Raw genomic sequence first — 55,679 nt, 5'->3', positions numbered from 1 at the left:
GGTTTGCGCTGGAATCCGGCCCGCTCTTCGGGGTCCTCGCGATCGAGGCTCCGCGCTGGGTGTCCTGGGCGCTTGGCGATCTCACGGTGAAGCTGACCATCGCGGTCTGCGCGCTTCTGCCCTATCGCCTCGCCATGCAGGTGGTCCGCCCCATGCGCCAGGTCGCGGCCTGACGGTCGGGTCCTGAAGCAAGGCATGTGGGCCGATCAGAACAGATCGCCCTGCTCGCGCTCTTGGGATATCGGTTTCTTGCGCCGCTTGCGCGGACCGAAGGCGCCTGTCGCGCTGTCCTCCGATCCCGTCGTCGCGATGGCGCCGATCCGTTTGCCGCCGGCAAATTCCAACGACAGGACCGCGCCGGCATCAAGAGCGGCCGGATCGGTCACCGGTCTGTCCTCACGGTCGCGCACGATCGCATAGCCGCGGGCAAGGACCTTTTGCGGTCCGAGCCCGCTCGCCACCCGCCAGATATTGGCAAGCTGGTCGCGCCGCAGGCGCGTCAGATCGCGTTCGGCGCGGGCCAGACGGTCCGACAGGGCAGTCAGGCGCAGTCTCGCCGCCTTGGTCAGGGCGCTGACGCCCATAGGCTGGATGACGGATGCCGCCTTCTGATAGGCGGCGCGGCGCCTCGCCAGAAGTCCCGCCATGGCGTGATCGGCCTCGGCTCCGCTCTGGCGCAAGGCGCCGCGCTTGTCGCGAACGGCCCCGTCGAGGGTCGAGAGCGAAAGCCGGCCGGCGGCTCCGGAAAAGGCCTGACGGCGCTCGGAGATCAGAACCCGGAAACCCGAATCAAGGCTGGATGCCGCCTCGTCGAGGTGCCTGCGCGGCAGGGCCAGCAGCATGTCGGCGGTTGGCAGGGCCCGTGCGGTCTGGGCGACGAGGCGCCGGTCCTGATCGAGCCGCCGGGTCACGGCCTGGCCGAGCCGCGCATGGAGCCCGGCCACGTCGGCAATGAGTTCGGCGCGGACCGGAACGGCCATCTCGGCGGCCCCGGTCGGCGTCGGGGCCCGCCGATCGGCGGCGTGGTCGATCAGCGTCCAGTCGGTCTCGTGGCCGACGGCGGAGATCAGTGGAATTTCGGATGCAGCCGCCGCGCGCACCACCGCCTCGTCGTTGAAGCCCCAGAGATCTTCCAGGCTGCCGCCGCCCCGCGCCACGATGATGACGTCCGGGCGCGGCACCTTGCTCTTCTCGCTTAGCCCGTTGAAGCCGGCGATCGCGTTTGCCACCTGATCGCCCGAGCCTTCCCCTTGCACCTTCACCGGCCAGACGAGGACATGAACCGGGAAGCGGTCGGCGATCCGGTGGCAGATGTCGCGGATGACGGCGCCGGTCGGCGAGGTGACGACGCCGACGACACGCGGCAGGAAGGGCAGGGGCTTCTTGCGGGCCTCCGCGAACAGCCCCTCGGCTTCCAGCATCTGGCGTCGTTCGTTGAGGAGCGCCATCAGCGCTCCGGCGCCCGCCGGCCGCACATCCTCGATGACGATCTGATATTTGGACGAGCCCGGATAGGTGGTGAGCCGCCCCGTCGCAACGATCTCCAGGCCCTCTTCCGGCTTGAAGGCGAGCTTGGCGAAGGACGTGCGCCAGATGACGGCGTCGATCCGCGCCTTGTCGTCCTTCAGGGAGAAATAGGCGTGGCCCGAGGCATGGGGCCCGCGATAGCCGGACACCTCGCCGCGAAGGCGCACATGGCCGAAGGCATCCTCGATGGTGCGCTTCAGGGCGCCGGAAATTTCCGACACCGTGAATTCGGCGACATTGGAGGCAGGTCCCTCGCCGGGATCGGTATCGGGGAAAAGGGCAGGGTCCATGCGGCTCATGCGGTCTTTTTCGGCCCCGCTTGGCACCCCGTCAAGCCGGCTTTGGTCTTTGCGGCGTTTCGCCGGGCCTGCGAATGGCCGCTGGGCGGTGCGCTTGCCAGACGGTGGGCCGCTCTGGAATAAGCGGGTCAGACATTCGATCGACCGATCCGTTCAAACCTTCGGGGCCCCCATGCAGAAATCCCAAGAGCTTCTTCCGATCCTGACCGGTCAGCCGGTCATTCCGGTGGTCGCCGTCGATTCGGCGCGCCAGGGCGTCGAGCTTGCGCGGGCTCTGGCCGCCGGCGGCTTGAAGGCGATCGAGGTGACCATGCGCACGCCGGCCGCCCTCGATGCCATCAAGGCGATCGTTGCCGAGGTGCCCGAAGCGATCTGCGGCGCCGGGACCATCCTGTCGCCCAAGCATTATGAAGAGGCGAGCGAGGCCGGTTCGCGCTTCATCGTCTCTCCCGGCGCGACGGTCGAGCTCCTCGATGCCGCGAAAGAGGGCTCGGTGCCGCTTCTGCCGGGCGCTGCGACGCCGAGCGAACTGATGGCGATGATCCAGGAAGGCTACGAGGTCCTGAAATTCTTCCCCGCCGAACAAAGCGGCGGCGTCGCCTATCTCAAGTCCCTCGCGCCGGTCTTCCCCAATCTGCGCTTTTGCCCGACGGGCGGCGTCTCGCCGACGAATGTCGCGTCCTATCTTACGCTCCCCAATGTGGTCTGCGTCGGCGGCTCCTGGGTCGCGCCCAAGGAAGCGCTTTCGAGCGGCGATTGGGATGCGATCACCAAGCTGGCAAAAGAGGCGAGCGGCCTGTCGGTCTGATCGTTCGCTACGCTGAATCGGGTCGCGTTCGCCCTTGACGGCGGACGCGAAGGATGCGCATCTATCCCTCGCGCGCGGGTGTAGTTCAGTGGTAGAACGCAAGCTTCCCAAGCTTGATGTCGTGGGTTCGATCCCCATCGCCCGCTCCAATCGGTCCTCGGAGATTGAGAGGCCTTGCCGCTCCGTCGTTCGCGCTCTCCTCATGGTGACAAGCCTTTAAGTGGGCGACCGGGCCGAGATCGCCCTCGCATCAGCCCTTGGAACGTTCTTGCCGTACTTGTGAATGTTGGACTCGCGATTGGCCTTTTGGGATACCTATCTACAAGAGGGTTCGAGGCGTCTGCCGGCTGGACTGCGCCAGAGCTGATCACCATTGTCTTGGCAGCCTTGGCGGTCATGGTCACGATACTTGGGATTTTCGTAGCCATTCTCGCGGTTTGGGGGTTCGGAACACTGCGTGAGCTTGCTCGTGAGGCCGCTATGATAGAGGCACGGAAAGTTGCAAGGGAGGTCGCAGAGCCTACGGCTGCACGGACGGCTGAAGAGATGATCAATCAGCTCCGGATGAATGAGGAAGGCGGAGATTACGGAGCTGCAGCGGCGGAGGACAGCGGCGATGGCAGTTGATCGGATGGTTTCGGCAGGTGTCGTCGATCGCTTTCTTGGCGAGCGGCCCGTCGATGTACGAGAAATGAGCAAAGCACTCGGCATTCGGATCGAAACCAAGGCGCTGCCGGACAGCATTTCCGGCAAGATCGAGCGGGTAGGTCTGTTCGGTGATGATTATGTAATCACGGTCAATTCAGGTCATTCGGCGACGCGGCAGCGCTTCACGATTGCCCACGAGATCGCCCATTTCATCCTCCATCGTGATCTGATCGGCGACGGTATTGTCGATGACGCATTGTACCGCGACCATCGCCTCGGCGATGAACGCGAGCGTCAAGCCAATCGTTATGCTGCGTCTCTTCTGATGCCAAGAAGACAGGTCAGAGAGGCGTGGGATAATGGAGCGATAACCAAAGGGGCTCTGGCTCGAGCGTTCGACGTTTCGCCAGCGGTTGCAGAAATTCGAATGCGCGAGCTCGGCTGTGTTCTATGGCCGAAACCGGCTCAAAATCAGGTGTTCTAAGTCGACCCATTCCATCGGTCTGCGTTTGGTTCACATACCATTTTTCCAAAAGAATTTCTGGCACTGAAGTGTGAACGGAAGCGTTGGAGCGGGCGCGTCGGCCCTCACGGGATCGTTGTCGAATTCGAAAACCGCCGCTTCCTGCCGAAGGTCGATCTTCCGACCGAATCATCTCATTCATCCTTCCTCTCGCCGGCCATCGCGATCTTCCGCCGGGCCGATTGCTCGGCCAGGAGAATGCCGCCGATGACGAAGGCGAGCGCCAGAACCTGATAGCCGTGAAGCGTCTCGCCAAGGAGCGCCACCGCAAGGATCGAGCCGAAGATCGGAACGAGATTGATGAAGAGATTGGCCCGGTTGCCGCCGATCAGCTCGACGCCGCGAATATAGAAGGTCTGGGACAGGAGCGAGGCGAAGACCGCCGTATAGAGGACGACGACGAGGCCCTGCAGGTCGGGCCATTGCGCTGCCCCGCGCGCGCTTTCGACAAGGGCGAAGGGAACGGCGGTGATCAGCGCCGCGATGGAGAGGCAGAAGATCGAAGATTGCCAGGAGATAGCGGGTTTGAGGCGAAGCGCCGCCGTATAGAGGCCGTAGACGAGCACCGCGAAGAGCATCCAGGCATCGCCGCGATTGAGATCGAGCGATAAAAGCGTCTTCGGATCGCCATGGGAGGCCGTCAGCGCGACGCCGATCATGGTGATGAGAAAGCCGACGATCTGAAGGGGGGCGACCTGCGTGCGAAACAGAAGGAAACTCGCCACGAAGACGACGAGCGGCATCGCCGATTGCTCGATCATCACATTGATCGCGCTGGTATAGGTGACGGCGGTGTAGAAGGTCGCGTTGAAGACCGTGAAGCCGCAGGCACCCAGACAGAAGAGGAGCGGCAGGTTCTGGCGGATGGTCGGCCAGTCCCGCCGCACATGGCCGATGGCGAAGGGCGCCATGATCAGGCAGGCGAGGGTCCAGCGCAGAAAGACCAGGATCATCGGCGAGACATGGCCGATGGCGAATTTGCCGGCAACCGCATTGCCGCCCCAGAACAGCGTCGTCAGTGCCAACAGGACATAAGGATGGCCCAGGATGCGCAGCATGGCGCCCTCTTGAAATCAGATGGTCGTGGTCATCGATCGCGACGCCGGGCCTTGACGGGGCCGGAGGGATCGGGTCGATGCAGGACGGCGTGAAAATGGCGCATGCCGTTCGAGGCCGGTCGCAGCGCAAGCGAAGACGTTCGGGCTTCTTAGCGACTGTCGGCCCGGCGAAGCAAGCGGCGGGCAAGGCTGGTGTTTCAAACAAGGGGTTGACGCTGGTCGCCCTTCGCGACGAAACGCGCCTCGTTGATCGAGAATCCGCGCCGCTTCGAGCGGCGCAAACCGGAAGACAAGCGGGAGTTTCGTCATATGGCCAATGTGGTCGTCGTCGGGTCGCAATGGGGCGACGAGGGCAAGGGCAAGATCGTCGACTGGCTTTCGGAGCGGGCCGATGTGGTCGTCCGCTTCCAGGGCGGTCACAATGCCGGGCATACGCTCGTCATCGACGGGGTCTCCTACAAGCTGTCCTTGATGCCTTCGGGAATCGTGCGCTCCGGGAAATTGTCGATCATCGGCAATGGCGTGGTCTTCGATCCGCATGCCTTCGTGGCCGAGAAGACGCGCCTCGAAGCGCAAGGGGTCTCGATCACCCCGCAGTCGCTGCGCATCGCCGACAATGCGGCGCTGATTCTGTCGATCCATCGGGAACTGGACGCCGCGCGTGAAAACGCGGCTGCCGCCGGCACCAAGATCGGCACCACCGGCCGGGGTATCGGCCCGGCCTATGAGGACAAGGTCGGCCGCCGCGCCATTCGCGTCATGGATCTGGCCCATCCCGAGAGCCTGCCGGAGCGGATCGAGCGCCTGCTCGCCCATCACAATGCGCTGCGCCGTGGCCTCGGCGAGGCCGAAATCGATCCGGCCGCAATCCTTGAGGAGCTGAAAAGCGTTGCCGACGAGATCACCCCTTATATCGATCGCGTCTGGCGCCTTCTGGAGACCCGCCGCAAGGCCGGCGAGCGCATCCTTTTCGAGGGCGCCCAGGGCGCGCTTCTCGATATCGATCACGGCACCTATCCCTATGTGACCTCGTCCAACACCGTGGCCGGCCAAGCTTCGGCGGGCTCGGGCGTCGGGCCGGGCTCGGTCGGCTACGTGCTCGGCATCACCAAGGCCTATACGACCCGCGTCGGCGAGGGCCCGTTCCCGAGCGAGCAGGACAACGAGGTCGGTCAGTTTCTGGGCGAGCGTGGCCGCGAATTCGGCACGGTGACGGGCCGCAAGCGCCGCTGCGGCTGGTTCGACGCGGTACTCGTGCGCCAGTCGGTGGCCATCAACGGTATTTCGGGCCTCGCTCTCACCAAGTTGGACGTGCTCGATGGTCTCGACGAGATCAAGGTGGTCACCGCCTATCGTCTGGATGGCGAGACGATCGACTATCTGCCCGCCAGTCTTGCCGAGCAACAAAGGCTGGAGCCGGTCTACGAGACCTTGCCGGGCTGGAAGGAAACCACGGCCGGCGCGCGGAAGTGGAACGATCTTCCAGCCCAGGCCATCAAATATGTGCGGCACGTGGAAGAACTGGTTTCCGCGCCCGTCGCACTGCTTTCAACCTCCCCGGAGCGGGACGACACGATACTTGTTCGCGATCCGTTTGAGGACTAGAGTCTTTTTACGGATGAACTCGGGTGTCGGGACAATCAGGTAGCAGCATTTCATGGCGGATTTGAGCGGCGTACTTCGCAAGACGATCGATGGACTGCCGCGTGCGACACCCCAAATGCGCGCCAAGGTCTATGACAAGGCCCGGGCCGCCATCCAGCGCCAGATCCAGGCGGCCAATCCGCCGATCGCGCCGGAGGTGGCCGAGGCGCGCATGAACGCGCTCGAAGATGCGATCGAACGCACCGAGGCCCATTATGTGGAGCTCGAGTCCGGTGCGTCCTCCGAGACGGATGCGGCGCCCGAGGCTGCGCCGCCCGAGCCGCAAACCCAGCCGATCGCGCCGGAGACGGCGCCGCCGGTGGCGGCCGAGCGCCCGTCGCCTTCTGACAGCGCGCCGCCGGCGCCTGCCCGCGAGCCGGATCCCGAACCCTATGCGCCGGAGGCCTCGCGTGCCGGGCCGGCGATGCATTCGGCCTGGGGCGCTGCGCCCGATCCCGAACCGGACGACGAGCCGGCTCACGTCAGGCCCGCCGGTGACGAGCCGATGGCCGATCGCCCCGGTGACGGCTGGGGCGCTTCACGCGGCGCGACTTGGGACGACGAGAGCCAGAGCCGCGAAAGCGCGGCCGCCGGGCCCGGCTGGGGCGCCGACACGCAAGGATCGCGAGGCGCGAGCGAGCCGCCGGTCTTCCGCCCGGCCGAGCCGGACGAGACCAGCCATGCGCCGGTCGGCGTCTCCGGTCCCTTCGTGCCGAGCGGCGCGGCGGCGGGCGCCGCTATGGCCGATTACGGCCATGACGACCGGCGCACCGACGAGCGCGAATTCGACCGCGACGAGACCAGCCCGGATCTGGAACATCAGGGCCATGACGACGCCGATCGTCACGCGCCGATTCCGGCCGCCGACATCTCGGCGCCGCGCTATTCGCCCCCGCGCGGAGCGGCGGGACGGCGCAAGGGATCTGGCGCGGCTGTCGGCATTGTCTCGCTGATCGTCGTTGTGGGCGGTCTTGGCGCGGCGGCATGGTTCTATGGAGACGAGATCGCGTCTCTGGTGACGGGCGAGCCAGTCGTTGCGACCAATGACGGTGCGGCAGCGCCCGCCGAGACTGACGGCTCCGAGGCGACGACGGGCGAAGGCGAAACCGACGTGGCGGGCGTCGCATCGGGTGAGGCGGCTGGCACGCGGCAGTACACTCAGCGCCTTCTACCGGATGGCACCGAGGTCGACGAAGGCCCGGCGACGCCCGAGCCCAACGCCTTCGGCGAAGGCACCAATGTGGCAGCGGCCAACGCCGTCGAGCCGGACGCCAATGACGGGACCTCGCCGACCATCGCAGCCGAGATCGGCGAAGATCCCGAGATCGTCGGCGCCGGCGAAGAGCCCTCTGCCGGCGAGACCCCGTCAGAGGCCGGTGCCGAAACAGCGGCTGCGCCGGAAGCCAGCGAAAATGGCGCGATCCCGGTCGCCCAGCGCACGGTCTTCTATCAGGAGCGCACGGCCGATTCACCGGGGACACAGGAGACCGGCAATGTCGTCTGGTCGGTGGTGGAAGAGCCGCCGATCGAGGGCCAGCCGCCGGAGCCTGCCATTCGCGCCGTCGCCGAGGTGCCCGACGAGAATCTGACCATGACCATGACGATCCGGCGCAATGCCGATCCGACGCTGCCGGCCAGCCATGTCATCGAACTTCTCTTCGACACGCCCTCCGGCTTTCCCGGCGGCAGCGTCGCGACGGTTCAGCGCCTGGCGTTGAAGCCAACGGAACAGGCGCGGGGCGAGCCGTTGATCGGCGTCGCGGGCAAGATCTCCGACGGGTTCTTCATCATTGCGCTCAACAATCTCGATCAGGCCGTGCAGAACAACCTATCGCTTCTCGAAAGCGAGCAGTGGATCGACATCCCGATCGCCTATGCGACCGGTCGCCGGGCGCTCGTCTCGATCGAAAAGGGCATTCCCGGCGATCGCGCCTTCAAGGAAGCGATCGCGGCCTGGGACGCAAAGACCTGATCGCCTTGAGAGCCTCGGGTCTTTTGATCGAGGCTCCGGCTGGCTGTTTGACCAGGCGGCCGATTTCGGACGGGACGCTCTGACGGGAGCGAATGACGTTTCAGCGACAGCCATTGTCCGGATGACGAGCGGAATGGGCGGGGCGATATCGTTGCCCGATCACAAGCCGGGCGCTCGATTGACTTTTCGGCCCGCCTCGCGCATGTGGAGCGCCATGACCGTGCGCTCCGCCATTACGAAAACGTCGATCATCTGACGCCTCGCCCCGCTTGTCTCCCCCGGGGCGGTGGGCCAGCGTGCGTCGATCGTGTGATGAAGGGGAGAGCAGAAAAGGTCGATCTCCATGGGTTACAAGGTCGCCGTCATTGGCGCCACCGGCAATGTCGGTCGTGAAATGCTGTCCATCCTCGCAGAGCGCGGTTTTCCCGCTGACGAGGTCGTGGCGCTCGCCTCCCGCCGTTCGGTGGGCCAGGAAGTCTCCTTCGGCGACAAGACGCTGAAAGTGAAGGCACTGGAAGGCTTCGACTTCTCCGACACCGATATCGCGCTGATGAGCGCCGGCGGAAACATCTCCAAGGAGTATTCGCCGAAGATCGGCGCCCAGGGCTGCGTCGTCATCGACAATTCCTCGGCCTGGCGCTACGATCAGGACGTGCCGCTCATCGTGCCGGAGGTCAATCCGGACGCGATCGAGGGCTTCCGCCGCAAGAACATCATCGCCAACCCGAATTGCTCGACCGCCCAGCTCGTGGTCGCGCTGAAGCCGCTGCATGAGGCGGCTTCGATCAAGCGCATCGTGGTGTCGACCTATCAGTCGGTCTCCGGCGCCGGCAAGGAGGGCATGGACGAGCTCTTCGAGCAGTCGCGCGCCGTCTTCGTCGCCGATCCGGTCGAGAAGAAGAAGTTCACCAAGCGCATCGCCTTCAACGTCATCCCCCATATCGACGTCTTCATGGAAGACGGCTCCACCAAGGAAGAGTGGAAGGTGATGGCCGAGACCAAGAAGATGCTCGACCCGAAGATCAAGGTCACCTGCACGGCCGTGCGCGTACCGGTCTTCATCGGCCATGCGGAAGCGGTGAATATCGAGTTCGACAAGCCGATCACGGCGGACGAGGCGCGCGACATCCTGCGCGAGGCGCCGGGCTGCCTCGTCATCGATAAGCACGAGGACGGCGGTTACATCACGCCCTTCGAATCGGCCGGCGAGGACGCGACCTATATCAGCCGCATCCGCGAGGATCAGACGCTGGAGAACGGTCTCAACATCTGGGTCGTCGCCGACAATCTGCGCAAGGGCGCGGCGCTGAACACGATCCAGATCGCCGAACTGCTGATCAATCGCGGTCTTTTGGAAAAGCGCGAAGCCGCCTGAGACACGGACACCGATGGTCGGCGCGGAGCCCCGCTCCCGCCGACCTCGTTTGCTGCCGAGCCCCGCTTTGGATCATCTCGCGGCCCTTTCCGGGCTCTTTGCCAGCGCCTTCCTCGCCGCGACCGTTTTGCCCGGCGCGTCCGAGATCGTGCTCGTGGCGATCCTTGCGGAGGGTGCGGCCGACCCGGTTGCAGCGGTGCTCGTTGCCGGTATCGCCAACACGCTCGGCTCGATCACCAATTGGGCGCTCGGCCGCTTCTTTCTGCGCTATCAGGATCGGCGCTGGTTCCCCGTGCCGAAATCCGGGCTCGACAAGGCGGCCAGCATCTTCAATCGCTGGGGCGTCTGGAGCTTGCTTCTGGCCTGGTGGCCACTGGGCGGCGACGCGTTGACGGTGGTCGCCGGCCTCTTGAAGGTGCCGCTTTTGACCTTCACGCTTCTCGTCGGTTTCGGAAAGCTCGTCCGCTACGCCCTGGTGGCCCTGGCGACTTTGGGGTTTATCGGCTAAACCGCCGCTGTTGCTGATCGGCAACATCATTCAGCTGCCGTTCAGTCGGCAATCCCTAGCCGTATTTGCGACAAGAGCGCCGATTAGTGGCGCCCCAAACCCAAGCCGACACATGAAGGCGCTGCGGCAACGCCCGGGCGCCGACCCCCACGCTGGAGCATCGGATCGCATGAAGAAACTCGCCCTCGCTTTCGCGCTGACCGCCGCCTTCGCCGGCTGCACGACCGACCCCTATACCGGCGAGGCGCAGCTCTCCAACACCGTCGGCGGAGCGGGTCTCGGCGCGGGTCTCGGCGCTGGTGCCGGCTATCTCATCGGCCGGGCGACCGGCGTCGATGCGGGCCACGCAGCGCTTGTCGGGGCCGGCGTCGGCGTTCTGACCGGCGGCTCGATCGGCGCCTATATGGACAATCAGGAGGCCAAGCTGCGTGCCCAGCTGCAGGGAACCGGCGTCTCGGTCACCCGCGCCGGCGATCGCATCATCCTCAACATGCCGTCCAACATCACCTTCCCGACCGACCAATCGTCGATCCTGCCGGGCTTCTATTCGACGCTCAACTCCGTCGCTCTCGTCTTGAAGGAATACGACAAGTCGATCGTCGACGTGTATGGCCACACGGACAGCCAGGGCTCGGACGCCTATAATCTGACGCTGTCCCAGCGCCGCGCGAGCTCGGTCAGCCAGTATCTGGCGAGCCAGGGCGTCGATCCGCGCCGTCTGAACACCCAAGGCTTCGGCGAGAGCCGGCCGGTCGCTTCCAACGACACCGAAGCTGGCCGCGCCGCCAACCGCCGCGTGGAGGTCTCCATCTCGCCGCTCACCTCTGGCTGACCAAGACGGCAGGCGCCGGCTGTCCGCAATGGATGGCCGGATCCGCTCTGGGTCTCGCGGAGCCCCGATACGCGAAAGGCGCGCATCCTTCTCGGATGCGCGCCTTTCGCGTTTCGATTGCGGCCCGTTCGTCGACGAGCGGGCGAGACCGTCAGTAATTGCGGCCGATATAGCCGCCTGCGACCGCGCCGCCGACACCGCCGACCACGGCGCCGCCCGTGCCGCCGACCGCATCGCCGATCACCGCGCCAGAGGCGCCGCCGATCGCCGCGCCGCCAAGCGTGCGCTGGGTGCGGCTGCAGCCGACGGAGACCGCGAGGGCTCCGACGAGAACGAGACTGACGAGAGAGCGGGTGATCATGGGCATTCCCTTATGTCGGGGCCGTCGCGAAGCACGACGTCTTGGTTCATAAAAGAGCGCGAGGCTGTTATCATAATCCAGCCTTAACGAGCTCTAAGCAAGTATGAATGAGGATAAGGACTGAAAGGCTCCCCGGATAAGCGAAATTTCCTGTGATCTGCCGGGCTTTCACATCTTGCAGCTGTCATGCGCTATCCCCATCTGCGGCCCGGCTGGAAGTAACTTAGCGATCCCGCTTTCGACCGTAACGCCGGGCGGCGCGCAGTTGGTTCCAAGGACAGGTGATTTCGTTGATCCGGCCCGGAATTCCGGGTGGTCTTGAGCCGAAATCGCTTGCGCTGCCGCGAAGGCAGGTTTATAACACAAGCCACTCTCCCTTCGGCGAGCCGTTGAGTCGCATCCGCATTTCGCGCCGATCCGTTCGACTGCCCCGCGCCCCACATCCCATTCAGCGTCGCGCCCCGACCGTTCCTAACTGAAACGACCCGCGCGACCGCACCCAACCCTTCCCTAGAGTTAATCTAAGATACAACATGAAACTTCAGGACCTGAAGAACAAAAGCGCTCCCGAGCTGATCGCATTCGCGGAGGAGAACAACGTCGAAAACGCCTCCGTCCTGCGTAAGCAGGAGCTGATGTTCGCGATCCTCAAACAGCTGGCCACCCAGGAGGTGGAGATCGTCGGCGAAGGTGTCGTCGAGATCCTGCAAGACGGCTTCGGCTTTCTTCGCTCGCCGGAAGCGAACTATCTTCCCGGCCCGGACGACATTTATATTTCCCCCTCGCAGATCCGCAAATTCCAGCTGAAGACCGGCGACACGGTCGAGGGCCCGATCCGTTCGCCGAAGGAAGGCGAACGCTATTTCGCGCTTCTCAAGGTCAATACGATCAATTTCGACGACCCGGAGAAGATCCGGCACAAGAGCCATTTCGACAATCTGACGCCGCTCTACCCGAATGAGCGCTTCCGCATGGAGCTCGAGGATCCGACCTCGAAGAAGGACATGTCGGCCCGCGTCATCGATCTCGTCGCCCCGCTCGGCAAGGGCCAGCGCGGCCTGATCGTCGCTCCGCCGCGCACGGGTAAGACGGTTCTTCTCCAGAACATCGCCCATTCGATCACCGCCAACCATCCCGAATGCTATCTCATCGTGCTGCTCATCGACGAGCGGCCGGAAGAGGTGACCGACATGCAGCGCTCGGTGCGCGGCGAGGTGGTCTCTTCCACCTTCGACGAACCGGCGACCCGCCACGTTCAGGTGGCCGAAATGGTCATCGAGAAGGCCAAGCGTCTGGTCGAGCATGGCCGCGACGTGGTCATTCTTCTTGATTCCATCACCCGCTTGGGCCGCGCCTACAACACGACCGTCCCCTCCTCGGGCAAGGTGCTGACCGGTGGTGTCGACGCCAACGCCCTGCAGCGGCCGAAGCGCTTCTTCGGCGCAGCGCGCAATATCGAGGAAGGCGGCTCGCTGACCATCATCGCGACGGCGCTGATCGACACCGGCTCGCGCATGGACGAGGTGATCTTCGAAGAGTTCAAGGGCACCGGTAACTCGGAAATCGTGCTCGACCGCAAGGTCGCCGACAAGCGCGTCTTCCCGTCCATGGATATTCTCAAGTCTGGCACCCGCAAGGAGGACCTCCTGGTCCCACGCCAGGAGCTGCAGAAGATCTTCGTCCTCCGCCGGATCCTCGCTCCCATGGGCACGACCGACGCGATCGAGTTCCTCAACGACAAGCTCAAGCAGACCAAGAGCAATGCGGACTTCTTCGATTCGATGAACACCTGATCAAACGCTATCTGGCCGATCAGGCCGCGTGGGCGTCTCGAAATCCGTCGACGCGAAGCGATCGAATGGATTTCGTATTGAGCTCTGGTCTGAGCGCATTTCGATCCGAATGAAGACGAACCAAGAGACGCCGGGTGGAGCCGATCCACCCGGCGTCTTTGCGTTCGGCCATCCTCTTCTATTGAGCGGCGACGGCAATCCCGTCCTGCGCACAAGCGATAGGCGTGAAGAGCTCCATCGGGTCTTCGACGCCGGCAAGGCTGTGAATGCCGATCGTCCGCCAAGCCTCAGGCAGGAGGCCCGCGACCTCGGCCGTCGCCAGAATGTTCGGCCTCACTCGCTTGGTCAGCTTTTCGATACGTTCGACTTCGGTGACGGTCGAGCCGATGACGGTGAAGGCGAGGCGTTCGGGAACGCCGATATTGCCGAACACCACCTCGCCGAGATGAAGACCGATGCCGAAGGCAATTTCCCCCTTGCCGGCAGCCCGGTGCCGCTCATTGGTCTCCTGGCGCATGGCAAAGGAGCGCTGCGCGGCGCTCACCACCTTTTCGGCGAGCGCGCTAAGATCGGTTTCCTCATTGACCGGAAAGATGACGAGAACGGCATCGCCGATAAAGGCGAGGACTTCACCGCCGGCCTCGATGGCGGGGCGGGCGGCGCATTCGAAATAGGCGTTGAGGAGACCGAGAAAGTCGTCGCTTTTGAGGCGCGCTGTGAGGCGTGTCGAATCGCGCATGTCCGAATACCAGACGAGCGCACGGGTCGTTGTCCCGTCGCCCAGCCGGATCTTACCGTTCATGACGCTTCGGCCGGCCTTCTGTCCGAGATAGGTCTCGACGATATTGCCGGTGATCTGGGCCTGGATGATCGATTTGCAGACCAGAGCGAAGGTCTGCTGGATCTGTTGCAGGACGTCGATATCCTCGTCGGTGAAGCCGCTCTCCCGGTCTGTGCCCCAGATGACGAAGATGCCGGCGATGCGCGAATCGGCGACGAGCTCGGCCTCGACGAAGGCGGTCTTGAAGGCGATGTAATCGGTCAACCCCTTCTCCGCGAGATCCTTCAGCAGGGGGAAGTCGACGACTTTGCCGGGGCCGGAGAGGCGCCGGCGCAGGATCGGAATGCCCGCCTCCAACATGAAGGCTAGCGGGCTCTGCTGCCAGGCCTCGCTGTTCTGATCCTGATGATGGAAATATTCGACGGCCGCCGGTCCCGTGCCCCGGTCCCAGCGCACCATCTCGGCGCGAAAGAGCGGGTGAAGCGTCGGCCAGTTGAGCCGGGCTCGCGCGATCGGAATGCCGATGCCGGCCAGACGCAGGCAGAGTGTTTCGAAGACGTCGCGAACGCTCGGCTGACCGAGCGCTTCGCGCAGGAGCCACTCTTCGACCTGATGGGCCAGTCCCGTCATGACGAACCTTTCGATGATCAGACCGGGATATTATCCGCCCCAACCTCGATCGTCAGCCCCGTGCGCGCCGCGATCGCGCCGGCAAAGCGTGCCTGTGCCTCCCGCTCCAGAGCCTCCAACGTTTCGTCTGTATGAAGAACGTCGTGATGGAAGAGGACGAGTTGGCGTATGCCCGCGGCCTCCGACAGGCGCACGCCCTCCTGCCAAGTGGAATGGCCGAAGCCCACATGGCGTTCGAAGGTCTCGTCCGTATAGGTCGTGTCGTAGATCATCACATCCGCGTCCTCGATCAGATCGAGAATGCCCTTATCGGGCTGGCCCGGCACGTGCTCGGTGTCTGTCACATAGCAGAGGGACCGGCCTGCATAGTCGATGCGGTAACCGACCGCCCCATTCGGATGGTTCAGTTTCACTGTGCGCACCGCGATACCGTCGCCGAGGTCCAGCGTTTCGGGAGGCGAAAAGTTGCGATAGTCGATCTTGGCGGCGAATTGCTTCGGCGTCACCGGGAAATAGGGCGGGCACATGAAGCGCTCGACCATCTTGCGGCAGCTCGTCCCCGCGTCCAGATGGCCGGCGAAGATCCGGGCCGTGACATGATCCTTATAAAGCGGGATCACGAAGGGCAGGCCCATGATATGGTCGAAGTGGCAATGGGTGAGGAGGATGTCGAGATCGTTGACATGGGCCTCATAGAGTTTTCGCCCGCAGCCGACGATGCCCGTTCCGGCGTCGAGAATGATGGTCCGTTTGCCGCATGTGACCTCGACGCAGCTCGTGTCGCTGCCGAACTCCCGGTTCGGGCCGGCGGGTGCGGCGATCGAGCCGCGCGCGCCCCAGATGGTGGCGGAAAACCGGCTCATTGGTCCTTGTCCCGTGGCGTGCCTTCACTCGCCTGATTGCGTGCCCGCGCCAGTTCCTCATTGGTGCGCGACAGGCGAACGGCGAGGCCGCGCATGACCTCCGTGCCGATCTCGGGCAGCTGGGTGACGAGCTGGAGAAAGGCATCCTTTCGGATGCGCAAGGCCGACAAGCGCGTTTTGGCGGTGACGGTCGCCGTGCGCGGCACGTCGCAGAGAATGGCGATCTCGCCGACCACATCGCCGGTCTTCAAATGGGCGACCACATAATCGCCGGCTTCCGTGGCGATCGAGACGTCGGCCTCGCCCTCGGTCAGGACATAGGCGGCGTCGCCTGGATCGCCCTGGCGGCAGAGCACCTGACCGGCGCGATAGGCGACCTGATCGGACGTATAGGCGATGAGCTTGAGGCGAGCCGGCTCGATGCCGGAAAAGAGTGGCACCGATTTCAGGAGCTCGATCTCTGATTTCAGCATGCAACGCTCCCATTCGCCTCTCGGCCACCGCGCCTTGTCTGTGCGGCGGCTGCGGCTCTGTCATTCATCGCGACCCCGTCCCTCATGCGCTTTCGGCCAGTTTCGGCTCGGCATCGTTGGCGGGCTCGCGCATGCGCCCCTCCACGAATTCGAGCGTTCTGTCGAAGAGAGCCGACTGTTCGCCATGGCTCAAGACCCAGACGACCGTTTGATCAGGAATATCCAACGTTTGGCGGGCTGAAAGCGTTCGCTCGATGATCGCGCGCTGGCTATGGCCGTCCAGCGCCGAGAGCGGACGGTTGAGCACGAGAAGATCGGCGCGCTTCAAGAGCGCCCTTGCCAGCGCCAGCTTCTGCTGCTGGCCGGCCGAGAGCCGCTTGGCGCCCGAACCGATATCGAAATCGAGGCCGATCTCGAAGACGAGTTCGGACAGGCCCGTCTCGCGCAGCGTCTCGACGAGAACCGTGTTGATGCGGCCGGCCGCTTCCGCATAACGGGTCACGACACGGCCGAAGAGAATGTTGTCCTGAACCGTGGCGGCGGGATTGATCGCATCGGGCCGATGGACGGAGACCGCCGCGCCGACGCTGCCGAGCGCTTCGGCTTCGGCGTCCTTCAGGAACCGCGCGCGGGCCGAAAGAACGTGTTCGCGGATGTCGTCGCTGAGAAGCCCGAGGCGATGGCGCGGTTCCACATAGCCGAAGGCAAGGCGCTGGAATGCCCGGCGGTCTTTTTCCGAAACGGCGCCGTCCATGGCCGAGCGGCGGAGGGCCGCGCGATACATGTCGACCTCGTCCGGGCTCATCAGGTCGAGATTGTCGAGGAGAGGATTGTCGGGGGAGAGATCGCCGAAAATGTCGATCAGCGTCTCGGCGATCTGGCGGCCCATAGCAAGCAGCGTCTCGTCGAGGCCGGTTTCCGTCAGGAGGGCGCGCATTTCGGGCCGGGCCGGCAGCGGCTGTCCGTCGTCCTCGAAATCGGGCCGTGCGATGCCGAAAACGAGGTTTTCCAGAACCGTCGCATAGGCCGAATAGCGTGCCGGATCGAAGCTTTCGAAATAGTCCTCGTCGCCGCCTTCCTGCAGTCGCTCGCGAAAGCGGTTCCGCGCATCGAGAATGCGGCCAGCGACCTCCTCCTGCATCGGCTCGGGAACGCGGCTTCGAAGGCCGAGCCGGGCGACTTCGATCCGCATGTCCGCAATATCGAGCACTTCGGCGAGGCGCCGGGACAACTCCTCGGGCCCCGATATGCCGGCCGCCTCGTAATCCACCCAGTCGTCGCGAATATCGAGATCGAGATTGCCGGCGAGCCGCGCCTCCAGAAGGCGCTTTTCCTCTTCGCGCCCCTCCCGCGTCTCATGACGCAAGGGTACGTGTTTCAGGCCATAAAGCAGCGCGTCACGGATCGTGCCTTGCGCGAAGTAAAGGCCCGAGGCCGAATAGGCGAGGCGTCGGCCGAGCACGCTTTCGGGCAGAGCGTCGAGGGACTGGCCGTCAAAGGCGATGCGCCCGCCCGACGTCTCGGCGAGCCGGACCAGGGCGTCGGCGAAATATTCGGCGCCGCCGGCGACTGGTCCCACAAGGGCGACGGTTTCGCCGCGCTTCAACCTCACGCTCGTCGGCTGGAGGAGCTCGTTGCCGGAATCGTCGGTGACCTTGAGGCCGGTCACGGCAATGTCCTGGCCGAGCTGCGGCGGGCGTTCGAAGCTAACCTTCTGGACGTTCGGGTCGACCAGGTCCGGCATGGTGAATTGCTCGCGGATCTGGGCGTATTTCGACTGGACGTCGACCCGGTATTGGTCCCAGGCGATCAGCTCCTTGAGCGGGGAGGGCAGGTCCTTATAGGCCGCGATGACCGCGACGAGCTGGCCGATATCGAGCCGGCCCGTGATGACGAAATAGCCGCCGGCCAGATAGAAGATGAACGGCGTCATCTGGGCGAGCAGATTGTTGAGGAAGTTCACGAAGAACTTCCATTGGAAGAAGTCGTAGCGAATTTTCAGAATCTTGCCGAGCCGGTCGCCGAGCTCGGCCCGCTCGTAATTCGACGTATCGTTGGTGCGGATCGAGGGAATGCTCTCGACCACTTCGCCGATGCGGCCCGACAGGATGCGCGCCGTGATCTGTCGGGCCCTTGCCAGGCGCACGAGGCGTCGGCGCATGCGCGGAATGAGAAGAAGCTGAACCCCGACGACGGCCGCCGCCACGGTGCCGAGCCAGACATTCTGCAGGATGATGAAGACGAGGGCCGTGCCGGCCTGGCTGAGAAGAAGGGCCGGGTCGGCGAAGGCCGAGCCGCCGAAGCCGCCGACGGGCTCGGTCTCGTCCTTGATCATGGACGCGATTTCGGGCCCGCGCACCTGCTTGAACCGGCCAGTCGGGAAGCGCAGCACGCGGTCGACCAGCTGATAGCGCAGGCGCCGCAAGAGCCGCTCGCCGAGCCGGCCTTTGTAGGTCGAGATGTAGAATTTGAAGAGGCCGTTGACGACGACGAAGAAGAGGAAGGTAAGGCTCAAGGCAAGGAGAACACCGAAGCGGTCGAGCTCCACGCCATCGAAGAGCTGGACCGAGCTGCCGCCGAGAAAATCCGGCAGTGTGATCCAGGTCTGGAAGAGCGTCTGGGTCTCGCCCGGCGCCCACTCGCCCTGGATCGGCCCGTTGACAATGCGCTTCGGCAGATCGAGCGTCAGATAATAGAGCGGCAGGGAGACGGCGAGGACGGCGAAGAGCCAAAGCTGCTGGCGCCGCGTGAAATGCCAGACATAGCGGAAGATCGATGCGTGAAGATCGTCCCGAGGCTGGGCCATGGTCAGTGTCCTTCCGGCCCGGAGATAGCGGCTCTCGCAACGAGGTCGGTCCCGGCTTCGAGCCAGGTGGGGGGGAGTGCGAGATGGGCGGCGCGAACGAAATGGTCGGGGCCGGCTTCGATCAGCGGCGGCGCCGGCTCGCCCTCGGTGATGGTGAAGGGAGCCGGCCAATTGCGTCGGCGCACCTTGCCGACCTTGGGAAGGTTCTCGAAATCGAGTGGGCGCTTGGGATCGGCATGGGGCACGGCGCGCATCAGGAGCCGCGTATAGGGATGGAGCGGGGCGCGAAATAGCGTCTCGCGCGGCGCCGTTTCCACCACCATGCCGTCGCACATCACGATGATCCGGTCGGCGAAATGGTTCACCACCGCCAGATTGTGGGTGATGAAGAGATAGGTGAGGCCGGCGATCGATTGGAGATCCTTCAGAAGGTTGAGGATCTGGGCCTGGACCGAGACGTCGAGGGCCGCGACCGGCTCGTCGCAGATGAGAAGCTCCGGCTCCAGTGCGAGGGCCCGCGCGATGCCGATGCGCTGGCGCTGACCGCCGGAGAAGGAATGGGGATAGCGCGAGGCGTGGCTCGGCTCGAGCCCGACGGCCCGCAGAAGCCTTTCGACGCGCATCCGGCGCTCAGGCCTGTCGCACAGATCGTGGACCTCGAAGGGCTCGGCGAGGATCGCCCCGACCGTCATGCGGGGATCGAGGGAGGAGAACGGGTCCTGAAAGACATATTGCATGCGCCGGCGGGCCGGAAACAACGCCTCGCGGCTGGCGGCGACGAGATCGAGCGGGCCATCCGGCCCATGGAGGACGATCTCGCCCGAATCGACGTCCACCGCCCGCATGAGCGCCCGAGCCAAAGTCGTCTTTCCGGAACCCGATTCGCCGACGAGGCCGACGCTTTCGCCGCGAAGGATGGTCAGCGACACGTCGTCGAGCGCGTGAATATGGCGGGTCGGCGCGCGGGCAAAGAGGCGCTTGTCGCCGCGCAAGGAGAAGCTCTTCTTCAGATGGCGGACTTCAAGAAGCGGCTCGCCTGCCGCCCCGACCGGCTTTCGGCCCATCAGCGCCGCCGGATCGATGGTGATCTCGCGGATCGGCGTCAGTCGGCGGCGCTCGCCCATGCCGAAGTCGGGCACGGCTTTCATCAAGGCTTTCAGATAGGGGTGACGCGGCGCGCCGAAGATCGCATCGCGCCCGCCCGCCTCCACCACCTTGCCGTGATGCATCACCACGACCTCTTCGGCGAGATTGGCGACGACGCCGAGATCGTGGGTGATGAGCAGAACCGCCATGTCGAGCGTGTCCTGCAGATCGCGCATCAGTTTCAGGATCTGGGCCTGGAGCGTCACGTCGAGCGCGGTCGTCGGCTCGTCGGCGATCAGAAGCGCCGGCCGGCAGACGAGCGCCATGGCGATCATGGCGCGCTGGCGAAGGCCGCCGGAGAGCTCGAAGGGATACATCTTCAAGGTCCGCTCGGGCTCGGGAAAGCCGACGAGCCGCAGGGTTTCCTTGACCTGTTCGCTGATCTCCGCGCGCCCGCGCCGCTTATGGACCCGCAAGGGCTCGCCGAGCTGGTCGCCGATCGTGTGAAGCGGCGAGAAGGCGGTCATCGGTTCCTGAAACACCATGGCGATCGATCGGCCGCGCACGGAGCGAAATTTCGGCGAGGCGCGTGGCAGGCTCGCAAGATCGAGAGGGCCAAGATCGGGATCGTCGAAGAGAATGCGCCCCGAAGTGACGACGGCGTTCTTGGGCAAGAGGCCGAGAATCGCCTGGGAGGTAACCGACTTGCCCGACCCCGATTCGCCCACAAGGGCGACCGTGCGCCCACGCTCGATCCGCATCGACAAGCCGTTGACGGCCTTGACGGTGCCGGCCATCGAGCGGAATTCCACCGACAGATCCTCGATCGCCAAAAGGGCGGGGCGGGCTGAAGACGCCGCCGTCCCGCTCGGCGTGTCCCGCTCCAGAACCAAGGCCTCGCTCGTCACGCTCAACCGACCCTCCGCTCGCCTTTGGGTGCCGACAAAGGCGAGGATATCCCCGACATGGTCGCTGGTCTCTCCGTCAGCGGCCGGCATCGGGGCAGGACGCTAGCAGCCTCCGCGCCACAAAGCGACGGGAATTACGCTCCGTGCGAAGCGCGACCCGCAATTCGTCAGATGGATTTACGATTTAACGTATACATTGACAGGGCTTTCGACCCCACGGATAGTGACGTCCAGCGCGGCCTGACGGTGCGCCTATCGCCAGCCGATCGCTCTCGGGAGGCTTCTCGGCTCGAGAAGGAGAGCGAATCGTTCGGCTGCGCGTCTTGAGACAAACGGGCGCCTCAAGCGCCCTCATGGCCGGCTTCCGTCTGAAGTCCGGCCCCCATGGGAGGAGACAATCCATGAAACGCCGCACACTCGTTGCGATGGCCGCGGCCCTCTGCGCCTCGACCCTGATGGGCGCGCCTGCCGCTATGGCGCAGGAGGACTATCCGAGCCGACCGATCACCATGATCGTGCCCTGGGGCGCCGGCGGCGGCACCGACGCGGTCGGCCGCGTCTTCGCCTCGCTGCTTCAGGAAGAGCTCGGCGTGCCGGTCAATGTGGTCAACCGCACGGGCGGCTCGGGCGTCGTCGGCCATAGCGCCATCGCCAATGCCGAACCGGACGGCTACACGATCGGCATCATGACGATCGAGATCGACATGATGCATTGGCAGGGCCTGACCGACCTCACCTATGAGGACTACGACATTCTCGCCCTCGTCAACGCCGATCCGGGCGGCGTGATGGTCTCGGCCGATTCGGAATATCAGACGGTCCAGGACCTCCTCGACGCCATCAAGGCTCAGCCCAAGGGCACCTTCAAGGCATCGGGCACCGGCCAGGGCGGCATCTGGCATCTGGGCCTCGCCGGCTGGCTTCTGTCGGAAGGGCTGGAGCCGGACTATGTGACCTTCGTGCCGAGCCAGGGCGCGGCCGCGGGTATCACCGACATGGTCGCGGGCGGTGTCGACATCGTACCGTCATCGCTTGCCGAGGGGCGCTCGATGATCGACGCGGAGCGCGTGCGGCCTCTCGCCTCCATGTCGGCCGAGCGTCAGGAGATGTTCCCGGACGTGCCGACGCTGAAGGAGGGCACCGGGTCTGACTGGACGCTCGCGGTCTGGCGCGCGGTGGTCGGCCCCAAAGGGCTGCCCGAGCCGGTTGAGCAGAAGCTCACTTCGGCGATCGAGAAGGCTTACAATTCCGACGAATATCAGAGCTTCATGAAGGAGCGCGGCTTCGGCGTTCGCTGGGCCCCCGGGGAAGAGGCCACCCAGATCATCGCCGAGGACGACAAGAATCTCGGCGAGGTCATGAAGAAGGCCGGTCTGGCGGCTCAGTAAAGGACCGAAGAGGCGGGGTGCTTTTGAGCGCCCCGCTTGCCCACGCGCTCGCCTCATGGGACGGCGCTTTGGTCCGATGGCATCGGGTGGAAACGGCGGACGATCGGTCGAAGCGTTGAGACCGGTCGTCAACTTCGGCTCATAGAGCTACGACATTCAGACATCCTGCGAAGAGCCCTTATTCCATGGCTTTGCGACCGACCGTGATCTTGACGACGACCTTGGCGACTTGTCTCAGCTGCCGGCAGCAAGCACCGACGACTTCTCCCCCTGGGGGAGAAGCCGAAGCGTCCAAGGTCGGGTCTTAACCGCCAGCGAGATAATGTGTGAATCTCGTAGGCTCGAAGTCGGGGGGACCATGCCGTCACCATCCGAACCGGCATTCGGGTCGAGGAAAATCCAGGCGAAAGACCGCAGTCGTTGAGCGTCTTGAACGGCGTTCGAGGAATGGGTCCTAAGGCCCTGACGGGCCGAGGATGACGACCGGTCTCATATGCTTCGATCAATCGCCCACTCTTTCGAATTGACGCAATAAGACTGGCCCCTGCACCGCCGAGAACGGCCCTCTGCCGAAAAGCGGGCACCCACGGAACCATTCGATGAAATTCAACGACCTCCTCCTCGGCGTCCTTGTCCTTCTCGGAGGGATTGCGATCTATGTCTCGGCGATCGGCTTTACCGCCATTCCGGGCCAGGCCTATGGTGCGGGGACGATGCCCCGGGCGATCGCGGTCTTCGCCGTCGCGCTCGGCCTCTTCATGATCGTCGCGAGCTTTGTCCGAGGCGGGCGCATGCCGCGCCTCGACCTGGCCGATTGGGCGAAATCGGGCAAGGCCTGGTTCGGCCTTCTCGTCGCGATCCTCATGGTCGTCTTTTATATCGTCGCGGCGCCGCTGATCGGCTTCGTGCCGGCCTCCATCGTCGTGATGATCGTCATGATGCTCGTTCTGGGCACGCGTCCGGTGCCGGCCATCGCCGTGTCGATCCTCGCCTGCGTCGTGATCCAGCAGGCCTTTGGTCGTCTGCTCCTTGTCCCGTTGCCGCGCAGCGAATTGCTTGGTTTTCTCTGGTAGGTTGGAAGGCTCGTCAATCTCATGTCCGTCTTCGCCGACGCTCTCGGTCTTGTCTTCCAGCCTTATGTTCTGCTCGTCATCTTCGCCTCGGCCGCCTTCGGCATGTTCGTCGGGGCGATCCCTGGCCTGACGGCCACCATGGCGACCGCGCTGCTGGTGCCGGTCACCTTCTTCATGGACCCGGTCCCGGCGATCGCCGCCATCGTGACGGCGACCGCCATGGCGATCTTTGCCGGCGACATTCCCGGTACGCTCTTGAGAATGCCCGGCACCCCGGCCTCGGCGGCTTATGTGGAGGACGGCTACCGCATGACCCGCTCGGGGCGGGCGGAGGAGGCGCTCGGCGCCTCGCTGGTCTTCTCCTCGATCGGCGGCATCTTCGGCACGATCGTTCTCATCACCGCTTCGCCGGCACTCGCCGAAGTCGCGCTGAAATTCTCTTCCTTCGAATATTTCTGGCTGGTCGTCCTGGGCCTGTCCTGCGCGATCTTCGTCTCGCCGGGCTCGGCCTCCAAGGGCATGATTTCATTGATCATCGGCCTCTTCGCCGCGACCATCGGCATCGACAATCCGGCCGGCCAGCCCCGCTATACCTTCGGCAATGTGGAGCTTCTCGCCGGCATCCAGTTCATCCCGGCCATGATCGGCCTCTTCGCCGTCTCGGAAGTGTTCCGCGCCGTCGTCCACCGGGCTGGCGACAGGCCACCCATGGAGCCGGGCGGGCGCAAGGGTGTTTTCGGGGTCCAATGGGCCAACATCAAACGCTATCCGGCCCAGGCCTTTCGCGGCTCGATCCTCGGCACGGCGATCGGCGCGCTGCCGGGGGCGGGCGCCGATATCGCCGCCTGGATCTCCTATGCGGTGTCTAAGAAGTTCTCCAAGACACCGGAAAAATTCGGCACCGGCCATGTGGAGGGCCTCGTCGAAGCCGGCGCCTCCAACAATGGCGCGGTCTCGGGCGCCTGGATTCCGGCGCTCGTCTTCGGCATTCCCGGCGATTCGATCACCGCGATCGTCATCGGCGTTCTTTACATCAAGGGCATCAATCCGGGGCCGACCGTCTTCATCAACGATCCGCAGCTCATCTATGCGGTCTTCATCGTCTTCTTTCTGGCCAATATCATCATGTTGCCGCTTGGCTGGGCGGCGATCAAGGGCGCCCGCACCATCCTGTCGATCCCAAGCCGCATTCTAATGCCGATCATCTTGATGTTCTGCATCGTCGGCTCCTTCGCCATCAACAACACGCCCTTCGGCATTCTCTTGATGCTGATTTTCGGCGTGCTCGGCTTTCTCATGGAGGAGAACGACATTCCGATCGCGCCGGCGATCCTCGGCCTCGTTCTCGGGCCGATGCTGGAGCAGAACTTCGTGACCTCGATGATCAAGGCCGATGGCGACTTCCTCGGCTTCTTCGAACGGCCGATCGCCGCCGGGCTCGGCGCCTTCACCATCGCGGTCTGGTGCATCCCGCTGGTGCTTTATCTGATGCGGAGGAGGAGCGCCGAGCAGACGGTTTGAGCACCGATGCGGGTGGGGCCCCGATTGTGACCGAAAGGACAGTGGACAGCCCATCTTTGTGCGGCTACGATTCCCTATCTGCGATGGCGGTTTGCTCCTCCCTGTCTGGCCGCCTTCGACGAGGGGCGTCCGTCCTCCCGGGCGCCCCCTTTTTCTGATGATCGATCGGACCAGCGGGTGACGGCTCTCGCCGTGGCAGTTTCTACCGACAGCGAGAGGCGTCTCGATCCGCAGGATACCGAAATTACTCGGCCGGGAAGACGACGCCGCAGGCGACGCGGTCACCGGCCGCGCCGGCAGGCTGCGAGCGATAGTCGTCGGCGCCGCCATGGACCATCAGGGCCGAGCCGTCGGAATCGTCGAGCGGCGCTTCGCCGCCTGTCAAGGTGACCATCGGATTGAAGGTCGAGAACTTTGCCGAGCCGTCCTCGCCCACGGTGAAATTCGGCATGTCGCCGGCATGGGGACCGTTCTCGGTCAGATAGCCATGATCCTTGTCGGTCGGATTGTAATGGCCGCCGGCAGCCGAGAAGTCGTCGCCGCACTGGCCGGTCTCATGGATGTGGAAGGCATGAACACCGGGATTGAGGCCGGTGAGCTGGGCCTCGAAGAGAAGGCCGTGCGGGGTCGGGACGATCGAGACCGTGCCGCGATCGGAGCCGTCGGGTGCCTTCATCTGGATGCTCTTGGCCGAAGACATGTCGGTCAGCCCGGAGTCTTGGGCAAGAAGCGGTGTGGAGGCGAGGGCGGTGGCGCAGAAGGTTGCGAGGGCGAGACGTTTCATGGGTCGTCCTTTCAAGCGGTCAGGGTTCACGTTCCCGAAGAGCCGCACTGGCTCTCAAAGGGATGTCGAGGGTGCAACCGGCCGAGACCCTTCGACGTTCCGCAGAAAATCCGGCGCGGCACCTGGTTTTCGGCCCTTTCGGGATGACGATCCGGTGAGGCGTCGGGCTTTCTCAAGGCTGTGAAGGGGCGCGAGACGGACCATGACCAGACGCAGATGGCGGCGAGGGCTTCAGATCGGAATTGGCGGCGCGACGGCGGCGGTCATCGTCACAGGCGTTGCGGTGGCTCTCGTCGGGCCGGCGCGGATTTGGAGCTCCATCGCAGGTCCGGCCGATCAAGGGCCCGTCGACTTCGACCGGCTCGCCCGCAGCCCCTATCCGAACGATGCGCTCGCCTGTTCACGAGGCGTCTGCGGTGAGGCGGCCGAGATCGTCCTGCCGGTCTACGCTGCACAGCCCGACACCTTACTGGATCGGCTGGACGCGGTGATGTTCGACGGCCCCTTGTCGGGGGACGCCGAACGGGTGGATGACGGGACCGATCCGAAGCGTCGGCGCTATGTGGTGCGCACGAAGCTCATGCGCTTTCCCGATACGCTGAACGCCGAAGCGCGCGCCACGGACGGTGGCACCGCGCTTCTCCTTTATTCGCGCTCGCTTCTTGGGCGCGGCGATCTCGGCGCCAATGCCGAACGCCTGAAGCGGATCGCCGTCGTGCTCGAGGGTGCGTGATCCGCGGCGACAGCCAAGACGTTCGACGACCTTTCGAACCTCGTCTCTTCCTGATTCCCGTCAGCTTTTCGGCCAGTCGGCCGGCCAAGCTTCCGGTCCCCCCGCATAATCGCCGTCGCAGTCGGGCTTCGAACGCGATTGAAGAAGGACGAAGCCGCCGACGGGGCCTGCGCCTTCCGACCACTGCCAGCGATCATAGGAACCGCAATCGCCCAGGCCGCGTCCTTTGAAGAAGGCGGTGAGCGTCTTCGTCCGGTCGTCCCAGGAGACGTTCCAGGCGCCGGTGACGGCGATCGGGCCTTCCGGCGCCATGTCGGGCAGGGGCACCGGCGTCACCATGCCGCCGGAATCGAGGAACATCTCGTAGTAGAAATTATAGGCACCGGGGCTGCCGCAAACGAGGCCGAAGAGGCGCGAACTCTCGACGGTCGCCGAGAAGCCGAGCGGTTCGGGCGTGAAGCTGCCGAAGGAGGCGCAGTCCGAGCCGCTCTGTTCCCAAGCATCGCGCACCGGCGGTGGCAGATCGTCCGGCGTCTCGATATCGTCAGGCAGCAGCGAGACGTCGCGCGCCGGCTCGTCGCCCTTGGCCGCAAGCGCGGTGACGGTCCCGTCGCGCCTCTGGGTCTCGTCGAGAAAGAGGAGCGAGGCCGCAAGGCCGGACAGCGAGAAGGTCTGGGTGAGGGTCTCGGCTCCTTGTGGGAAGGAGACGGTCATCTCGCTCCCGTTGCGCATGACCGGTAGGATCGTCTCGGCAACCATGGCGGCCTCTGTTTCGAGCGCGCCGCTGTTGCTGACGGTAAAGGCGTCGGCCGAGAGTTCACCCGCCGGCTTGCCATCGACGGCGAAGGTGACCGGGCCGCTCGCCGGCCCGCCGCTCGACGTGTTAAGGATGAGACCAAGCGGCGCGTCCGCCGCCTTGCCGCGCGTCAGCGAGAGGCCATAAATGCCTTCGCCGCCATCGGAGACGCTCGCCGAACAAGTGAGCCCCTCGCTGCAGGTGACCGCCCAATCGCGAAATTGGCGGAAAGTGTCGGCCTTGGTGCCCGTGGCGGTGATGAGAACGAGGCCGAGCGCGGCCGAGGACAATGCGCGTTCGAGCATGGAAAGGCTCCTTTCTGCGTCGGCGTCACGATGGCCGAGGATCGGCGCGAACCAAAAGGCGCTAGGTTTCGGCAAGGCTCGCCGAGGGATCGCGTCCTGAACGATCATGTCAGATCAAACGCCTGTCGGCCATCGCAGCATCCGCTTCGCTTTCGGGGATGGGGTTGGCGGCAGAGGCGTGGTATCGCCGCCGGGCCAGGCCGCCCAGTGCGCTTCGACCTCTCTCCTTTCCTTGTCCGCCAAACAGGTTGGTCACCCCATGAAACGCACGACTGCCAATCTTCTCCTTCTGACGGCCGGTGCCGTCTGGGGCATGGGCTTCGTTGCGCAGGCAACCGCGATGGAGTCGGTCGGGCCCTGGACCTTCATCGCGGCAAAGTTCGCCCTGGCCGCGCTTTCCGTCTTGCCCTTCGCGCTTGCCGAAGGTCGCCAGGCGGCGACGCCGCTGGCCCGGCAAGCCTGGGTGGCCTTCGTGGTCATCGGCCTGTTCCTGTTTCTCGCCTCGATCACCCAGCAGATCGGCATCGTCTTCACCAGTGTGACCAATGCCGGCTTCCTCACCGGGCTCTATGTGGTCCTGACGCCGATCCTCGGCTTTGTTCTGATGCGGGCCCGTCCTCATCCGATTGTCTGGCCGGCCGCCCTCGCGGCGTTCATCGGCATCGTGCTTCTCTCCGGCGGAAGCATGACCGGCATCAATCGGGGCGATGTCTGGATGATCGTCTGTGCCGTGTTCTGGGCGGGACAGATCCTGCTCGTCGGCCGCTATGCGCTCTCCTCCGGTCGCCCGCTCGCGCTCTCCTGCGTCCAATTCGCCATCTGTGCCGGCTGCTCGGCCCTCGGAGCCTTCCTGCTAGAGGCGCCGAGCCTCGATGCGATGGCCGGCGCGTGGCTGGAAATCGTCTATGGCGGTGTCTTCGCTTCGGGTCTCGCCTTCACGCTCCAGACCATCGGCCAGCGCTACACCACCGCCGCCCAGGCCGCGATCTTCCTCTCGTCCGAAGCACTCTTCGCGGCGCTTTTCGGCGTGCTGCTCCTCGGTGAGCGGATCGGCCCGTCAGGCCTCTTCGGCTGCGCACTAATCTTTGCGGCGATGCTGGCGGTGGAACTCGGGCCGATCTGGTTGCGGCGGGCCTAGCCCGGCTGATACGCCGCCATCCCTTTGCCCCATGCCGGTTCTGCATCGCAGATCAGCGTATTATCGAAGCGGCTGGCCTCGAAGGCCCCTTCCGGCTTAAGGACGTCTTCGGTTGGGGATAGGTCTAAAGGGACTTCAGATGGACAAGAGCGACGAGTTGCCGAAGGGCGAGCTCACCGTGCGCATTCCGGCAATGCCCGGCGATGCCAATGCCAATGGCGACATCTTCGGCGGTTGGGTCGTCGCCCATATGGACATGGCGGCCGGCATTCGTGCGGCCGAGCGCGCACGGGGGCGCGTTGCCACCGTCGCCATCAATACGCTGACCTTCAAGAAGCCGGTGAAGATCGGCGACACGCTCTGCGTCTATACCTCGATCGAAAAGGTCGGCCGCACCTCGATCACCCTCGCCATCGAGGCCTGGACCCAGCGCAGGACTTCGCGGCGGGAATCCAAGGTGACGGAAGGCATCTTCGTCATGGTCGCGATCGACGAGGACGGCCGCCCCTTCGAGTTGCCCGCCGAGACATTGGGTTGAGCCTCGGCGAGGCTATCCGCCCCGCTTCATCGCTTGCGGGCCCGCGCCGCGCCATTGCGGCCTTGTCGATTTCCACGACGCTCAATTGGGCTTGCCTCTATTATGCCTTTGCCGCCCTCTTGCCGGAATGGGAGGCGGCGGAGAACTGGCCGAAGACCGGGCTAACGGCGGCCTTTGCCGGCGCCGTGCTTCTTTCGGCCCTGGCCGCGCCGGTGGTTGGGCGCAGGATTGATCGCGGCCAGGGTCCCCGCGTCTTCGTGCTGGCCGGCCTCTTCGGCGCGGTGATCCTGTCGCTCATCCCCTTCGCCCCGATTTTCCCGGTCTTTGCCGGGCTCTGGCTCTGTCTTGGCCTCGCCATGGCCGGAACGCTCTACGAGCCCTGTTTCGCGCTTCTGACGCGCGCTCTTGGAGCCGATGCCCGGCGGGCGATCACCCTGGTCACGCTCGTCGGCGGCTTTGCCGGGACACTCGCCTTCCCGCTCATTCACTGGCTAAGCGGCATTGGTGGCTGGCGATTGGCCTGCTGGTCGCTCGCCGCGATCCTCTTCTTCGTGGCGCTGCCGCTCCATTATTACGCCGCGCGTCGTCTGGAGGCGGCCGCAAGGCGACGGCCGGTCTTTGAGCCAACATCGTCCGCCTCCACCAAGGGAGGCACGAACCCGGAGGCGGTCCGGACGAAAGGCGCCTTCTGGGCGCTCTCGGCGGCTTTCGCCCTGGTCGGGGCCGGCCATGGGCTGATCATCAATCACGCGCTGCCGATGCTGTCCGATTTCGGCTTCTCGAGCGCCGAGGCCATTGCCACCGTGTCGGCCATCGGCCCGATGCAGGTTCTCGCCCGTCTTTTGCTTCTAGGCACCGAGCGCCGGCTGCCGGCCTCGATCGCGACGCTTCTGAGCTTCGTTGCCCTGACGCTCGCGGCGACCTGTCTCCTCTTCTCTGCCGGCTTTCTGCCGCTTCTCGTTCTTTTCGCGGCACTTCAAGGCTTCGGCTATGGCGCGATCAGCATCCTGCGACCGGTTCTCTTGCGCGAGACGATGGGCGAGGCTGGTTTCGGGGCGATCAGCGGAACGATGGCGGCGGTCTATGTGAGCGCCGTCGCGCTGGCGCCCTTCGCCGGCTCCCTGCTTTGGCGTGTGGGCGGTTACTCGCTGGCGCTCGGTGCCGTTCTTCTCGCCTGCCTTGCCGCGATGGTCTGTCTGAAGGCGGCGACGGGGCGAAGCGCCTCCGCATCGTGATCCAAAAAGGGGCCTTTGTCAGCCGGCAAGAGGATCTCGCAGAGGCGAGGCCTTGCAGGATGAGCGAGGCGCGCTTTGTCCCCAGCCGGGTTTTGCCCCGTTGATCGATGGCTTCATTCCGTCGTCCATCTCGATTCAAATTCAGATAGGAGACCTTTTGAACTCATGATCCAAACGCTCGTCCGGGACTTTGGCTGGATCCATCTCGGGATCGGCCTGTTCGGCAATTTCTGCTTCGTCGTGGGATCGATCCTGTTCTTCAAGACCTTCGAGGCTTGGTACACGGTGGCGGTCTGGCTTTTCGTCGTCGGATCAACCGGCATGTTCGTCGGCTCTCTCGGCGAACTGGCGAAATCGCTCTATGAAGCGCGGGAGAAGCGAATGGAAAAGCGCCGATCCTGATTGGCGATCGCGATCCTCCGTTCGCGGCCTGAAAACACCGGACGGACCATCCATCATGATCTCTCCCGACAGTCTCGGTTTCGGCACATGGGCCGAGATCGCCGTCATTTTCGTCTTGGGCGGGATGGTGAAAGGCGCCTTCGGCTTCGGTCTGCCCTTGACGACGATGGCGATGCTGCCGCTCTTCGTGCCGATCGAATTCGCGCTGGCGATCAATGCGATCGTGATGCCCTTCACCAATATGGCTCAATTCGTCCAGGCCGGGCGGATGGGCGAGACGGTCGCCCGCTTCGCCCCGTCGCTTCTCGGCCTGGTTCTCGGCATTCCCCTTGGGGCCGCCCTGGTCAGCACCGTGCGCGACAGCGTGCTGCTCATCGCCCTCGGCGTCTTTGCCCTGGCCTATGTGCTTTTGACCCTCGCAAAACCCGCTCTTTCCATCGCGACCTCGGCGGAGAAGCCGCTGGGGCTCGGCGTCGGCTTCGTCGCCGGGATCGTCGGCGCCCTGACGACCGCCAGCGGGCCGCTCTTCGTGATGTATCTCGTCGGGCTCAAGATCGAGCGCCGGCTTTATCTTTCGGCCCTCAGCCTGTTCTTCATCCTGACCGGGGTTCTCATCTCGGGCACGTTCTTCCTCGCCGGCCTTATCGATCTTTCGCGGATCGGGCTGGGCGGTTTCGCCGTTCTGGCCTCTTTTGCCGGCATGGTCATCGGCAATGGGCTCGCAAAGCGAATCTCCGCCGAGCGCTTTCGCCTCGTCGTCCTGAGCTTCCTCGCCATTCTTGCGGTCAATCTCGTCCTGACCGGTGCCGCCGACCTCTTGTGACTTAAGGGGCGAAGCCCTCGATTGGCTTTGGCTTGCCCGGCTCTCCGCCAAGGCGAGGCTTGTCCATCGTTTGGCAGATCAGGCCTGCGAGCGTCTCGAAATCGGCCAGGCGCACTGTGGTCGGACGGAAGGCCAGAACCAGGCGGCGTGCCGGGACGGGCGGTGCGAGCGGCAGGATGGCAATGCCGGCCCCTTGCGTCTCGTCGGCCACCGCCATTTCCGGCACGAGCGTCGTGCCGAGCCCGCCCGCGACCATTCTGAGAAGCGTCGTCAGGCTGGTCGCACCAAGGCTTGCGAGCTCGCTTCCGTCGGCGAGGCGGCACACATCGATCGTCTGGGTGCGCAGGCAATGGCCTTCTTCCAAGAGGATCATGCGCTGGCGCGTCAGAAGCGGTGCGGGGACGGGCGTCGGCAGGCTTGCCGCTTCCGCGGCCGGCACGGCGAGATGGAACGGATCGTCGAAAAGCGGAAGCGTCTCGACATCCTCCACATGCAAAGGCAGCGCTACCACCGCGCAGTCGATCTCACCGAGCTTCAGATCGGATAAGAGCCGCTCGGTGACGCTTTCCCGGATTTCGCAGTCGAGAGAGGGAAAATCCTTCGCCAAAGCCGGCAGGAGGCGCGGCACGAGATAGGGCGCGACGGTTGCGATCATGCCGATCCGCAGCCGCTTTCCGAGAAGGCCAGCGCCTCGGTCGGAAAGGCCTTCGAGATCGCGCACCTCGTTCAGGATGCGCTGAATGCGCTCGCCGACCATTTCGCCATCGGCGGTGAGCGAAACGCCGGCCGAACCCCGCGTGAACAGCGCGGTCGCGAAAAACGTCTCCATCTGGGCGATCTGCCCGGACAGAGCGGGCTGGCTGATATTGAGCCGGCGCGCCGCCTTTCCAAAATGCAGCGTTTCGGCCAGAGCCTGAAAATAGCGGAACTGTCGGAGTGTGAGCATGCCGATAAGATAATCCGATCACTGAGGCGACGAAATACGATTGGAGATGATCGCCGACTTCTTACATAACGGGCTGGAACAATTCCAAGGCTCGCGGCCCATTGTCCGAGCCTTCACCCCATCACCGCAAGGGAGGCCTTCATGGCTGATCGGAACACTCTGCGCACCTCGGCGGGCGCGCCTTGGCCCAACAACCAGGACTCGTTGTCGGCCGGCGAGCGTGGTCCTCTGCTGTTGCAGGACTACCAGCTGATCGAGAAGCTTGCCCATCAGAACCGTGAGCGCATCCCCGAGCGCACCGTTCACGCCAAGGGCTGGGGCGCCCATGGCAAGATGGTCATCACCGAGGACATCTCGAAATACACTAAGGCCAAATGCCTGCAGAAGGGCGTCGAGACGCCGATGCTGGCGCGCTTCTCGACGGTCGCCGGCGAGCTCGGCGCCGCCGATCACGAGCGCGACGTTCGCGGCTTTGCCCTGAAGTTCTATACTGAGGACGGCAATTGGGACATGGTCGGCAACAACACGCCGATCTTCTTCGTCCGCGACCCTTATAAGTTCGCCGACTTCATCCACACCCAGAAGCGCCATCCGAAGACCAATATGCGCTCGGGCGCCGCCATGTGGGATTTCTGGTCGCTCTCGCCGGAGGCGATCCATCAGGTCACCATCCTGATGTCCGATCGCGGCCTGCCGCAGTCCCCGATGCATATGAACGGCTACGGCTCGCACACCTTCTCGCTCTGGAACGATGCCGGCGAGCGCTACTGGGTCAAGTTCCACTATAAGACCGAGCAGGGCCACGACTTCTACACCAATGAAGAAGCCGAAAAGATCATCGGCAAGACCCGCGAGGGCTATCAGGAGCGCCTGTTCAACACGATCGAGAACGGCCAGTTTCCCCGCTGGAAGTTCCAGATCCAGGTGATGCCGGAGCTCGACGCCGAAAAGTGCGACTTCAACCCCTTCGATCTGACCAAGGTCTGGCCGCACGACCAGTTCCCGATGATCGATGTCGGCTACATCGAGCTCAACCGGAACGCCGACAACTACTTCGCCGAGATCGAGAACGCCGCCTTCTCGCCGTCCAACGTCGTGCCGGGCATCTCCTTCTCGCCCGACAAGATGCTCCAGGCCCGCGTGTTCTCCTATGCGGACGCCCATCGCTATCGCCTCGGCACCCATTATGAGACGATCCCGGTGAACCGGCCGCTCGTCGAGGTGCACAACTACCACAAGGACGGCACGATGAACGTCTTTGGCGGCGTGCGGACCGGCAATGAGAACGCCTATTACGAGCCGAATTCCTTTGCCGACAAAGGCGCGGCCGTCGAGGATCGCTCGGCGCAGGAGCCGCCGCTGAAGATCTCCGGCGATGCGGCACGCTACGACCATCGCACCGGCTATGACGACTATTCCCAATGCCGCGTGCTGGTGACCAAGGTGATGGACGAAGAGCAGCGTCAGCGGCTCTACAAGAATATGGGCGGTGCCATGGCCGGCATTCCCGAATTCATCGCCGAGCGTTGGTTCGGTCATCTGAAGCAGGTGGACCCGGCCTATGAGGCTGGCGTGCGCAAGGCTTGGAACGAGGCGAATGCCTCGGGCGAATACGCCGCCAATGCGGCGCCGATTACCCCGGACACGCCGGCCCTGACGGGCGGCGATGCGGCGGGCGACGGCGCGCAGGTCGCCGCCGAGTAATCGGCTCGCGAGGATACACGAAGACAAGCCTTTGGGAGAGGCTCGTGAAGGGGCTGGGATGCGAAAGCGTCCCGGCCCCTTTTTTTGTGGGACGTTCGCCCAGGCGCAGTCCCGAGGGGGAGCGGTGGGCGCAACGAAAAAGGCGAGCCGTATCGACCCGCCTGTTCTCACTTTACCGGCAATCGGAACGCGTCAGACGAAATCCGCTTGATCGCTTCGCGATGCGGCTTTTTAAAGCCGCTCAAGCGCTGCGCGGGCTTTGATACGGAAGCCGACTGAATCAGTCCGACACCGTCTCAGACGATGCCGCTCTGTCGAACGACGACGGGCGCACCCGAGGGGACACGATCATAGAGGTCGATGATGTCCTGGTTCATGAAGCGGATGCAGCCGGACGAGCCGGCGGTTCCGATCGTCCAATATTCTGGCGAACCATGCAGGCGATAGAGCGTGTCGCGTCCGCCTTGGAAGAGGTAGAGGGCGCGCGCGCCGAGCGGATTGGCGATGCCGGGCTCCATGCCGTCGGCATATTGAGCGAGTTCGGGCTTGCGGGCGATCATCTCGGCCGGCGGCGTCCAGGTCGGCCATTTGCGCTTCCATTGGATCTTCGCGCGCCCGGCCCAGCCAAAGCCCTCGCGTCCGACGCCGACGCCATAACGCATGGCTCGGCCGCCCGGCTGGACCACATAGGCGAATTTGCGGGCCGTATCGACGACCACGGTGCCCGGCGCCTCGCCGGTCGGATCGTCCACCTCCTGGCGGTAATAGATCGGATCGACCCGCGAGAGATCGACGGCCGGAATGCGGTGGCCGCCATCGACCATGGCGCCATACATCTCGCGATAGCGCGAATCGGCGGAGGCACGGCTTGGGCGCCCGTCGAAAGCGGTGAGCCCGATGATGCGCGCGCGCGACGTCCCGCTCGACGAGCAACCGGCGAGCGCGGCGGCCGAGCCGACGCCGAGCCCCATGAGGAGCTTGCGCCGCGAAAGAAGCGATTGGGTCATGTCCGTTCCAGCCTGTCTGTCGTCTTGTTCCTGCGCTGGCGCTTCTCCCGGCGCCAGTCACACGTAAGGCCATAAGATGGCAGAGGCCTTCGAGGTTCCCAGCGTCACGCGCCCGTGAGCGATGATCGCAAGGATGAGACCCTGTCATAAGAGGTCGGGCAGATCAGTCCGCGCGCAGGCTGATCAGATCGGGCAGGACAAGATCGGGCGACAAATCCCAATATTCGTCCGGTTCGTTGAACCGGTTGATCCAGACTGTGCGAAAGCCGAAGCTCTTGGCGCCCGCCACGTCCCAGCGGTTGGAGGATTGGAAGGAGACGGCTTCCGGATAGACCCGGAAAAGGGTGGTGACGAGCTCGTAGACTGCGGGCGAGGGCTTGTAGGTCTTTGCCTCGTCGACCGAGATGATCGCGTCGAAGAATTCGGCGATCCCCGAAGAACTCGCCGCCCGCTCCAGCATGGCGGCCGAGCCGTTGGACAGAATGACGAGCTTGGCGCCGGCCTCTTTGAGCGCGCGCAGGGCCGGGACGGCGTCCGTATAGGCGTCGAGATCGCGATAGGCGTCGAGCAGCGCCTCGCGAAGGGCGGGATCGATCTTCGGATAAAACTGGAATGAGAAATCCAGCGCGTCTTCGGTCAGCTGCCAGAAATCGCGATCGTGCCGCCCCGCGAGGCCGCGAATCCAGGAATATTCCAGCTGCTTGCGCCGCCAAAGGGCGGAAAAGGCCGGCCCATCCGGTCCCATCGCCGCTTGATGGCGCTGAACGGCGGCATTGGTGTCGAACAGCGTTCCATAGGCGTCGAAGACGTAGACAGCGGGCATGATGCTCCTGGCCGATTTCGCGGGGGGCCGGTTTCTTGACGGTTTTGTCTTGTCGAAAGAGGAGATAAAGAGCGGTTCTGGATGTCCAGTCCCTCCCATTGCGACCTGACGTTTACGTCAAAACTTGATGGTCTCTGGTGCGGCATTGCCACAGCTTCGCCGGACCGGCGTCAGCTTTGTCGACTGGGGTAAGGGGCATGGACTTGGGACGAGGCGCGCCTGCCGCGTGGCAGGGATCGACGCTTCGACGACGAGAAAGGACGTTTCGCACATGGCCCAACAGACGAGCGCTGGGGACCCCGCCAAGACCCCAAGAGCGCGAACCTTCTTCGACGGGCAATGGCACGACGGCAGCCCGACCCTCATCGGTCCGGGCAGTCATGCCATGTGGCTTGGCAGTTCGGTCTTCGATGGCGCGCGTTGGTTCGAGGGTCTGTCGCCCGACCTTGATCTTCATTGCGCTCGTGTGAACCGCTCGGCCGCGGCCATGGGGCTCGATCCCTTCGTCGCCGCTTCAGAGATCGAGCGTCTGGCCCTTGACGGCATCAAGGGCTTCGACGGGGAGACGGCGATCTATATCCGTCCGATGTATTGGGCCGAAGGCGGCGGTTTCATGGGCGTCCCGGCCGATCCGGCCACGACGCGCTTCTGCCTCTATCTCCACGAGTCGCCGATGATGGAGCCGACCGGCTTCACTCTCGGTCTCTCGCCTTTCCGCCGGCCCTCCATCGAGGTCGCGCCGACCGACGCCAAGGCCGGATGCCTCTATCCGAATTCCGGCCGAGCCATTTTGGAGGCCCAGAAACGCGGCTTCGACAATGCGCTTCTCCTCGACATGAACGGCAATGTGGCCGAGACGGCGACCTCCAACGTCTTCATCGCCAAGGATGGCGTCGTCCTGACCCCCGTGCCCAATGGCTGCTTTCTCGCCGGCATTACGCGGGCACGGATCATCGATCTCCTTCGCTCGTCCGGCGTCGAGGTGATCGAGAAAACGCTGAAACCATCCGACTTCGAGACCGCCGACGAAATCTTCTCCACCGGCAATCACTCGAAGGTCGTACCCGTGACACGCTATGAGGGGACATCCTTCCAGCCAGGACCGTTCTATCGCAAGGCCCGCGAGCTTTACTGGCAATTTGCGAAAGGTGCGGGACACAGCGATTGACGCGGCCGCTCCAGACCGCGAGATGATCTCGTCTGCAACGATTTAGGCCGTCATCAAGGGCGCGTGATTCGCGCTTCAATTTCTTAGCCGCCGCTTTTCGATGGCGGTGGCAGATCGAGGATGGTCCCCTAACTTTCGTTGCGATGGCGGCAAGGGCTGCCCGCTGCGCTCCTGATCAACGGGATAAGGCGGAAGGGCTTTGCGGCCGAACGAGATTTGAACGAGAAGGAGACAAGAGATGGCGTTCACGCTTCCAGAGCTTCCCTATGCCTATGATGCGCTTGGCCCTTACATGTCGAAAGAAACGCTCGAGTTTCACCACGACAAGCATCACAATGCCTATGTGACCAAGGGCAACGAGCTGGCCGAGAAGGCCGGCATGGCCGATCTCTCTCTCGAAGAGATCGTCAAGAAGTCCTATGGCGCCGACCAGGCGCTCTTCAACAATGCCGGTCAGCATTACAACCACATCCATTTCTGGCAGTGGATGAAGCCGAATGGCGGCGGCAAGAGCCTGCCCGAAAAGCTGCAGAAGGCCTTCGATTCCGATCTCGGCGGCTATGACAAGTTCAAGGCCGATTTCGAGGCGGCCGGTGCCGGTCAGTTCGGTTCGGGTTGGGCCTGGGTCGCGGTCAAGGACGGCAAGCTTCAGATCATGAAGACGCCGAATGGCGAGAACCCGCTGGTCCATGGCGGCGTGCCGATCCTTGGCGTCGATGTGTGGGAGCATTCCTATTATATCGACTATCGCAATGCCCGGCCGAAATATCTTGAAGCCTTCGTCGATAATCTCATCAACTGGGATTACGTCCTCGAATGCTACGAGGCCGCGACGAAGTAAGCGTTTTATTTGAAACGCATTTCATCCGCCTCGGTCGCCCTGCGGCCGGGGCGTTTTGCGTTTCGAAATGGCCTTCCTCATGCCCCTCCCTCACGCCAATGTGTGAGCGAAAGGTCTAAGGCGAACCGTTGCCGGTGACTGGAATTGTTCCAACTCCCCAATTGTCAGCGCCATGGGCGGTCGGCGACGGTCCGAACGTTTGCCTCGGCGGTGTCTTGAAACGGCGAGGAGTTCCAGCCCGATGAGCGACATGCGTTCCCTGACCCTGATATCCGCCCTGACCCTTGGCTGCGCGACGCTGGTCGCCTTGCCGGCGATCGCGCAAAATCTCGATGCCATCGAGAAGCGCCAGGAGCTCATGAAGGAAAATGGCAAGGCCGCGAAGGCGGGTGGCGCAATGGCCAAAGGCGAGACCGAGTTCTCGGCTGAGAAGGCCAATGAGGTGTTCACCTCGATGCACGAGATCGCCATGGATTTCGGCAACCATTTCCCGGAGGATTCCAAGACCGGCGGCAAGACGGAAGCGGCGCCCGCGATCTGGGAGAAGCCGGACGCGTTTCAGGCCGCTCTCGTCAAATATCAGAACGATACCCAAGCCGCGATCGACGCCGCGCCGCAGGATCTCGCAAGCTTCCGGCAGCAATTCGGAATGGTGGCTCAGAACTGCAAAAGCTGCCACGAAGAATTCCGCATCGACAAGGACTGAGTGAAGCGGCGCCGGGCGGGATGTCCGGCCGCCTTTTGCCCGTAGCCCGGTGGGTCATCTGCGGGCAAAAGCCGTTCGAGATCGTGCTGCCCGGCGCCGATCCGGCCCGGTATTGGTGCTGTCCTGTCCGATGATTGGCGCCTTGGAGGGGAAAGCCCGTGCTCGATCGCATTCTGACCGTGCTCTTCGTCGTCATTCTTCTCGGCGCCGGGCTCGTCTATGGGCTGACCATACCCGATCGGCTCAATGCTGCGGCACTTCCCGATCCTGCAATGGGCGATGCGGCGCGCGGCGAGACCGTATTCTGGGCGGGTGGCTGCGCCTCCTGCCATGCGCCCTCGAAGGCCGAAGGCGACGACAAGCTAAAGCTCGGCGGCGGCGACCCGATCCGGTCCGATTTCGGCACGTTCCATGCGCCGAACATCTCGCCGGATCCCGATGCCGGAATCGGTCAGTGGAGCTTCGTGGATTTCGCCAATGCGATGAAGCGCGGGGTGTCACCGGACGGCAAGCATCTTTATCCCGCTTTTCCCTATACGTCTTACGTCAAGATGACCGATGGCGATCTCAACGATCTCTGGGCGTTCATGCGGACCTTGCCGAAGGTCGCAACGACTGCGCCGGCCAACGATCTGGCTTTCCCCTTCAATGTGCGACGCGGCATTGGGCTTTGGAAGCTCGCCTTCATGGATGGGCCAGGTCCGATCATTGCCCTACCGGAGGATGCGAGCGAAGCGCAAAAGCGGGGGCGCTATCTCGTCGAAGGGCCCGGCCATTGCGGCCAATGCCACACGCCGCGTCTCCTCTACGGCGCGGGCGGGCTCGACGACGCCCATTGGCTTCAGGGTGCGCCCAATCCAGATGGCGAGGGGCGCATTCCCAATATCACGCCGTCGGAGGCCGGGATCGGGTCCTGGTCGGCCTCGGACATCGCCTATTATCTCGAATCGGGCTTCACGCCGGACTTCGACTCGGTCGGCGGCTCGATGGTCGACGTCCAGGAGAACATCGCGCGCCTGCCGGCAGCCGACCGCGAGGCCATCGCCGCCTATCTGAAAGTGGTGCCGGCGGCGGGTGGGCGGCCGGGCGAATAACACCCCGTCAAGGCTTCTGCCTCGCGCCTTTACTCATTGAGGTTGGCGAATCCGCGCCGCAGCGCCCATATCGATCAGCACCGGCGATCGAAATCATCGCCAGAATTCGCTTTTCCGGATGATATGCCGTCGGCTATCTCTGCCGACCCCGGAAAAGGGCATGAAAGGACCTGAAATGGATAGGGTGATGGAGCCGGAATTCGATGTCCGGCTTGGCGATCGGCCGGTGAGCGCGGACGAGGATCCGTTCGCATTGTTCGGTGAGTGGTTCAAGGCCGCCGAGGACGCCGAGCCGAACGATGCCAACGCCATGTCGCTCGCAACGGTGGACGAGCTCGGGCAGCCGGATGTGCGCATCGTCCTCCTGAAAGCGCTCGATTCGCGCGGCTTCACCTTCTTCACCAATTTCGAAAGCGCCAAGGGCCATCAGCTTCTGGCAACGCGCCGGGCCGCGCTTTGCTTCCATTGGAAGTCCTTGCGACGGCAGGTGCGGGTTCGCGGGCCGATCGAAACCGTGTCCGACGCTGAGGCAGACGCCTATTTCGCTTCCCGTCCCCGGGGCAGCCGCATCGGCGCCTGGGCCTCTCAGCAGTCGCGTCCGCTGGAAAGTCGCCAGGCACTGGCCGACCGCGTGGCGGAGTTGGAAACCGTCTATGGCGAGGACGACATTCCGCGTCCAGGCCATTGGTCGGGCTTTCGGGTGATCCCCTTCGCCATCGAGTTTTGGCAGGACGGGGCCTATCGCCTTCACGATCGGGCCTTGTTCGAACGCGCTGAGCCGGAAGACCCCTGGATGCTGAAGCGCCTCAATCCATAAGTCTGGCCGAAGCCTTGCGAACAGAGAGGAGCGGGCTCGCGGGCCCGCTTCAGCCCCAGCAGCCGGCGAGAACCTCCTCGACGAAGGCGGGCACCAGAACGCTTGCAAGGCCGTGCCGGGCTTCGTCGAACTGAAAACTGCCCTCGGTCGGCTCCAGATTGAGCTCCAACGTCTCGATCCCGGCGCGCTTGGCTTCGGCCACGAAGCCGGCGGCCGGATAGACCGCGCCGCTGGTGCCGATCGATACGAAGAGATCGGCCTCGCCCAAGGCCGCGAGGATGCGATCGAGATGATAGGGCATCTCGCCGAACCAGACGACGTCGGGGCGCATCGTGCCGACCTTGCCGCAACGGGGGCAGACATCCTGGGGCGAAAGGGCTTCGCGGGCTGGCTCCCTCGCCCCGCAAGCGGCGCAGAAGGCGATCAACAATTCTCCATGCATATGGATCACGTCGCGGCAGCCGGCGCGCTCGTGGAGATCGTCAATATTCTGGGTGACGAGGGTCACCGTGCCCGCATAATCAGCTTCGAGTTTTGCGAGCGCACGATGGGCCGGGTTGGGCGCGACCTCCTTCAGGCTTGCCCTGCGTGCGTTATAGAAGGCCTGAACCTTCTCCGGATCGCGCATGAAGGCTTCCGGCGTCGCCACGTCTTCCAGCCGAACCTTCGACCAGATGCCACCCTTGTCGCGAAACGTCTCGACGCCCGATTCGGCGGAGATGCCGGCGCCGGTGAGGATGAAGATGGAGGCAGGCGCGGACGTCCTCGAAGACATTCTTTCTGCTTTCATGATGGGTTGCAGACGATCGGATTTCTGGGCGGGGCCTTGGCGCTTTCCGATAGTTGAACGATCGATTTTCGCCGCTGGTGTCCTGCAACGACAGGGCGTATATCTTCCTCAAGCGACATCGTCGGATGGTTTTCTCTGTCGCACCCTGCTGCATTGCCAATAAAACGCTTCCTCCGTCTCAGACCACAGGCTATCTTACGAAGAGTTACGAGAGCGATGAACGGAGCTGCGCCCTTCCATGCCGACACCCAGTGCCTTCGAACAGGAAATGCTGGAACTGATCAACCGGGCGCGTGCGAACCCGTCCGGCGAATTCGACGCCATCATCAAGAATGCCGCGACAGGTGAGGCATTCTCCGACGATGTCACCAATGCGGTCCGTTTCTTCAACGTCGATCTGGCGCTGTTCAAGACGCAGATGGCAGCCTTCGCGCCCGTTGCGCCGCTCGCCTGGTCCGAGGCTTTGGACAAGGCGGCGACGGCCCATTCCAATCTTATGATCCAGACCGACACCCAGTCGCACAATCTGCCGGGCGAGGCGGGGTTGCTGGAACGTATCCAGGCCGCCGGCTACACTCAACTGTCTTCCGTCGGAGAGAACATCTACGCCTATTCGAAGTCCGTCGAGCATGGCCATGCCGGCTTCATCATCGATTGGGGCAGTGGACCCGGAGGAATGCAGGACCCGGCGGGGCATCGGATTTCCATTCTCAGCGACCGCTACAGCGAGATCGGTATCGGAGCGATTGCGGAGGATAATTCGGCCACGAAGGTCGGGCCCAACGTCGTCACACAGAATTTCGGCAATCGCTTCGACTATCAAGCGCAACTCCTTGGCGTCACTTTCAGGGACAAGGACGCCGACACCTTCTACGATGCCGGGGAGGGGCTTGGTGGCGTCACTGTAACGGCAACGGGGGCCGGCGGCACCTTCACCACGATGAGTTGGGACAGCGGCGGCTATCAGATGGTGGTGCCCGCCGGCAGCTACAGCGTGACCTTTTCAGGGGGCGGACTCGCTGCGCCGATCACAAAGACGGCGATAGTTGCTCAGTCCAATGTGAAGGTCGACGCCATGGACGGAACCGGCGGAACCGGGGGCGCCAAGGTCGGCACCACCGGCAGCGATCTTTTCGTCTCCCAGGCCGCCAACGAGAGTTTCTCCGGTCTCGAGGGCATCGATACGTTGAAAATCGGGACCAACCGCGCCGATGCGACCCTTCAGGGCTCCGACGAATCGGGAATGGTGACGACAGCGGTGGGCGGTATCGACAGCCTGACCTCGATCGAGCGAATCGCCTTCGACGATGGGACCCTGGCGCTCGATGTGGGCAAGGACGAGAATGCCGGAACGGCATTCCGCATCTATCAGGCGGCCTTCGGGCGCACGCCGGACAATGCGGGCCTGAAATTCTGGATCAATTCCGTGGATAACGGCCTTTCTTTCAAGGGCATGGCCGGCTCGTTCAACGATGCGAGCGAATTCATCGCGCTCTACGGCAATACGAGCAATTCGGCCTATGCAGCTGCGCTCTACAAGAACGTTCTCGGCCGCGACGGCGATGCCGCCGGCTCCGCATTCTGGGCCAATGCCCTCGATAGCGGGCAAGCGGACAGAGCCGACGTGCTTCTCGGCTTCACGCGTTCGGACGAAAACCTCACTCTGACCGCGGCCGCAACCCAAGACGGGATTTTCATCGTGTGATGGAAGCGCGGCAGACGTCCGATGCGCCTGCTTGTCGGGATGAAACCCCTTCATACGGTGTTCGACTGATCCCACCGGACGAATGAATTGACCCCTCGGGTCAATCCACGTCCGGCGAGGGGCTCACACGCCGCTCGGGGTGCCAGCGGACAGTCGAAAGCGATGCTTTCATATGTCCGCTGGTCTGATTCATTCGGACACCGTATCAAAGCCTGCGCGGTGTTTGAGCGGCTTTGAAAATCCGGTTCGCGAAGCGATCAAACGGATTTCGTATCAGGCCTCCGTCCCGCCGACGGTGACCTGGTTCATTCGCAGATGCGGCTGGCCGACGCCGACCGGGACGCCCTGGCCGGCCTTGCCGCACATGCCGATGCCGGTGTCGAGGGCGACGTCGTTGCCGACCATGGCGACGCGCTTCATCGCCTCCGGGCCGTTGCCGATCAGCATGGCGCCTTTCAGCGGCTCTTCGACCTTGCCATTGCGGATGCGGTAGGCCTCGGTGCAGCCGAAGACGAATTTGCCCGAGGTGATGTCCACCTGGCCGCCACCGAAGGAGACGGCATAGATCCCGTCCTTGACCGAGGCGATGATCTCGTCCGGCGTATGCTCTCCGCCCAGCATCATCGTATTGGTCATGCGCGGCATCGGCGCATAGGCGTAAGATTGGCGCCGTCCGTTTCCGGTGGGTTTTGCCCCCATCAGCCGAGCGTTCTGACGGTCTTGCATATAGCCGACGAGCTTGCCGTCCTCGATCAGCACGGTGCGGTTGGTCGGCGTGCCCTCATCGTCGATGGTCAGCGAGCCGCGCCGCTCGGCGATCGTGCCGTCATCGACCACGGTGACGCCCTTGGCCGCGACCTGTTGGCCCATCAGGCCCGCAAAGGCCGAGGTCTTCTTGCGGTTGAAGTCGCCTTCGAGACCATGTCCCACCGCTTCATGGAGCATGACGCCCGGCCAGCCCGAGCCGAGAACGATGTCGAAGGTGCCGGCGGGCGCCGCGACGGCTTTCAGATTGACGCGGGCTTGGGCAAGCGCCTTGTCGGCGATGCCCTGCCATGTGTCCTCGACCATGAACTCGCCAAAGGCGGTGCGCCCACCGGCGCCGAAGGAGCCGGTCTCCTGGCGGTCGCCCTCGCCGCAGACGACAGAGACGTTGAAGCGCACCAGCGGACGCACATCCTTGACGAGCCGACCGTCGGCGCGAAGGATTTCGACCACCTGCCATTGCGCGCCGATCGTCGCGGAGACCTGACGCACATCGTCGCCTTGGCCGCGCAGATAGGCGTCGATCCGTTGGAGAAGCGCGACCTTCTCCTCGAAGCTCGGCGCCCCGATCGGATTGTCATCGCCATAGAGCTTTGCATTGGTGCCGACCGGAGGCTCGGCATAGACGCCCTTATGGCCGGTCTTGACCGCCGCCACCGCATCCGCCGCGCGCTTCAAGGCGGCGAGCGAGAAATCGTCGGCATGGGCAAAGCCCACTGCCTCGCCCGCCACTGCGCGCAGGCCGAAACCCTGATCGACCGAGAAATTACCGGCCTTCAGGCGGCCATTGTCGAAGGCGAGCGATTCCTGCTCGCGATATTCGAGGAAAAGTTCTCCGTCGTCGGCGCCGGAAAGCGTATCGTCCAGGAGGGCGCGCAGCTCGGCCTCGGAGACGTCGAATCGTTCGGTCAAGGAAGGGATCATGGGCGCAACGCTCCGAAATTCCGGGCCTGAAAAGTCTCGTTCAGCCCGCGAGATATGGTCGCCCGGGGCCGCTTCCAAGCGCTCGAGCCGAATTGGCGTTCGAAACGATCATCTTAGGGCAGGGCGGCGAAGCCATCCTTGAACCCGTCCAACTCGACCGGAATGCCGATCCCCTGTTCGGGGCTTTGGAAGAAGGAGAAGGTGGCGCTCTTGGCATTCGACAAAGTGTCGATGAGGCCCTGATCCATGATGACGTCGGCGAGACACCCATCGGCGAAGCAGCGCACGAACTGGGCCCGGCCGATCAGCTTGCCGTCGACATTCAGTTGCAGCCCGCTCGGCAGGATGATCCCGAGCGGGGCGCGAACGCGCAGGATCGTATCCTTGCCGTCGGCGGTCTTCAGAACGCTGATCGCAAGCCCGATCTCCGGTCGGTCCTCCGGCACGACGATCTGCCGCAAGAGACATTGTTCGTTGGTCGCACCCGCCGGCGTGTCGCAGACGATCGCCCAGGCGCCATGCTGGGATTTCAGCTTTCCGATCGGCGATGTCGTCTGCGCCTCGGCTGGCGGCTGACCTGCGGCAAGTGCGCCGAGAAGTGCGAGGAGAAACGGCAGGGCCCGAAAGCGGACTGGGCAGAAAGCGTTGAACATTGGGTCTGGCGACCTCCTGGCCATGGAGCGAAGGAATGGATTTTGAGCGCTATAGCACGCAAGTGAGAATGCCGTTGCATAGCCGCACGGCACGATTAGGGCCGGCGGAGGACGCGGGTCGCCGCCATGGCCGCGTCGATACGGGCATGCGACCGGCTGCCCGTCGCGGCGGATGGGCCCGAATCATACAGAGGCGTCCCATCCGGCGAGCGGCGCCGTCGCCTGATCATCTCCACAAGGATCTTACGAACAACAACATAACAGGCGATTGGATGGATGCGGGCACGGTCCTATCGACCAAAGTTGAGGCTCGGCCAAACGTCGCGTGCTGTCGCTGCAACGCTCTGCCGTCGCTGCTATCGGCAAGAAATTGTGTCGCATTCTGGAATGGCTCCGAGGTGTTGCGGCTTTTGCGGTTTCGTGGTTCAAGCGCTGCCATCGGTATTGCTGCCTCGAATGGGGCTGGCCTCGGGTGCAACTCGCAGGCCTTCGGCAGCGAGCCAAAGAAGATTGCGCGACAGTCTGTGAGAGGCGAGGGGTCGGCAGGAGGATGCACGTGAAACGATGGAGCTTGACGGCCGGTTTGCTGGCGGCCGGCGCAACGGCCGCGATGGCCCAGGACGGCGATCTCGTCGTCGGAAAGCCGCATCCATGGCAGATGGGGCTGCAGGAGGCCTTCTCGCCGATCGAGGAGCAGATCCACTGGTTCTCGAACTACACGCTGGCCTTCATCGTTCCCATCACCATTCTGGTCGCGGTCCTGCTCGGCTGGTGCGTCTTTCGCTATAGCGCCAAGAAGAACCCGACGGCCTCTCGCACGGCCCACAACACCACGATCGAGGTGATCTGGACGCTCGCGCCGGTTCTCGTTCTTCTGATGCTGGCGATTCCGTCCTTCCAGCTTCTCACGGCACAGTACAATCCGCCGCGCGATCCGGATCTGACGGTCAAGGCTGTCGGCTATCAGTGGTATTGGGGCTACGAGTATCAGCCGCCGGAGGCCGATGCGGACGGCGGAGCGTCTGTTCTCTCCTACGAATCCTATCCGGTCGAGGCCGCAGACATCGAAGCCTCCAAGGGCGATCTCGAGACCTATCCGCGGCTTCTGGCCGTCGACAACGAGATGGTCGTGCCGGTCAACACCATCGTGCGTGTGATCTCGACCTCGGCCGACGTGATCCATTCCTTCGCCGTGCCTTCGCTCGGCGTGAAGGTCGATGCCGTTCCGGGGCGCGCAAACGAATATTGGTTCGAGGCGACCCGCGAGGGCATCTTCTACGGCCAGTGCTCCGAACTTTGCGGCGCTGCGCATTGGAACATGCCGATCGCTATCCGCGCCGTGTCGCAGGAGCAGTATGACGCTTGGTACAAGGCAGCGCTCGAGGATCTCGATGCCGCCAATCAAGAACTCGTCGCTTCGATCAAGGCCGCCCAGTCCGGCCGCGCAGTCGCGTCCCGCTGAGTTCGTCGGGTTTAGAGGGAGTTTTACTCAATGGCTTACGGCGCCACCCACGACGCCCATGACGATCACCGGCCCCATGGCTGGGTTCGCTGGGTCTATTCGACCAATAACAAAGACATCGGTATCCTCTACCTGATCTTCGCGATCGTCGCGGGCGTGATCGGTGGAGCCCTGTCGATCGGCATTCGTGCCGAGCTGCAGGAGCCGGGGATGCAGATCTTCTCCGATCCGCAGGTCTTCAACGTCTTCACCACCGGCCACGGCCTGATCATGATCTTCTTCGTGGTCATGCCGGCGCTGATTGGCGGCTTCGGCAACTATTTCGTGCCGGTGATGATCGGTGCGCCGGACACCGCTTTCCCTCGCGTCAACAACATCGCCTTCTGGATGCTGGTGCCATCCTTCCTGCTCCTGATCGCCTCGCTCTTCGTCGAGGGCGCGCCGGGCTCGAACGGCGCGGGTACGGGCTGGACCATGTATCCGCCGCTGTCGACCTCGGGTCATCCCGGGCCGGCGGTCGATCTGGCGATCTTCGCGCTGCATCTGTCGGGTGCCTCCTCGCTGCTCGGCGCGATCAACCTGATCACCACGATCCTCAACATGCGCGCTCCCGGCATGACGCTGCACAAGATGCCGCTCTTTGCCTGGTCGCAGCTCGTCACAGCGTTCCTTCTGCTTCTGTCGCTGCCGGTTCTCGCCGGCGCGATCACCATGCTTCTGACCGACCGCAATTTCGGCACGACCTTCTTCGCGCCCGAAGGCGGTGGTGACCCGATCCTCTACCAGCATCTGTTCTGGTTCTTCGGTCACCCGGAAGTCTACATCCTGATCCTGCCTGCTTTCGGCATCGTCAGCCACATCATCTCGACCTTCTCCAAGAAGCCGGTCTTCGGCTATCTCGGAATGGCCTATGCCATGGTCGCCATCGGCGTCGTCGGCTTCGTCGTGTGGGCCCACCACATGTACACCACCGGCATCTCGCTGAACGCCCAGCGCTATTTCGTCTTCGCGACCATGGTGATCGCGGTGCCGACCGGCATCAAGATCTTCTCCTGGATCGCCACGATGTGGCACGGCTCGATCAGCTTCAAGACGCCGATGCTCTGGGCGATCGGCTTCATCTTCCTGTTCACCGTCGGTGGCGTGACGGGCGTAAAGCTCGCCAATGCCGGCATGGACCGCGTGCTGCACGACACCTATTACGTGGTCGCCCACTTCCACTACGTCCTGTCGCTCGGCGCCGTCTTCGCGATCTTCGCGGGCTGGTACTATTGGTTCCCGAAGATGAGCGGCTACATGTATAACGAGACGATCGGCAAGGTGCATTTCTGGCTCACCTTCGTCGGCGTCAACATCGTCTTCTTCCCGCAGCATTTCCTAGGCGCCGCCGGCATGCCGCGTCGCTACGCCGATTATCCGGATGCGTTCGCGGGCTGGAACTTCGTGTCCTCGATGGGGTCCTACATCTCGGGCGTCGCCGTTCTCGTCTTCCTCTATGGCGTCTGGGAGGCCTTCGCCAAGAAGCGCGTCGCCGGTGCCAATCCTTGGGGCGACGGCGCGACCACGCTGGAGTGGAAGCTGTCCTCGCCGCCGCCCTTCCACCAGTGGGAAGAGCTGCCCAAGGTCAGCTGATCGGATCCTGAAGCGGGATTTTTGAGACAATCGGTGGAGGCCGCCCGAATGCGAGGCGGCCTCCACCCTCATGACAGGCCCGATGGAAACGGGTGGCGGCTCGGTGTTTTGCCGGGTTTTGCATACAGGCGAGGATGATCTTCGCCTTGCAGGCGCGCCCCGCCGCATCACGGCCCGCCACATCATGGATTGAATGAAGGTCGCCACGTGTCGCTGATCGAAACGTCAATGATCGAACCGGGCTCTGTCTCCGCAAAGCCGCGGGTGAGCCTGTCCGAGCCGAAGGATTTCCTCGCGCTTCTCAAGCCGCGCGTGATGTCGTTGGTCGTTCTGACGGCGGTTACAGGTATGGTCGCGGCGCCCGGCACGATGAACCCTGTACTCGCCATCGTGTCGATCCTGGCGATCGCGGTCGGTGCCGGGGCGTCCGGCGCGCTGAATATGTGGTATGACGCCGATATCGACGCCCGCATGTCGCGCACCAAGCTGCGGCCGGTGCCCTCAGGCCGCGTCGAGCCGGACGCGGCGCTCGCCTTTGGTCTCGGCCTTTCGATCTTCTCGGTGATGGTGCTCGGCTTGGCGGCCAACTGGTTCGCGGCCGCCTTCCTTGCCTTCACCATCTTCTTTTATGCCGTCATCTACACGATGGGTTTGAAGCGCTCGACGCCGCAGAACATCGTCATCGGTGGCGCGGCCGGCGCCTTCCCGCCGATGATCGGCTGGGCCGCCGTCACCGGCGACATGTCGCTTGCCGGCTTCGTACTCTTCATGATCATCTTCCTCTGGACGCCGCCCCATTTCTGGGCGCTGGCGTTGTTCAAGATGAAGGAATACGGCTCGGTCGGCGTGCCGATGCTCCCGAATGTGGCGGGCGAGGCCTCGACGCGTCGCCAGATCTTCGCCTATTCCTTGATCCTCGTCCCCGTCGGCGTAGCCCCTTTCTTCCTCGGCTTTGCAGGTCCGGTCTATGGTGTCGTGGCGGCCCTCATGGGCGCGAATTTCCTGCGCCATGCCTACGCCGTCCTGAAGATGGCTGATGGCGACGAAAAGATGATCCCGGCCAAGCGCCTCTTCGGCTTTTCGATCCTTTATCTCTTCGGTCTTTTTATCACATTGCTCGGCGAGACGGTCGTGATCCGGCTTCTCGCAGGCGGAGCTGCTTGATGGCCGAAGAAAAGGACGAACGCATTCGGCTGACGCCGGAGGAGGAGCGGGCGCGCCGCAAGCGGTCGATCGCTATCGCCGTCACGCTGATCGCCCTCGTCATTCTGTTCTATGTCGTGTCCCTGGTGAAGATCGGATCATGAACGAGACCAGACAGTCCGCGGACGAACGGATCGCCGAGGCCCGGCGCAAGGGGCGCTTCGTGGCTGCCGGTTGCGCGGCCTTCGCGCTTGGGATGGTGGGCGCCGCTTATGCGTCCGTGCCGCTCTATCAGCTTTTCTGTCAGGTGACGGGCTATGGCGGCACGACCCAGCGCGCCGAGGCCGCTCCTGTCGAGGTTGTCGATATCCCGGTCAAGATCCGCTTCGACGGCAATGTCGCCAAGGGGCTGCCCTGGCGCTTCACGCCGAATGACCGCGAAGTGACGGTCAAGCTGGGCGAGGTCGGTCAGACATCCTATCACGTGACGAATCTGTCAGACCGCCCGACCAAGGCGCAAGCTTTGTTCAATGTGACGCCGGATGCCGCAGGGCTCTACTTCAACAAGATAGCCTGCTTCTGCTTCAACGAGCAGCTTCTTCAGCCCGGCGAAACCGTTGATATGGGAATCACCTTCTTCGTCGATCCCGACATCCGGGAAGCTGAAGAATTGAAGCTCGACCAGGCGATCACCCTGTCCTACACGTTCTTCCCCATGGAAGACGAGACGGACGAGACGCTGGCCAAGGCGCCGAACACGGATGAGGCCGGCGCTGGGTCGAAGCTCGAACAGAAGACTAGTGGCTGAGGCGCTCGGCCTCGTATAAGGGGAAATGCCGCGCCTGGCCCATGACGGGGCGCGGTAGAGGATAGTGGGGAAACGCGCGATGGCTGACGCACACGCCAAACACGATTATCATCTGGTCGATCCGAGCCCTTGGCCGTTCATCGGCTCGGTCGGTGCCTTCATCATGCTGTTCGGCGCTGTCGGCCTGTTCCGTTGGAACACCGGTCAGGCCTTCAACTTCCTCGGGCTCGATCTTGCGACCCCCTGGATCTTCGTGCTCGGCCTCGCCGTCGTCCTTTACACCATGTATGCGTGGTGGTCCGATGCCGTGAAAGAGAGCCTGGAGGGCAAGCACACGCGCGTCGTGTCGCTCCATCTGCGCTACGGCATCATCATGTTCATTGCCTCCGAGGTGATGTTCTTCGTGGCCTGGTTCTGGGCCTTCTTCGACGCCAGCCTCTTCCCGAACGAAGCGATCCAAGAAGCACGAACCGAAGTGCTCGGCGGACAATGGCCACCGGTCGGCATCGAGGTTCTCGACCCGCTGCATCTGCCGCTCTTCAATACGATCACCCTGCTTCTGTCGGGCACGACCGTGACCTGGGCTCATCATGCTCTGCTGCACAATGATCGCCGCGGCCTGATCACCGGTCTGGCGCTCACCGTCGCGCTTGGCGTGATCTTCAGCTATGTGCAGTATTTCGAATATGCCCATGCGCCTTTCGCCTTCGCGGGTTCGATCTACGGCTCGACCTTCTTCATGGCGACGGGTTTCCACGGCTTCCATGTTCTCATCGGAACGATCTTCCTGATCGTCTGCCTGATCCGCGCATCGGTGGGCCAGTTCACCCCGCAGAAGCATTTCGGTTTCGAGGCCGCTGCCTGGTACTGGCATTTCGTCGACGTCGTCTGGCTGTTCCTCTTCTTTGCCATCTATGTCTGGGGTGGCTGGGGCGCACCGGTCTACGCCGCCTGAGGCGGCACCATCCGGGATTCAAACGGGGAGGGCGGAACCTTGCGGGTTTCGCCCTCGTCTCGTTTCAAGACCGTATTCAAGGAGCCTGCGACCATGAACGAGCCGAACATGGACTATCCGCCCGCCGACCCGGTCAAGGCGGGGCTCGCCGGTCGTTGCCCCCGCTGCGGCGAGGGCAAGCTCTTTTCCGGCTTTTTGACGCCGGCCAAGACATGCAACGCCTGCGGCCTCGACTATGCCTTCGCCGATTCGGGAGACGGGCCTGCGGTCTTCGTCATCCTGATCATCGGCTTCGTCATTTGCGGCCTTGCGCTTTGGCTCGAGGTGAGCGTCGGCCCGCCGCTCTGGGTTCATCTCATCCTCTGGATTCCGCTGACCGTGATCCTCTGCCTGCCGCTCTTGCGAACGCTCAAGGGCCTGATGATTGCGCTCCAATATCGCAACAAGGCGCATGAGGGCCGTCTTGAAAGCGGAGAGTGAGCCGATGGCGGCGGAGGATGTGGGTGAGGAGCCGTCTGGCGCGCCGGGCGCCAGCGGACCCATGAGCCGCGGTCGCTTCCTGTTCGCTTTAGCACTCTGCATCGTCGGTATCACCATCCTGATGGGCCTTGGCACCTGGCAGGTCGAGCGGCTGCAATGGAAGGAGGCCCTGATCGAGCGGATCGAGACGCGCATTCACGGTGCCCCGATCTCGCTCGATGAGGCGATTGCCCTGCGCGCGGAGACCGGCGACATCGACTATCAGCCCGTCACGCTCACGGGACGCTTCCTCAATGACGGCGAGCGCTATTTTCTCTCGACCTATGAAGGTCAGGCCGGCTGGAACGTCTTCACCCCGCTGGTGACGCCCGAGGATCGCATGGTCTTCGTCAATCGCGGTTTCGTTCCTTACGAGTTGCGCGATCCGGCCAAACGCCCGCAAAGCCTCGTCGAGGGCACGGTGAGCATCACCGGTCTTGCCCGCGAGGCGCCGGAAGAAAAGCCCGGCTATTTCCTGCCCGACAACGATCCGGCCAAGGACACCTTCTTCTGGCGTGATCTTCCCGCCATGGCGGAGGGGATCGCACTTGGCTCCGACATTCGGCTCGTCCCCTTCTTCGTCGACGCAGACGACACCCCCAATCCCGGCGGTCTGCCCGTCGGCGGTCAGACCGTCGTGACGATCCCGAACAACCACCTGCAATATGCGATCACCTGGTACGGCATCGGCGTGGTGCTGATCGTCATGACCGGCATGCTCGTCGTCAATCGCTGGCGATCGCGGCATGATGGCAGGCCCGGTTCCGCTTGACAGGGACGGGCGTGATGCCTTCATTCCGGCCATGACCCTAGCGCCTTCCGACACCATCGTCCCGCCGTCCGCTTCGCCTTCGGCCGGCCTCACCATTCGCCTCTGCGAGCCGCGCGGCTTTTGCGCCGGTGTCGAGCGGGCGATCCAGATCGTCGTGCTCGCGCTGAAGAAGCACGGTGCGCCGGTCTATGTGCGCCATGAGATCGTCCACAATCGCTATGTGGTCGACGGTCTGCGCGACATGGGCGCGATCTTCGTCAAAGAGCTCGACGAAATTCCCGATGACGGACAGCCGGTGGTCTTTTCCGCCCATGGCGTGCCGAAATCGGTGCCGGCGAAAGCCGAGGCGCGGGACATGCTCTATCTCGACGCGACCTGCCCGCTGGTTTCGAAGGTCCATAAACAGGCCCTGCGCCACATGCGCCATGGCCGCCATGTGATTCTCGTCGGCCACAAGGGCCATCCGGAAGTGGTGGGAACCATGGGCCAGCTGCCCGAAGGCGCCGTGACCCTGATCGAATCGGAAGAGGACGTGGCCGCGTTCACACCCGACGATCCGGCGGCGCTCGGTTTCGTGACCCAGACGACGCTTTCAGTGGACGATACGGCGGGCGTCATCGGCGCGCTCGAAGCAAAATTCCCAGAGCTGCAGGCGCCGGCCTCCGAGTCGATCTGCTATGCGACAACCAATCGCCAGGAGGCGGTGAAGGCGGCATCCCCCGGCACCGACCTCTTTCTCATCGTCGGCGCCCCGAATTCCTCCAACTCCAAGCGCCTCGTGGAAGTCGCGCTGAAGGCCGGGGCGCGTCAGGCGGTGCTCGTCGAAGGCGCGGGCGAAATTCCTTTCGATGCGATACCTGCGGACGGATGTGTGGCGATCTCCGCTGGTGCCTCCGCCCCGGAAGTCCTCGTCAATGGCGTCATCGACGCGCTCAGGAGCCGCTTCGAGGCCAAGCTCGAACTCGTCCAGACGGCCGAGGAGAACGAGCTCTTCCCCGTCATGCGTTCCTTGCGCGAAACGCCGCTGACCAAGGCCGACATGGCCTTCGTCAATGGCGCGGCCTGAGAGGGGCGTCGGATGGCTGTCTATACCGACGTTCCCGAAACCGAACTCGCCGAGTTTCTCGCCGCCTACGATCTCGGCCAGCTCTTAAGCTATAAGGGTATCGCGGAAGGGGTCGAGAACTCCAACTTCCTGCTGCGCACCGGCGGCGGAACCTTCATCCTCACGCTCTACGAAAAGCGGGTGAACCGGGACGATCTGCCCTTCTTTCTCGGCCTGATGCAGCACTTGGCGGAACACGGGCTCTCCTGTCCGCTGCCGATCCAGCGCAAGGACGGCGAGGCTCTGGGCGAACTTGCCGGCCGCCCGGCCGCCGTCTTCACCTTTCTGGAGGGGATGGGCGCCCGCCGCCCGACCGCGAGCCATTGCCGAGCGGTGGGGGCGGCTATGGCGCGGCTCCACGCGATCGGCGACGGCTTTTCCATGCGCCGGGCGAATGCGCTCTCGATCGACGACTGGCGCCCGCTCTTCGAGAGCTGCCCGCCCAAGGTCGACACGGTCGAAGAGGGCTTGTCCAATGAGATCGCGGGCGAATTGTCTGCGCTGGAGCGCGACTGGCCGCGCGATCTGCCCTCGGGCGTGATCCATGCCGATCTCTTCACCGACAACGTCTTCTTCCTCGCCGGGGACCTGTCGGGCATCATCGACTTCTATTTCGCCTGCAACGACCTTCTGGCCTATGATCTGGCGATCGGCGTCTGCGCCTGGTGCTTCGAGGCCGATGGCAGCTTCAACATCACCAAATCCCAGAGCCTCCTGCGCGGCTATCAATCCGTGCGACCGCTGGAGCCGCGCGAGATCGAGGCCTTCCCAGTCCTTTGCCGGGGCGCTTCGATGCGCTTCCTTCTGACCCGGCTCTATGATTGGCTGACAGTGCCGGACGACAGCTTCGTCACCAAGAAGGACCCGAAGGAATATCTGCGCAAGCTGCGCTTCCACGCCCAGGTGAGCGGGCCGGCCGAATACGGCTTTGCGATCGAAGGAGACCCGGCATGAGCGAGAAGCGGGTCGAGATCTTCACCGATGGCGCCTGTTCCGGCAATCCGGGACCGGGCGGCTGGGGCGCGATCCTGCGCTTTGGCGGGGCGGAAAAGGAGCTGAAGGGCGGCGAGCCGGAGACGACGAACAACCGCATGGAGCTTCTGGCGGCGATCGAGGCGCTGTCGGCGCTGACGCGCCCCTGCGCCGTCGATCTGCATTCGGACTCCGAATATATGCGCAACGGCATCACGAAATGGATTCACGGCTGGAAGAAGAACGGCTGGAAGACCGCCGATCGCAAGCCGGTGAAGAATGCCGAACTCTGGCAGAAGCTCGACGCCGAGCGCGAACGCCACGACGTGACCTTCCATTGGGTGAAGGGCCATGCCGGCCATGTGGACAACGAGCGGGCCGACGAACTCGCCCGCGCCGGCATGGCGCCGTTCAAGATGAAGCGGGCGAGGCCGGCAGCGGAGTGATTGGAGCTCTGCGGTGTGTTTCGTGGATGAGCGCCGTGCCTGCAGGGTTTGGAGATCAGAGCGATCCCCCGACGCTTCGTCATCCTCGCGCTCGAAGAGCGTGGGGACCCATGCCATTCCCATCGAGCGGCATTCGGGCGGCGGAAGACCAAGACGCAGACCAAAATCCTTCGTGGATGTGACAAGCGTGCGAGGCATGGCAACTGTGTTCATGCGAAGGCCTTTTTGTCTCTCTGCATGGCGTTGAGGACGGTGAGAAGCTTTCTGGCGACGGCGATGATTGCGACTTTC

53 protein-coding genes and 1 tRNA gene (1 of these 54 running past the window's edge) are annotated in these 55,679 nt (G+C 63.8%); 38 read left to right on the top strand and 16 right to left on the bottom strand.

Annotated elements, in window-relative coordinates; all coding sequences use genetic code 11:
• Positions 1-173, top strand: partial view of a queuosine precursor transporter gene (locus tag B9A15_RS19385; RefSeq protein ID WP_084412181.1) — the 3' end only. 511 nt of this gene lie to the left of the window's left edge; 173 of the gene's 684 nt are visible here — the last part of the coding sequence; its start codon lies off the left edge, out of view; the stop codon is at positions 171-173.
• Positions 174-206: 33 nt separating this feature from the next.
• On the opposite strand, the gene xseA is transcribed toward B9A15_RS19385, so the two are convergent.
• Positions 207-1,817, bottom strand: a complete 1,611-nt coding sequence (gene xseA / locus B9A15_RS19380) for an exodeoxyribonuclease VII large subunit (RefSeq protein WP_084412203.1) — start codon at positions 1,815-1,817, stop codon at positions 207-209.
• A 181-nt stretch (positions 1,818-1,998) separates the two neighbouring features.
• Between xseA and B9A15_RS19375 the strand changes: the two genes are divergently transcribed.
• From B9A15_RS19375 to B9A15_RS19365, 4 genes are all read left to right on the top strand, one after another.
• On the top strand, positions 1,999-2,634 hold the full coding sequence (locus tag B9A15_RS19375) for a 2-dehydro-3-deoxy-phosphogluconate aldolase (RefSeq protein WP_084412202.1): 636 nt from the start codon (positions 1,999-2,001) through the stop codon (positions 2,632-2,634).
• 74 nt (positions 2,635-2,708) lie between these two features.
• A tRNA-Gly gene (locus B9A15_RS19370) sits at positions 2,709-2,783 on the top strand.
• A 130-nt stretch (positions 2,784-2,913) separates the two neighbouring features.
• A complete protein-coding gene (locus B9A15_RS22685) occupies positions 2,914-3,261 on the top strand; it encodes a hypothetical protein (protein ID WP_139798499.1) in 348 nt (115 codons plus the stop codon).
• Positions 3,251-3,766, top strand: a complete 516-nt coding sequence (locus tag B9A15_RS19365; RefSeq protein ID WP_139798498.1) for an ImmA/IrrE family metallo-endopeptidase — start codon at positions 3,251-3,253, stop codon at positions 3,764-3,766. Before B9A15_RS22685 ends, B9A15_RS19365 begins: the two co-directional genes overlap by 11 nt.
• A gap of 173 nt (positions 3,767-3,939) precedes the next feature.
• On the opposite strand, the gene B9A15_RS19360 is transcribed toward B9A15_RS19365, so the two are convergent.
• A complete protein-coding gene (locus B9A15_RS19360) occupies positions 3,940-4,863 on the bottom strand; it encodes a DMT family transporter (RefSeq protein ID WP_084412179.1) in 924 nt (307 codons plus the stop codon).
• Positions 4,864-5,172: 309 nt separating this feature from the next.
• Between B9A15_RS19360 and B9A15_RS19355 the strand changes: the two genes are divergently transcribed.
• The 5 genes from B9A15_RS19355 to B9A15_RS19330 all read left to right on the top strand — a co-directional run bounded on the left by B9A15_RS19355 (position 5,173) and on the right by B9A15_RS19330 (position 11,194).
• The gene (locus B9A15_RS19355; protein WP_084412201.1) at positions 5,173-6,468 is read left to right on the top strand and encodes an adenylosuccinate synthase; all 1,296 of its coding nucleotides are present in this window, start codon (positions 5,173-5,175) and stop codon (positions 6,466-6,468) included.
• A 52-nt stretch (positions 6,469-6,520) separates the two neighbouring features.
• Entirely contained in the window at positions 6,521-8,479 is a 1,959-nt protein-coding gene (locus B9A15_RS19350; protein ID WP_084412178.1) for a hypothetical protein, read from the top strand.
• Between the two features lie 343 nt (positions 8,480-8,822).
• Entirely contained in the window at positions 8,823-9,854 is a 1,032-nt protein-coding gene (locus B9A15_RS19340; protein ID WP_084412176.1) for an aspartate-semialdehyde dehydrogenase, read from the top strand.
• A gap of 67 nt (positions 9,855-9,921) precedes the next feature.
• Positions 9,922-10,362 carry a YqaA family protein gene (locus tag B9A15_RS19335; protein ID WP_084412200.1) on the top strand — a complete coding sequence of 147 codons (441 nt, stop codon included), beginning with the start codon at positions 9,922-9,924 and terminating at the stop codon, positions 10,360-10,362.
• 169 nt (positions 10,363-10,531) lie between these two features.
• Complete coding sequence (locus B9A15_RS19330; protein ID WP_084412175.1) at positions 10,532-11,194, top strand: YiaD family glycine zipper/OmpA-like lipoprotein; 663 nt, start codon at positions 10,532-10,534, stop codon at positions 11,192-11,194.
• A gap of 151 nt (positions 11,195-11,345) precedes the next feature.
• On the opposite strand, the gene B9A15_RS19325 is transcribed toward B9A15_RS19330, so the two are convergent.
• Entirely contained in the window at positions 11,346-11,555 is a 210-nt protein-coding gene (locus B9A15_RS19325) for a YMGG-like glycine zipper-containing protein (protein WP_084412174.1), read from the bottom strand.
• A gap of 533 nt (positions 11,556-12,088) precedes the next feature.
• Here B9A15_RS19325 and rho point away from each other — a divergent pair.
• The gene (gene rho / locus B9A15_RS19320; RefSeq protein WP_084412173.1) at positions 12,089-13,348 is read left to right on the top strand and encodes a transcription termination factor Rho; all 1,260 of its coding nucleotides are present in this window, start codon (positions 12,089-12,091) and stop codon (positions 13,346-13,348) included.
• 178 nt (positions 13,349-13,526) lie between these two features.
• On the opposite strand, the gene B9A15_RS19315 is transcribed toward rho, so the two are convergent.
• The 5 genes from B9A15_RS19315 to B9A15_RS19295 form a co-directional block, all read right to left on the bottom strand.
• Complete coding sequence (locus tag B9A15_RS19315) at positions 13,527-14,759, bottom strand: adenylate/guanylate cyclase domain-containing protein (RefSeq protein ID WP_084412172.1); 1,233 nt, start codon at positions 14,757-14,759, stop codon at positions 13,527-13,529.
• A gap of 17 nt (positions 14,760-14,776) precedes the next feature.
• Positions 14,777-15,622 carry an MBL fold metallo-hydrolase gene (locus B9A15_RS19310; RefSeq protein ID WP_084412171.1) on the bottom strand — a complete coding sequence of 282 codons (846 nt, stop codon included), beginning with the start codon at positions 15,620-15,622 and terminating at the stop codon, positions 14,777-14,779.
• Entirely contained in the window at positions 15,619-16,095 is a 477-nt protein-coding gene (locus B9A15_RS19305; RefSeq protein ID WP_084412170.1) for a cyclic nucleotide-binding domain-containing protein, read from the bottom strand. The genes B9A15_RS19310 and B9A15_RS19305 overlap by 4 nt, the downstream gene beginning before the upstream one ends.
• 82 nt (positions 16,096-16,177) lie before the next feature.
• Complete coding sequence (locus B9A15_RS19300) at positions 16,178-18,901, bottom strand: ABC transporter transmembrane domain-containing protein (RefSeq protein ID WP_084412169.1); 2,724 nt, start codon at positions 18,899-18,901, stop codon at positions 16,178-16,180.
• 2 nt (positions 18,902-18,903) lie between these two features.
• Positions 18,904-20,895, bottom strand: coding sequence for an ABC transporter ATP-binding protein (locus B9A15_RS19295; protein WP_244557041.1), 1,992 nt, complete (start codon positions 20,893-20,895; stop codon positions 18,904-18,906).
• Between the two features lie 401 nt (positions 20,896-21,296).
• On the opposite strand from B9A15_RS19295, the gene B9A15_RS19290 reads away from it, so the two are divergent.
• The 3 genes from B9A15_RS19290 (at position 21,297) to B9A15_RS19280 (ending at position 24,877) form a co-directional block, all read left to right on the top strand.
• The gene (locus tag B9A15_RS19290; protein ID WP_084412167.1) at positions 21,297-22,283 is read left to right on the top strand and encodes a Bug family tripartite tricarboxylate transporter substrate binding protein; all 987 of its coding nucleotides are present in this window, start codon (positions 21,297-21,299) and stop codon (positions 22,281-22,283) included.
• Positions 22,284-22,882: 599 nt separating this feature from the next.
• Positions 22,883-23,356 carry a tripartite tricarboxylate transporter TctB family protein gene (locus B9A15_RS19285; RefSeq protein WP_084412166.1) on the top strand — a complete coding sequence of 158 codons (474 nt, stop codon included), beginning with the start codon at positions 22,883-22,885 and terminating at the stop codon, positions 23,354-23,356.
• A gap of 21 nt (positions 23,357-23,377) precedes the next feature.
• Entirely contained in the window at positions 23,378-24,877 is a 1,500-nt protein-coding gene (locus B9A15_RS19280) for a tripartite tricarboxylate transporter permease (protein ID WP_084412165.1), read from the top strand.
• A gap of 244 nt (positions 24,878-25,121) precedes the next feature.
• Here B9A15_RS19280 and B9A15_RS19275 read toward each other — a convergent pair whose 3' ends face one another.
• A complete protein-coding gene (locus B9A15_RS19275; protein ID WP_084412164.1) occupies positions 25,122-25,661 on the bottom strand; it encodes a superoxide dismutase family protein in 540 nt (179 codons plus the stop codon).
• Between the two features lie 202 nt (positions 25,662-25,863).
• On the opposite strand from B9A15_RS19275, the gene B9A15_RS19270 reads away from it, so the two are divergent.
• Positions 25,864-26,394, top strand: a complete 531-nt coding sequence (locus tag B9A15_RS19270) for a DUF1499 domain-containing protein (RefSeq protein WP_084412163.1) — start codon at positions 25,864-25,866, stop codon at positions 26,392-26,394.
• Positions 26,395-26,454: 60 nt separating this feature from the next.
• On the opposite strand, the gene B9A15_RS19265 is transcribed toward B9A15_RS19270, so the two are convergent.
• Entirely contained in the window at positions 26,455-27,495 is a 1,041-nt protein-coding gene (locus B9A15_RS19265; protein ID WP_170923370.1) for a DUF1176 domain-containing protein, read from the bottom strand.
• Positions 27,496-27,754: 259 nt separating this feature from the next.
• On the opposite strand from B9A15_RS19265, the gene B9A15_RS19260 reads away from it, so the two are divergent.
• From B9A15_RS19260 to B9A15_RS19245, 5 genes are all read left to right on the top strand, one after another.
• On the top strand, positions 27,755-28,633 hold the full coding sequence (locus B9A15_RS19260; protein WP_084412199.1) for a DMT family transporter: 879 nt from the start codon (positions 27,755-27,757) through the stop codon (positions 28,631-28,633).
• Between the two features lie 139 nt (positions 28,634-28,772).
• Complete coding sequence (locus tag B9A15_RS23065; protein WP_170923369.1) at positions 28,773-29,171, top strand: acyl-CoA thioesterase; 399 nt, start codon at positions 28,773-28,775, stop codon at positions 29,169-29,171.
• Positions 29,168-30,406, top strand: coding sequence for an MFS transporter (locus tag B9A15_RS19255; RefSeq protein ID WP_170923368.1), 1,239 nt, complete (start codon positions 29,168-29,170; stop codon positions 30,404-30,406). The genes B9A15_RS23065 and B9A15_RS19255 overlap by 4 nt, the downstream gene beginning before the upstream one ends.
• 165 nt (positions 30,407-30,571) lie before the next feature.
• Complete coding sequence (locus tag B9A15_RS19250) at positions 30,572-30,808, top strand: YrhK family protein (protein ID WP_084412160.1); 237 nt, start codon at positions 30,572-30,574, stop codon at positions 30,806-30,808.
• A gap of 55 nt (positions 30,809-30,863) precedes the next feature.
• Positions 30,864-31,631, top strand: coding sequence for a sulfite exporter TauE/SafE family protein (locus B9A15_RS19245; RefSeq protein WP_170923367.1), 768 nt, complete (start codon positions 30,864-30,866; stop codon positions 31,629-31,631).
• A 1-nt stretch (position 31,632) separates the two neighbouring features.
• Here B9A15_RS19245 and B9A15_RS19240 read toward each other — a convergent pair whose 3' ends face one another.
• Positions 31,633-32,577 (bottom strand): hydrogen peroxide-inducible genes activator, encoded by a 945-nt coding sequence (locus B9A15_RS19240; protein ID WP_084412158.1) that lies wholly within the window; start codon positions 32,575-32,577, stop codon positions 31,633-31,635.
• Positions 32,578-32,718: 141 nt separating this feature from the next.
• Between B9A15_RS19240 and B9A15_RS19235 the strand changes: the two genes are divergently transcribed.
• Positions 32,719-34,281, top strand: coding sequence for a catalase (locus B9A15_RS19235; protein WP_084412157.1), 1,563 nt, complete (start codon positions 32,719-32,721; stop codon positions 34,279-34,281).
• Positions 34,282-34,577: 296 nt separating this feature from the next.
• Here B9A15_RS19235 and B9A15_RS19230 read toward each other — a convergent pair whose 3' ends face one another.
• Both B9A15_RS19230 and B9A15_RS19225 read right to left on the bottom strand, forming a co-directional pair.
• Positions 34,578-35,288, bottom strand: a complete 711-nt coding sequence (locus B9A15_RS19230; protein ID WP_084412156.1) for a L,D-transpeptidase — start codon at positions 35,286-35,288, stop codon at positions 34,578-34,580.
• Positions 35,289-35,451: 163 nt separating this feature from the next.
• Positions 35,452-36,114 (bottom strand): haloacid dehalogenase type II, encoded by a 663-nt coding sequence (locus B9A15_RS19225; RefSeq protein WP_139798502.1) that lies wholly within the window; start codon positions 36,112-36,114, stop codon positions 35,452-35,454.
• Between the two features lie 268 nt (positions 36,115-36,382).
• Here B9A15_RS19225 and B9A15_RS19220 point away from each other — a divergent pair, with 268 nt between their 5' ends.
• The 5 genes from B9A15_RS19220 to pdxH all read left to right on the top strand — a co-directional run bounded on the left by B9A15_RS19220 (position 36,383) and on the right by pdxH (position 40,737).
• Positions 36,383-37,279: a branched-chain amino acid aminotransferase gene (locus tag B9A15_RS19220; protein WP_084412154.1), complete on the top strand. Its 897-nt coding sequence runs from the start codon at positions 36,383-36,385 to the stop codon at positions 37,277-37,279.
• Positions 37,280-37,517: 238 nt separating this feature from the next.
• Positions 37,518-38,120, top strand: coding sequence for a superoxide dismutase (locus B9A15_RS19215; RefSeq protein WP_084412153.1), 603 nt, complete (start codon positions 37,518-37,520; stop codon positions 38,118-38,120).
• Positions 38,121-38,361: 241 nt separating this feature from the next.
• Positions 38,362-38,826: a c-type cytochrome gene (locus tag B9A15_RS19210; RefSeq protein ID WP_244557036.1), complete on the top strand. Its 465-nt coding sequence runs from the start codon at positions 38,362-38,364 to the stop codon at positions 38,824-38,826.
• Positions 38,827-38,984: 158 nt separating this feature from the next.
• Positions 38,985-39,920 (top strand): cytochrome c, encoded by a 936-nt coding sequence (locus B9A15_RS19205; RefSeq protein WP_084412152.1) that lies wholly within the window; start codon positions 38,985-38,987, stop codon positions 39,918-39,920.
• Positions 39,921-40,107: 187 nt separating this feature from the next.
• The gene (gene pdxH, locus B9A15_RS19200; RefSeq protein WP_139798501.1) at positions 40,108-40,737 is read left to right on the top strand and encodes a pyridoxamine 5'-phosphate oxidase; all 630 of its coding nucleotides are present in this window, start codon (positions 40,108-40,110) and stop codon (positions 40,735-40,737) included.
• A 49-nt stretch (positions 40,738-40,786) separates the two neighbouring features.
• Here the strand turns inward: pdxH and B9A15_RS19195 are convergent, their stop codons facing one another.
• Entirely contained in the window at positions 40,787-41,512 is a 726-nt protein-coding gene (locus B9A15_RS19195; RefSeq protein ID WP_084412150.1) for an NAD-dependent deacylase, read from the bottom strand.
• A gap of 253 nt (positions 41,513-41,765) precedes the next feature.
• Between B9A15_RS19195 and B9A15_RS19190 the strand changes: the two genes are divergently transcribed.
• Positions 41,766-43,232: a DUF4214 domain-containing protein gene (locus B9A15_RS19190; RefSeq protein WP_084412149.1), complete on the top strand. Its 1,467-nt coding sequence runs from the start codon at positions 41,766-41,768 to the stop codon at positions 43,230-43,232.
• Between the two features lie 273 nt (positions 43,233-43,505).
• Here B9A15_RS19190 and tldD read toward each other — a convergent pair whose 3' ends face one another.
• Both tldD and B9A15_RS19180 read right to left on the bottom strand, forming a co-directional pair.
• Positions 43,506-44,921 carry a metalloprotease TldD gene (gene tldD / locus B9A15_RS19185; protein WP_084412197.1) on the bottom strand — a complete coding sequence of 472 codons (1,416 nt, stop codon included), beginning with the start codon at positions 44,919-44,921 and terminating at the stop codon, positions 43,506-43,508.
• A 113-nt stretch (positions 44,922-45,034) separates the two neighbouring features.
• Complete coding sequence (locus B9A15_RS19180) at positions 45,035-45,574, bottom strand: invasion associated locus B family protein (RefSeq protein WP_170923366.1); 540 nt, start codon at positions 45,572-45,574, stop codon at positions 45,035-45,037.
• A 550-nt stretch (positions 45,575-46,124) separates the two neighbouring features.
• Here B9A15_RS19180 and coxB point away from each other — a divergent pair.
• The 11 genes from coxB to rnhA all read left to right on the top strand — a co-directional run bounded on the left by coxB (position 46,125) and on the right by rnhA (position 55,388).
• The gene (coxB, locus tag B9A15_RS19175) at positions 46,125-47,036 is read left to right on the top strand and encodes a cytochrome c oxidase subunit II (protein ID WP_084412147.1); all 912 of its coding nucleotides are present in this window, start codon (positions 46,125-46,127) and stop codon (positions 47,034-47,036) included.
• A gap of 30 nt (positions 47,037-47,066) precedes the next feature.
• Positions 47,067-48,668 carry a cytochrome c oxidase subunit I gene (gene ctaD / locus B9A15_RS19170; RefSeq protein WP_084412146.1) on the top strand — a complete coding sequence of 534 codons (1,602 nt, stop codon included), beginning with the start codon at positions 47,067-47,069 and terminating at the stop codon, positions 48,666-48,668.
• A 228-nt stretch (positions 48,669-48,896) separates the two neighbouring features.
• Positions 48,897-49,832, top strand: coding sequence for a heme o synthase (locus B9A15_RS19165; RefSeq protein WP_139798500.1), 936 nt, complete (start codon positions 48,897-48,899; stop codon positions 49,830-49,832).
• The gene (locus B9A15_RS19160) at positions 49,832-49,975 is read left to right on the top strand and encodes a protoheme IX farnesyltransferase (RefSeq protein WP_084412144.1); all 144 of its coding nucleotides are present in this window, start codon (positions 49,832-49,834) and stop codon (positions 49,973-49,975) included. The genes B9A15_RS19165 and B9A15_RS19160 overlap by 1 nt, the downstream gene beginning before the upstream one ends.
• Complete coding sequence (locus tag B9A15_RS19155) at positions 49,972-50,619, top strand: cytochrome c oxidase assembly protein (protein ID WP_084412143.1); 648 nt, start codon at positions 49,972-49,974, stop codon at positions 50,617-50,619. Before B9A15_RS19160 ends, B9A15_RS19155 begins: the two co-directional genes overlap by 4 nt.
• A 79-nt stretch (positions 50,620-50,698) precedes the next feature.
• A complete protein-coding gene (locus tag B9A15_RS19150; protein WP_084412142.1) occupies positions 50,699-51,574 on the top strand; it encodes a cytochrome c oxidase subunit 3 in 876 nt (291 codons plus the stop codon).
• A 93-nt stretch (positions 51,575-51,667) separates the two neighbouring features.
• Positions 51,668-52,054: a DUF983 domain-containing protein gene (locus tag B9A15_RS19145; RefSeq protein WP_084412141.1), complete on the top strand. Its 387-nt coding sequence runs from the start codon at positions 51,668-51,670 to the stop codon at positions 52,052-52,054.
• A gap of 61 nt (positions 52,055-52,115) precedes the next feature.
• Positions 52,116-52,865 (top strand): SURF1 family protein, encoded by a 750-nt coding sequence (locus B9A15_RS19140; protein ID WP_084412196.1) that lies wholly within the window; start codon positions 52,116-52,118, stop codon positions 52,863-52,865.
• A gap of 31 nt (positions 52,866-52,896) precedes the next feature.
• A complete protein-coding gene (ispH, locus tag B9A15_RS19135) occupies positions 52,897-53,931 on the top strand; it encodes a 4-hydroxy-3-methylbut-2-enyl diphosphate reductase (RefSeq protein WP_084412195.1) in 1,035 nt (344 codons plus the stop codon).
• A 12-nt stretch (positions 53,932-53,943) separates the two neighbouring features.
• On the top strand, positions 53,944-54,924 hold the full coding sequence (locus B9A15_RS19130) for a homoserine kinase (RefSeq protein WP_084412140.1): 981 nt from the start codon (positions 53,944-53,946) through the stop codon (positions 54,922-54,924).
• Entirely contained in the window at positions 54,921-55,388 is a 468-nt protein-coding gene (rnhA, locus tag B9A15_RS19125) for a ribonuclease HI (protein WP_084412139.1), read from the top strand. Before B9A15_RS19130 ends, rnhA begins: the two co-directional genes overlap by 4 nt.
• The last annotated feature ends 291 nt before the right edge of the window (positions 55,389-55,679 follow it).

The sequence above is a fragment of the Fulvimarina manganoxydans genome (genome assembly GCF_900176465.1).
GTDB classification, from domain to species: domain Bacteria; phylum Pseudomonadota; class Alphaproteobacteria; order Rhizobiales; family Rhizobiaceae; genus Fulvimarina; species Fulvimarina manganoxydans.
The sequence above is the reverse complement of the archived record's forward strand: the minus strand, read 5'-3'. Positions and strand labels throughout refer to the sequence as shown.

Excerpts from the sequence above, each read along its gene's own strand:
- rho (WP_084412173.1), top strand. The coding sequence starts at position 12,089 with ATGAAACTTCAGGACCTGAAGAACAAAAGCGCTCCCGAGCTGATCGCA.
- B9A15_RS19130 (WP_084412140.1), top strand. The coding sequence starts at position 53,944 with ATGGCTGTCTATACCGACGTTCCCGAAACCGAACTCGCCGAGTTTCTC.
- B9A15_RS19235 (WP_084412157.1), top strand. The coding sequence starts at position 32,719 with ATGGCTGATCGGAACACTCTGCGCACCTCGGCGGGCGCGCCTTGGCCC.
- B9A15_RS19355 (WP_084412201.1), top strand. The coding sequence starts at position 5,173 with ATGGCCAATGTGGTCGTCGTCGGGTCGCAATGGGGCGACGAGGGCAAG.
- B9A15_RS23065 (WP_170923369.1), top strand. The coding sequence starts at position 28,773 with ATGGACAAGAGCGACGAGTTGCCGAAGGGCGAGCTCACCGTGCGCATT.
- B9A15_RS19145 (WP_084412141.1), top strand. The coding sequence starts at position 51,668 with ATGAACGAGCCGAACATGGACTATCCGCCCGCCGACCCGGTCAAGGCG.
- B9A15_RS19350 (WP_084412178.1), top strand. The coding sequence starts at position 6,521 with ATGGCGGATTTGAGCGGCGTACTTCGCAAGACGATCGATGGACTGCCG.
- B9A15_RS19260 (WP_084412199.1), top strand. The coding sequence starts at position 27,755 with ATGAAACGCACGACTGCCAATCTTCTCCTTCTGACGGCCGGTGCCGTC.
- B9A15_RS19195 (WP_084412150.1), bottom strand. The coding sequence starts at position 41,512 with ATGTCTTCGAGGACGTCCGCGCCTGCCTCCATCTTCATCCTCACCGGC.
- B9A15_RS19285 (WP_084412166.1), top strand. The coding sequence starts at position 22,883 with ATGAAATTCAACGACCTCCTCCTCGGCGTCCTTGTCCTTCTCGGAGGG.
- B9A15_RS19250 (WP_084412160.1), top strand. The coding sequence starts at position 30,572 with ATGATCCAAACGCTCGTCCGGGACTTTGGCTGGATCCATCTCGGGATC.
- tldD (WP_084412197.1), bottom strand. The coding sequence starts at position 44,921 with ATGATCCCTTCCTTGACCGAACGATTCGACGTCTCCGAGGCCGAGCTG.
- B9A15_RS19340 (WP_084412176.1), top strand. The coding sequence starts at position 8,823 with ATGGGTTACAAGGTCGCCGTCATTGGCGCCACCGGCAATGTCGGTCGT.
- ctaD (WP_084412146.1), top strand. The coding sequence starts at position 47,067 with ATGGCTTACGGCGCCACCCACGACGCCCATGACGATCACCGGCCCCAT.
- B9A15_RS19275 (WP_084412164.1), bottom strand. The coding sequence starts at position 25,661 with ATGAAACGTCTCGCCCTCGCAACCTTCTGCGCCACCGCCCTCGCCTCC.
- ispH (WP_084412195.1), top strand. The coding sequence starts at position 52,897 with ATGACCCTAGCGCCTTCCGACACCATCGTCCCGCCGTCCGCTTCGCCT.
- B9A15_RS19280 (WP_084412165.1), top strand. The coding sequence starts at position 23,378 with ATGTCCGTCTTCGCCGACGCTCTCGGTCTTGTCTTCCAGCCTTATGTT.
- B9A15_RS19305 (WP_084412170.1), bottom strand. The coding sequence starts at position 16,095 with ATGCTGAAATCAGAGATCGAGCTCCTGAAATCGGTGCCACTCTTTTCC.
- B9A15_RS19290 (WP_084412167.1), top strand. The coding sequence starts at position 21,297 with ATGAAACGCCGCACACTCGTTGCGATGGCCGCGGCCCTCTGCGCCTCG.
- B9A15_RS19310 (WP_084412171.1), bottom strand. The coding sequence starts at position 15,622 with ATGAGCCGGTTTTCCGCCACCATCTGGGGCGCGCGCGGCTCGATCGCC.
- B9A15_RS19165 (WP_139798500.1), top strand. The coding sequence starts at position 48,897 with ATGATCGAACCGGGCTCTGTCTCCGCAAAGCCGCGGGTGAGCCTGTCC.
- B9A15_RS19245 (WP_170923367.1), top strand. The coding sequence starts at position 30,864 with ATGATCTCTCCCGACAGTCTCGGTTTCGGCACATGGGCCGAGATCGCC.
- B9A15_RS19360 (WP_084412179.1), bottom strand. The coding sequence starts at position 4,863 with ATGCTGCGCATCCTGGGCCATCCTTATGTCCTGTTGGCACTGACGACG.
- xseA (WP_084412203.1), bottom strand. The coding sequence starts at position 1,817 with ATGGACCCTGCCCTTTTCCCCGATACCGATCCCGGCGAGGGACCTGCC.
- B9A15_RS19190 (WP_084412149.1), top strand. The coding sequence starts at position 41,766 with ATGCCGACACCCAGTGCCTTCGAACAGGAAATGCTGGAACTGATCAAC.
- B9A15_RS19365 (WP_139798498.1), top strand. The coding sequence starts at position 3,251 with ATGGCAGTTGATCGGATGGTTTCGGCAGGTGTCGTCGATCGCTTTCTT.
- rnhA (WP_084412139.1), top strand. The coding sequence starts at position 54,921 with ATGAGCGAGAAGCGGGTCGAGATCTTCACCGATGGCGCCTGTTCCGGC.
- coxB (WP_084412147.1), top strand. The coding sequence starts at position 46,125 with ATGCACGTGAAACGATGGAGCTTGACGGCCGGTTTGCTGGCGGCCGGC.
- B9A15_RS19155 (WP_084412143.1), top strand. The coding sequence starts at position 49,972 with ATGAACGAGACCAGACAGTCCGCGGACGAACGGATCGCCGAGGCCCGG.
- B9A15_RS19160 (WP_084412144.1), top strand. The coding sequence starts at position 49,832 with ATGGCCGAAGAAAAGGACGAACGCATTCGGCTGACGCCGGAGGAGGAG.
- B9A15_RS19265 (WP_170923370.1), bottom strand. The coding sequence starts at position 27,495 with ATGCTCGAACGCGCATTGTCCTCGGCCGCGCTCGGCCTCGTTCTCATC.
- B9A15_RS19375 (WP_084412202.1), top strand. The coding sequence starts at position 1,999 with ATGCAGAAATCCCAAGAGCTTCTTCCGATCCTGACCGGTCAGCCGGTC.
- B9A15_RS19300 (WP_084412169.1), bottom strand. The coding sequence starts at position 18,901 with ATGGCCCAGCCTCGGGACGATCTTCACGCATCGATCTTCCGCTATGTC.
- B9A15_RS19330 (WP_084412175.1), top strand. The coding sequence starts at position 10,532 with ATGAAGAAACTCGCCCTCGCTTTCGCGCTGACCGCCGCCTTCGCCGGC.
- B9A15_RS19325 (WP_084412174.1), bottom strand. The coding sequence starts at position 11,555 with ATGATCACCCGCTCTCTCGTCAGTCTCGTTCTCGTCGGAGCCCTCGCG.
- B9A15_RS19140 (WP_084412196.1), top strand. The coding sequence starts at position 52,116 with ATGAGCCGCGGTCGCTTCCTGTTCGCTTTAGCACTCTGCATCGTCGGT.
- B9A15_RS19270 (WP_084412163.1), top strand. The coding sequence starts at position 25,864 with ATGACCAGACGCAGATGGCGGCGAGGGCTTCAGATCGGAATTGGCGGC.
- pdxH (WP_139798501.1), top strand. The coding sequence starts at position 40,108 with ATGGAGCCGGAATTCGATGTCCGGCTTGGCGATCGGCCGGTGAGCGCG.
- B9A15_RS19180 (WP_170923366.1), bottom strand. The coding sequence starts at position 45,574 with ATGTTCAACGCTTTCTGCCCAGTCCGCTTTCGGGCCCTGCCGTTTCTC.
- B9A15_RS19230 (WP_084412156.1), bottom strand. The coding sequence starts at position 35,288 with ATGACCCAATCGCTTCTTTCGCGGCGCAAGCTCCTCATGGGGCTCGGC.
- B9A15_RS19215 (WP_084412153.1), top strand. The coding sequence starts at position 37,518 with ATGGCGTTCACGCTTCCAGAGCTTCCCTATGCCTATGATGCGCTTGGC.
- B9A15_RS19220 (WP_084412154.1), top strand. The coding sequence starts at position 36,383 with ATGGCCCAACAGACGAGCGCTGGGGACCCCGCCAAGACCCCAAGAGCG.
- B9A15_RS19150 (WP_084412142.1), top strand. The coding sequence starts at position 50,699 with ATGGCTGACGCACACGCCAAACACGATTATCATCTGGTCGATCCGAGC.
- B9A15_RS19315 (WP_084412172.1), bottom strand. The coding sequence starts at position 14,759 with ATGACGGGACTGGCCCATCAGGTCGAAGAGTGGCTCCTGCGCGAAGCG.
- B9A15_RS19210 (WP_244557036.1), top strand. The coding sequence starts at position 38,362 with ATGAGCGACATGCGTTCCCTGACCCTGATATCCGCCCTGACCCTTGGC.
- B9A15_RS19240 (WP_084412158.1), bottom strand. The coding sequence starts at position 32,577 with ATGCTCACACTCCGACAGTTCCGCTATTTTCAGGCTCTGGCCGAAACG.